The following is a 56,292-nucleotide window of genomic DNA, read 5'->3' as shown; positions in this document are numbered from 1 at the left end:
AGCGGCAGCCGTCAGCGCGTCGTTCTCCGCCTGGATCCGTACGAGCTCGGACTCGAGCTCCTGGACGCGCTGCTGGAGCCGTCGCATCTCGGCGAGGAGTCGCGGGTCGGAGCCGCCGACGTAACCGAGAAGCGCCTTTGCCATGATGGATGGTCCTCCACAATGAGTGACCGACCGATGCGGTGTGGGTCGTGAGGGATTCGCACCCGCGGTGCTTGGCACTCTTGAGTTGTGCTGCCGTTCTGCCATGCCAAACAGCTGAGGTGCGCGGGGCTTTCAGCGTCTCACCAAAAAGTTTGACGGTCAACACGATCACACCCCGCGCCGGTGGATGGTCCGGGGCGTGCGGCCGTCGACGGACGGCACCGCGGCTCCTGCAGACCCGGGAGGGCGTGGAGATCATCCTGCCCCGCGGGCCCTGCCACGACAAGCCCTTCTCGGCAACCACCAGGTGGTTTTACCTTCCGGCGGGCGCTTTCGGCACACCGGTCCGGTTCCGTACCACGTCCCGCCGACGCGGCGGTCAGCGCACCGCGAAGCCGTCGTAACCGCCGCGGGGCGTGTCCCAAATCTCAGTGACTCCGTCCACGCGCCCGGGTGTGTCGTCGCTCCGCAACCACGCCAGCAGGCCCTCACAGCCCCGACGGGGACCCTCGGCGACCACCTGGACCCGTCCGTCGTCCAGATTGAGGGCGAAACCGCTCAGGCCGCCGATCTGCAGCGCCTTGGCCCGCGTGAACCAGCGGAAACCCACGCCCTGGACCCGCCCGCGCACCCAGGCGACGAGCCGTGCATCGTCGTTCATGGCCGCACGCTAACCGGACAATGTCCCACTGGGCACCTCCTCCCCCGGCGCCATGCTGTACCGTCCCGACCCATAAATCTCATGTGAAACTCACTCGATCGAGTGAGCCGCGCTGACCGCAAGAACCAGGAAGGCCAGGAGATTGGGACGCCACCGACGCTCCGCCGCCGGGCACGCCGCAGCCGGCCGCCCCGTCAAGGTCACCCAGAAGCACGAGATCCCTCCGGAGGGTTACGGACCGGAGAACCTCTACGGCTTCGCCGCCGTCCTGGAGGCCGAGCGACGCGCGACCCGCACGCGCCGCAAGAAGAAGGCCCCGACGCCGGTGCGCACGGGCCTGATGGGCGTCTCCGCCGCCGTCGCGCTCGGCACCGTGGCCGTGGCCACCGGAGTGCTGCCCGGCGGCAACCAGTTCACGGTGAGCGGCAGCCCCGGCACGGCGGAGGCCGGCGGGAGCGTCCCGTCGGGGTTCGCGACCCAGCAGGGCGGCACGAGCGGCTCCGCGGACGACCGTGATGACACGTCGACGAGCCGCGACGCCCAGCGCTCGACCGCCCCGGCCGCACCCCCCTCCCCGTCGGCGCCCCCGACGACGCCGAGCGCGGAGCCGTCCGCGACCGCCACGGAGCCGGCGACCACCGCGCCCCCGGCCGACACGGCCGGCAAGCCCACCAAGAAGCCGAAGCCCGTCACCCCGCCGGCGAAGCTGTCCGTCGAGGCCGCCGCCGAGGCCGAGGTGATCAAGCTCGTCAACGACGAACGGGCCAAGGTGGGCTGCAGCCCGGTGACCCAGAACGGCGATCTGAGGAAGCTGGCGGAGGCGTTCAGCCTCGACATGGCCCTGCGGAACTTCTTCGACCACACGGACCCCAGCGGCCAGGACCCCTGGGACCGCGCGGCAGGGTTCGGCATCACCAGCCTGGGCGGCGAGAACATAGCGCGCGGCCAGGCGACCGCCCAGGACGTGATGGACGCCTGGATGAACAGCCCCGGCCACCGGGCGAACATACTGAACTGCGACTTCCGGACACTGGGCGTCGGGGTGCACTTCGGCACCGGCGGCCCCTGGTGGACCCAGGACTTCGGCTACTGAGACAACCGCAGGGCCGCACCAAGGCCGTCGTCCGCGGGTTCGTCGTCTTCGAAGACACGCCACGGGCGTGCGATACGTTGCCCGCCATGACTGGACTCGGACGCGTCGCCTGGCCACCTGCTCCGATAAGAACTGAGCGGCTCGTGCTCCGTGAATCCGAGGCCCGGGACCGTGCGGCGTTCATCGAGTTGTTCGCATCGCCGGAGGTGGGCACCTACATAGGCGGCCATCGACCACGTGATGAGCTCGAACGCACGGCGCCTGAGGTGCCCGGGCGGCGCCCCGGCCTGTTCGTGATCGAGCTCGACGGAGCGATGATCGGCATGATCGAGCTCAATCGGCGCGACGCGGAGCGTCGGAGTCGTGTTCGTCCGGACGCCGGGGAGGCCGAGCTCGGCTACCTGTTCCTGCCGGAGGCATGGGGACGTGGGTACGCCGCCGAGGCGTGTGCGGCGGCGCTCGGCTGGTTCACCGACGCGCTTCCCGGCGAGCCAGTGGTGCTCTGCACCCAGACCGCCAACGACCGCTCGATGCGCCTCGCGGCGAAGCTGGGATTCACCGAGGTGCAGCGGTTCGAGGAGTGGGACGCCGAGCAGTGGATGGGCGTGTGGTCCTCGGTCACGCCGTCCGGTTGACTCCTGGGCCGGCGGCCGCAGGTCAGAGGCCCCGGCCCTTCGCCTCATCGGCTACTGACGCACCCGTGCCCGTGCGTGCCCCCGGTCGGTGCCGAGTGGTCCCGGGCCGGGGGCACCGTCGCGCCGGTGCCGCCGGGCGTCCGAGCGGGGCGTGCCTACGCCGCCGCGCGTCCGAGGGTGAACAGGCGGGCCGTCCGGGCGACCCGGTGGCCGAGGTGCCGGGCGGTCGCCGCGTCGGCCTTGTGGACGCCTTCCGGGCCCTCGTCGACGTTCGTCTGCGCGGCGGCGCCCGCGAAGACGCCGAGGCGGTTGAGGTCGTACTCGGAGCCGCCGCTGCTGTTCCAGCCCGGGTGCAGGCCGAGGCTGACCCAGGTCATGCCGTGCTGCGCGGCCAGGATCTGGAAGAACTGCAGGGTGTGCAGCTTGTCGCCGCTCTTGGACCCGGAGTTGGTGAAGCCGGCGGCCAGCTTGTCCTTCCAGGACTGCCCGAACCAGCGCTTCGACGACGCCTCGGCGAAGGCGTGGAAGGCGCCGGAGGCGGTGCCCATGTAGGTCGGGGAGCCGAAGACGATCGCGTCCGAGGCGTCGAGGGCCGCCCACTGCCCGTCGGTGATCTCGTCCACGGCGATCAGATGCACGCGGGCTCCCGCCTCGGCGGCGCCGTCCCGCACGGCCTCGGCGAGGACGGTGGTGTGGCCGTGGCCGGAGTGGTAGGCGATGGAAACGACAGGGGTGGTCACGTACGTACTCCTCGTGGAAGGGAGGGATGTCCCCCAGGGATGGGCAGGGAGCGGGGGAGAGAAGCCGCAGCTCCCTGGCAGTGCGAGAATGAAAGCACTAACCAAAAGTTAGCGCAAGTGCCGCGATAGCGCTGCGCTCGCGTACGCTTGCGCCATGACCACCGCGCAGGGGCAGGACCTCCCGTACGACGTGTTCTCCAAGGCGTGTCCGTCGCGCGGCACCCTGGAGCACGTCACGGGCCGCTGGGGGGCGCTCACGCTGGGGGCGCTGTACGAGGGCTCGTTCCGGTTCAACGAGCTGCGCCGCCGCGTCGACGGCGTGAGCGAGAAGATGCTGTCCCAGACCCTGCACGCGCTGGAGCGCGACGGTCTGGTGCGCCGCGAGGCGCAGCCGACGAATCCTCCGCGCGTGGACTACGAACTCACCCCGCTGGGCCGCGAGGTCGCCGAGCGGCTGCTGGCCCTCATCCGCTGTGTGGAGGGGCGCATGGACGACGTGCTCGATGCGCGCCGCGGCTACGACGAGGCACGCGCGGCCCGGACGCCGCTCACGGACTGACGCGCGGCGCCCGCTGGCACGCCGGGCAGAAGTAGCTGGAGCGGTTCATCCAGGCGCGGCGGCGGATGGGCGCGGCACAGCGCCGGCAGGGCAGTCCCTCGCGGCCGTAGGCGTTCAGCGACCGGTCGAAGTAGCCCGACTCGCCGTTGACGTTGACGTAGAGGCTGTCGAAGCTGGTGCCGCCGACGGCGAGCGCGTCGCTCATCACCTCCCGTATGTGGCCGAGGAGTCCGGCCGTGCGCGGACGGGTGAAGTGAGCGGTCGGGCGCTCGTAGTGGATCCGGGCGCGCCACAGCGCCTCGTCCGCGTAGATGTTGCCGACGCCGCTGATCAGCGACTGGTCGAGCAGGGCGCGTTTGATGGTCGTGCGCTTGCGGCGCAGCGCCTGGTGGAAGACCTCGTCGTCGAAGAGCGGGTCGAGGGGGTCGCGGGCGATGTGCGCGATGACGTCGGGCAGCCCGTCGGCGGTGGTGTCGTGCAGCGAGAGGCCGCCGAAGGTGCGCTGGTCGACGAAGCGGAGCTCGGTCGCCGGGCCGTCCTGGAACCGGACACGGACGCGCAGATGCTTCTCGTCGGGGGCGTCGTGCGGCTGGACGAGGAACTGGCCGCTCATGCCCAGGTGAGCCACGATCGCCGTGCCGGAGGTCTCGACCGGGATCCAGAGGTACTTCCCGCGTCGGCTCGGGGCGCCGAGGCGCTGCCCGGTCAGCCGGTGTGCGAAGTCCTCTCCGCCCGCGAGGTGCCGGCGCACGGCGCGCGCGTGCAGCACCTCGACGGCGGCCACGGTCCGGTGGGCGACCCAGCGCTCCAGGCCGCGCCGCACGATCTCGACCTCGGGCAGCTCGGGCACGGGGCTCCTCCTCAGGGGTGATCCGGGGACGACGCACCCCGCCGCGGCGCGTTCGCCGGGCGGGGTCCGTGAGGAAGGTCAGGCCGTGGCCGTGCCGCTCGCCGGGGCCGTGCCGCTCGCGGTGGCCACGGCCGCGCCGGTGCCCTCGACGGGCGAACCGTCCGTCGCGGCCGCCTTCGCGCGCTCGTCCGCGGCGGCGCGGATGGAGCGCCATGCCGCCTCGGCGGCCTGCTGCTCCGCCTCCTTCTTGCTGCGGCCGGTGCCGGTGCCGTACGAGACGCCTCCGACGCGGGCGGCAGCAGTAAAGGTCTTCTCGTGGTCCGGGCCGGCCTCCGTGACCAGGTACTCGGGCACTCCGAGCCCCTCGGTCGCGGTCAGCTCCTGGAGACTGGTCTTCCAGTCCAGGCCGGCTCCGAGATTCGAGGACTTCTCGATCAGCGGGTCGAACAGGCGGTGCACCAGCTCCGCCGCCGAGTCCAGACCCTGGTCGAGATAGACCGCGCCGATCACCGCTTCGAGGGTGTCGGCGAGGATGGACGCCTTGTCCCGGCCGCCTGTGCCTTCCTCGCCCCGGCCGAGCCGGATGAAGGAGCCGAGGTCGAGCCCCCGGCCCACCTCCGCCAGCGCACGAGAGTTGACCACCGCGGCCCGCAGCTTGGCCAGCTGGCCTTCGGGCAGGTCGGGGTGGATGCGGTACAGCGTGTCGGTGACGACGAGGCCCAGCACGGAGTCCCCGAGGAACTCCAGCCGCTCGTTCGTCGGCAGACCGCCGTTCTCGTACGCGTACGAACGGTGGGTCAGCGCACGCACCAGAAGGGCGGACTCGAGCTTGTAGCCGAGCCGCCCTTCCAGAAGCGTGTGGGACGAGGCCGAGTTGTCCGCCGGACCACCCCCGCTGCGGCGGGGACCGTTCTTGGCGTCAGACATCAGACCTGTCACCAGCCGTTCAGACCTCGAGGACCTGGCGCTTGTTGTAGGTGCCGCACGACGGGCACGCGATGTGCTGCAGCTTGGGCTCGTGGCAGCGCTCGCACGCAACCAGGGTGGGGACCGCAGCCTTCCACTGCGACCGGCGGTGGCGCGTGTTGCTGCGCGACATCTTCCGCTTCGGAACAGCCACGGCTACTTCTCCTGCTTCTCGTCGACGCCCGCTTCGGCGCCGCTCATCTCGTCCTTATCGCCGGCTTCGATTGAAGCGGCGAGTCCCTGCAGTGCCGCCCAACGGAGGTCGACGGCGTCGTGGTGGTGGTCCGGGTCGTCCGCGAGCCGCGCTCCGCACTCGGAGCACAGGCCCGGGCAGTCTTCCCGGCACACCGGCTGCATCGGCAGTGCGAGCACCACCGCATCACGCAGCACGGGTTCGAGGTCGAACAGGCCGTCCTCGATGAAGAGCCTGCCCTCGTCGTCCTCGGCGTCGTCGCCGGGCTCCGTGATGACACGGCCCCGGTCGTCGGCGTCAGGGTACGAGAACAGCTCCTGGAGGTCCGCGTCGAGCTCGTGCTCCAGCGGCTCCAGACACCTTACGCACTCCCCTTCGGCCGTGGCACGGGCGGTGCCCGTGACGAGCACCCCCTCCATGACCGACTCGAGCCGGAGGTCCAGCTCGACCGGGGCGCCTTCCGGCACTCCGACCACCCCGTGGATCCCGAAGTCCTTCGGGGCGTCGACCGTGCGGGTCAGGCGCTGCAGCGCACCAGGACGCCGACCCAGCTCATGTGTGTCGAACACGAGGGGGTTGCGGTGGTCGAGGCGGGCGTTCAGGGCCGTTCCTGCTTTCGGTCTTCGGAGCTCGGTGGGGAAGGTGCGGCCCGACACCGGGGAGTCCGGCGCACCCGTGGGGTACGGGCAGCGTCGACCGCGGATGCCGGCGAAATCGGCGTCGGGGCATGCGCGACCGAAGAGCCAGGATACTGGACCTTTCGCCGTGGGCCCAATCCGGTGCGCGGGACGCCGCGGACCCGGGACGCTCAGTGACCGCCGCGTCCCTGTTCGTAGGCCCGCAGCTGCTCGGCGCTGATCATGCTGGTGTCGAAGAGGCTGGTCTCGTCGAGTGCGTTGCCCTGGTCGTAGCCCTGGCGCCCCTGCCCGTAGGCGTCCTGGCCGTCGTACGCCTCCTGCTGGTCGTACCCCTGTGCCTGCGGGTAGGCGGCGTAGGGATCGGCCTGCTGGTAGCCGTACGCGTCCTGCTGGGCGTACGTCTGCTGGTAGCCGTACGGGTCTGCCTGCTGCTGGTAGCCGTACGCGTCCTGCTGCTGCGCGTAGGCGGGCCGACTCTGCTGGGCCGGGATCACGGGGGCCTGGGCCGGCGGTGCCGGGGTGCGGTCCGGGGTGTCCGAGAGCGCCGCGAGACCGGCGAGGTAGTCGGCGTCGCTGGCGTGGTGCACGGTCGAGGTGTCGTCGGAGAGGGCACCGAGGTCGTCGGTGGCGATCCGGCCGTGCAGCTTCTGGCGGCCCTTGCCGACGGCTTCCAGGGTCTTGGCGAGGACGGCCTCGAAGGCACCGAGCTTGGTGTCCACGTACGCGTCGGCGTCGCGGCGCAGGGTCTCGGGGTCGTGGCTGCGCTCGGGGGCGTCCTCGTCCTCGTAGCCGTGCTCGTCGAGGCCGGGGCCGGTGCCCAGGAGCTTCTCGCGGCCGCGGCCGACCGAGCCGAGGGTCTTGGTGAGGACGACCTCGAAGTTGGCGAGCTTGGAGTCGACGTAGTCGTCGGCCTCCGCGCGGATCTCCTCGGCCTCCTGGCGGGCCTCGGCGAGGATGCGGTCGGCCTCGTTCTGGGAGCGGCGGGCGACCTCCGTGTCGGAGATCAGGGAGCCGCGTTCGGCGTGCGCGTGCTCGATGATCCGCTCGGCCTCCTGGCGGGCCCGCTCGACCATCTGCTCGCGGTCGCCGATCAGCTCCCGGGCCTGGGCCAGGGAGTCGGGCAGCGCCGCGCGCACCTCTTCGAGCATCGAGAGCAGCTCGGCGCGGTTGACCACGCACGAGGCCGACATGGGCATGGACCGGGCGCTGGAGACCACCGCGACGATCTCGTCGAGCTTCTTCTGCACGTCCACCGTGTGCTCGCCACTCTCTACAGCTGTGTTGGAGACGGACGGGTCGACTGTACGACCCCTCCGGCCCCGCACGACACCGGATGACGGTCTGTCAGATCCGGGGAGGGCCCCGCGGGACCGGTCAGTCCTGCCTGAGCCGCCTGCCGAGGGCCTCCAGGACGACCGGCGGCACCAGATGGGAGACGTCCCCGCCCCAGGCCGCGACCTCCTTGACGAGCGAGGAGGACAGGAAGCTGTAGGTGGGGTTGGTGGGGACGAAGAGGGTCTCCACACCGGAGAGGCCGTTGTTCATCTGGGCCATCTGCAACTCGTAGTCGAAGTCGCTGACGGCGCGCAGCCCCTTGACGATGGCGGGGATGTCGCGCTGCTTGCAGAAGTCGACCAGAAGGCCGTGGAACGCCTCCACCTGGACGTTCCCGAACTCGGCGGTGACCTGGCGGATGAGATCGATCCGCTCGTCGATCTCGAGCAGACCCTTCTTGGACTTGTTGATCATCACCGCCACGTACACCTCGTCGTACAGCTTCGAAGCACGGGCGATGATGTCGAGGTGTCCGTTGGTGATCGGGTCGAACGACCCGGGGCATACGGCGCGGCGCACTTGTGATCCCTCGCTCTCCGGTCCGGTCATCGTGCGTCTTCGCACGTAGAGGCGGCGCGACCGTACCAAAAGGTTCCTTCGCCGTAGCGACGGGCCCGGATCGCGTCGAAGCCGTCCGGCCACCGGAATTCTCCGCCTCTGGTGCTGCGCTCCACGGTGACGAGGGCATCGGCCGCGAGCCAGCCTCCCGTACGGAGTGTGAGCAGAATCTCGCGAAGATCGTCGTCGGAGACGGCGTACGGCGGGTCCAGGAAGACGATGTCGTACGGCTGCGCCGGCGCCGGCGTGCGGATGATCTGTTCCGCCCTGCCCGCTCTCACCTCTGCGCCGGGCAGGCCCAGGGCCCTGACGTTCTCGCGGACGGTGCGCACGGCCCGGGCGTCGGCCTCGACGAGCAGGGTGTGGCCGGCGCCGCGGGAGAGCGCCTCCAGGCCGACGGCGCCCGAGCCGGCGTACAGGTCGAGCACGCGCTCGCCCTCCAGGGAGCCGCCGAGGAGGGACCGCCAGGTGGAGAAGAGGCCCTCGCGCGCCCGGTCGGAGGTGGGACGGGTGCCGTTCCCCGGCGGTACGGACAGGCGGCGTCCTCCGGCCCGGCCGGCGATCACGCGGGTCATCTGCGGTCCTTGTCGGTGTGCGTGGGCGGTGACGCCTCCAGTGTCGCAGCCGGGCACGGCCGCACGCCCGGACGGGACGGGGTCAGCCCTTGTCCAGGTATCGCTCCCGCTCCTCGTCCAGGAGTGCCTCCAGGGCCGTGCGCAGTCCGGGCAGGTGCCGGAGGTCCGGGTCGGCGGCGACCACCGCGGCGGCCTCCTGGCGGGCCTCGGCGATGATCTCCTCGTCGTCGATGACGGCGAGCATGCGCAGCGAGGAGCGGGCACCGGACTGGGCCTGCCCGAGGACGTCGCCCTCGCGGCGCTCCTCCAGGTCGAGGCGGGAGAGCTCGAAGCCGTCGAGGGTGGAGGCCACGGCGTCCAGCCGTCGGCGGGCCGCGCTCGCCTCGGGCATCTCGGTGACCAGGAGACAGAGCCCGGGCGCCGAGCCCCGGCCGACACGGCCGCGCAGCTGGTGCAGCTGGGAGACGCCGAAGCGGTCGGCGTCCATGATGACCATGGCCGTGGCGTTCGGGACGTTCACCCCGACCTCGATGACCGTCGTCGCGACCAGGACGTCGGTGTCGCCGGCGGCGAAGCGGCGCATCACCGCGTCCTTGTCGTCGGGTGGCATGCGCCCGTGCAGCACCTCGACCCGCAGCCCCCGCAAGGGCCCCGTGGCGAGCTGGTCGGCCACGTCGAGCACGGCGAGCGGGGGCCGCTTCGCCGCCTCCGCCTCCTCCTCGGGCGACCTCCTGGTCCGCTGCGGGGCGCCGGGTTCGTCGGCGTCGTCGCCGATGCGGGGGCACACCACGTACGCCTGGTGGCCGCCGGCGACCTCCTCGCGCACGCGCTCCCAGGCACGCGCCAGGAAGTGCGGCTTGTCCGCTGCCGGCACCACATGGCTGGCGATCGGCGAGCGCCCGGCCGGCAGCTGGTCGAGGACGGAGGTCTCCAGGTCGCCGAAGACGGTCATGGCGACGGTCCGAGGAATGGGCGTGGCGGTCATCACCAGCAGATGGGGCGGCTGGCTCCCCTTGCCGCGCAGCGCGTCCCGCTGCTCCACCCCGAACCGGTGCTGCTCGTCCACCACGACCAGGCCGAGGTCGTGGAAGCGCACCTTGTCCTCGATCAGCGCGTGCGTGCCGATCACGATGCCGGCGTCCGCGGTGACGAGGTCGAGCAGTGCCTGCCGTCGCGCGACCGCCCCCATGGACCCCGTGAGCAGCACGACCTTGGTGGCCTGCTCGGCCCCGCCGAGCATCCCTCCCTCCCGTCGCCCGCCACCGCCCTTCTGCGGAGGCGCTTCGCGCCACAGTCCCCAACTGGCGAACTCCCCCATCATCTCGACGATCGAGCGGTGGTGCTGCTGGGCGAGCACCTCGGTGGGCGCGAGCATCGCGGCCTGTCCGCCCGCGTCGACGACGGCGAGCATGGCGCGCAGGGCCACCAGCGTCTTGCCCGAGCCGACCTCGCCCTGGAGCAGCCGGTGCATGGGGTGTCGGGTGGCCAGGTCGTCGAAGATCTCCTTGGAGACCTTGCGCTGGCCCTCCGTGAGCGTGAAGGGGAGCTTCGCGTCGAACGCCGTCAGCAGGCCGTCCGGGGCGGGGACGCGGGCGACCGCCGGGAGCTGGGCGTCCGCGTGGCGGCGGCGGGCGAGGGCGACCTGGAGGACGAAGGCCTCGTCCCACTTCAGGCGGGCGCGGGCGTCGGCGATGTCCGCCTTCGTGTGCGGGCGGTGGATCTTGAGCAGGGCCTCGGAGAGGGAGGCCAGGCCCCGGCCGTCGCGGAGGGCGTCGGGCAGGGGGTCGACGGCCTCGCCGGCGCTGGGCAGCACCGTCTGCACCGCCTTGGCGATCTTCCAGGACTCCAGCTTGGCGGTGGCCGGGTAGAGGGGGATCAGGGCGCCCGCCCAGCTGTCCACCGTCTCGGCGACGTCGTCACCGCGCAGCAGTTCGTACGCCGGGTGGGCCAGCTGGAGCCGGCGGTTGAAGACGGTGACCTTGCCCGCGAACAGGGCGCGGGTGCCCGGCAGGAGCTCCTTGTGCGGCTTGTGCACGCCGTTGTTGAAGAAGACCAGCTGGAGCCGGCCGCTGCCGTCGGTGATCGTGACCTCCAGGCGCTGGCCCTTGCCGCGCGGCGCCTTGGCGGAGGCGAAGGTGTGCAGTCGGGCGTCGGCGACCTGGGCGACCACCGTGACGTGCTCGTCCATGGGGAGGTCGGCGAGGTGGGTGAGCTGTCCCCGCTCCTCGTACCGGCGCGGATAGTGGTGGAGCAGGTCTCCGACGGTGTGCAGGCCGAGGTGCTCGGCCATCACCTTCGCGGTGGCGGGGCCGAGCACCTTCTTCAGCGGTTCTTCCAGTGCGGGCACGAGATCCATTGCACACCACGCCACCGACAATGCCGTAACGTCTTGCGAATCCGCTGGTCAGCGGGGTGGCTCGCGGCCTAGGATGACCCACTTCCCGGCTCGCCCCGCGGTCACCGCCCCACCGGGACCGCCCGACCCCGCGCCGTCGACCTCCCCCACCCGCGGCGCCGTGACGATGGACTCCCAGACCTCACAGTCATCACAGGCACCTCAGTCACCTCCTCCACCTCATACGTTCCAGGTCGACCTGCGCGGTCTGGTGGACCTGCTGTCCCATCACCTCTACTCCAGTCCCAAGGTCTATCTGCGCGAACTGCTGCAGAACGCCGTGGACGCGATCACCGCCCGTCGGACCCGGGAGCCGGACGCGCCCGCCACGGTCCGGCTGCACACCGACGGCGGCACCCTCCGCGTCGAGGACTCCGGCATCGGGCTCACCGAGTCCGATGTGCACAGCCTCCTCGCCACCATCGGGCGCAGCTCGAAGCGGGCGGACGGGCTGCAGGAGGTCCGCTCCGACTTCCTGGGGCAGTTCGGCATCGGTCTGCTGGCGTGTTTCGTCGTCGCCGAGCGCATCCGGGTCGTCAGCCGCAGCGCCCGCACACCCGACGCGCCGCCCGTCGAGTGGACGGCCTCCGACGACGGGTCGTACGTCGTGCGGACCCTGCCGCACGACGCCCGGCCCGAACCCGGGACCACGGTGCACCTGGCGGCGCGTCCGGGCGCCGCCGACTGGCTCTCCGCGGAGCGGGTGCGGTCCCTCGCGCGGGACTTCGGGTCGCTGCTGCCGTACGACGTCCGGGTCGGCGACGAGGCGGTCGCGGACCTGCCGGCGCCCTGGGACCGCGCGTACCCCTCGCCCGCCACCCGCCGGGTGGCCCTGGCCCGTCACTGCCACGACCTGTTCGGGTTCACCCCGCTGGACACCATCGACCTGGACGTGCCGCTCGCCGGCATCCGGGGGGTGGCCTACGTGCTGCCCAGCGCGGTCAGCCCGGCCCAGCGGGCGAGCCACCGCGTGCACCTGAAGGGCATGCTGCTGACCGAACGGGCCGAACAGCTGCTGCCCGACTGGGCGTTCTTCGTGCGCTGCGTGCTCGACACGGACAGCCTGCGGCCCACGGCCTCCCGCGAGTCGCTGTACGAGGACGAGACCCTGACGGCCGTGCGCGAGGCCCTCGGCGAGCGCATCCGGTCGTGGCTGACCGGGCTCGCGGCCGGCGACCCCGAGCGCCTCGCCGCGTTCCTTTCCGTGCACCACCTGGGGGTGAAGTCGCTCGCGCGGCACGACCGGGAGATGCTGCGCACGATGCTGCCGTGGCTCCCCTTCGAGACGACGGACGGGCGGCTGTCCCTGGAGGAGTTCGCACAGCGGCACCCGGTCGTGCACTTCACCCGGACCGTCGAGGAGTACCGGCAGGTGGCCCCGATCGCGTCCGCGCAGGGCGTCGGCGTGGTCAACGGCGGCTACACCTACGACAGCGAGCTGGTGGAGTCGCTGCCGTCCGTGCGACCGGGGACGGTGGTCGCGGAACTGGACGCGGACACCGTGACCGCGCACCTGGACTCCGTCGACCCGGCCGAGGAACTGGCGCTGTCGGGCTTCCTGGCGGCCGCGCGCGCCCGGCTCGACCCCCTGGGCTGCGATGTGGTCCTGCGCGCCTTCCATCCCCTGTCCGTGCCGGCGCTGCACCTGGACGACCGGACGGCCCGCCACGAGCAGGCCCGCGCGGAGGCCGAGGAGCAGGCCGACGACCTGTGGGCCGGCATCCTGGGCTCGCTGCGGGGCAGCGCGCCCCGGGCGCGCCTGGTGCTCAACCACCTCAATCCGCTGATCAGGAGGATCGGTTCCCTGGGGGACCCGGAGCTGATCGGCACCGCCACGGAGTCCCTCTACGGGCAGGCGCTGCTGATGGCCCAGCGACCGCTGCGTCCCGCCGACTCCGCGCTGCTGAACCGCGCGTTCATCGGCCTCCTCGAATGGGCCACCCACACCAACTCACCGGAGGACGGCTCCCGATGAGCCAGGTCATGGACTTCGACTCGCTGCGCCGGGCGATGGCCGACAACTACGAGCAGCCGGAGGGCCCGGCGCGCAACGCGCGTGCGGAGCAGCTGCTGGTGGAGGCCGAGAAGCTGAACATCCCGCTGGCCGTGATCGAGGCGCTCGGCCACCAGCTGAAGGTCTACAACTACAGCTCCGAGAAGGCCAAGATGTTCGTCCCCTTCGCGCGGCTGCTGCGCATGTGGGACGAGCGCCCGGAGGACTTCGACGCGTACGAGGTCCACTCGCTGCACTGGGTCTTCAAGTGGATGTCGGCGGGCATGCTGGGCCAGCCGCACATCCCGCTCGCCTCCATCGAGAAGTGGCTCGGTGAGATGGAGCACCGCTACCGGCTCGCCGGGCACTCCGAACGCGCGGTGCGCAGCGCGGAGTTCAGCGTCGCCGCGCATATCGGGGACCTGGGGCGCGCCGAACGGGCCTACGCGGCGTGGCTGGCCGCCGACCGCGACGAGATGGCCGACTGCCACGCGTGCGAACTGCACGACCAGGGGTGGTGGCAGACCCGCAGGGGCGAGGACGCTCAGGCGCTGGAGCTGTGGGGGCCCGTTCTGGAGGGCGAGTACGTCTGCGCGCACGAACCGCACGCCGTGCTGGCCTCCTCCCTGCTGCCGCTGCTGCGCCTGGGCCGCCCGGACGAGGCGCGGGCGCACCACCTGCGCGGCGTCCGGCTCGTGCGGGCCATGGAGAGCATGCGGGGTTCGTACGCCGACCACGTGGAGTTCTGCGCGCTGACCGGCAACGAGGCGCGCGGTCTCGAACTCCTGGCCGAGCGCCCGGCGTACTTCACGGACGCCGGGGAGCCGCGCAGCAGGCTGGACTTCCTGGCCGTGGTGGCGTTGCTGATGGACCGGCTGGTCGAGCGGGGGCTCGGCGAGCGCACGGTGCCGGGGCCGGCGGGCCGGGAGTGGACCGCCCGGGAGCTGGCCGCACACGCACGCGGGGAGGCACTGTCGCTCGCCGCCCGCTTCGACGCGCGCAACGGCACGTCGTACGTCGGCGAGCGCACCCGGGAACGGATGGACCGCCGCCCGCTGGTGGACCGGCTGCCGCTGGGCGTGCGGGTGGTGCGGGCGGCGCCCGTGGCCGCGCCGGCGCCGGTCGCACCGGAGCGGGAGCGCGGCCTCGCCGAGCTGCTCGCCCAGGCCCGGCGCCTGTCGGACGCCGTGCATCCGGCCTCCATGGACGCGTGGGCCGCGGTGGCGCGGGCCGCGGCCGCGGAGGGCACCGAGCTGTCCGCCCGGGACCAGGCGGACCTCGTCGACCACGAGGCGCTGAGCCGTGGCCCCGAGGGCGCCGAGCTGTTCGACCGCGCGGCCGAGCTGTACGAGGCGGCGGGCGACCCCGGCGAGGCGCTCGCGGCACGCACCCGTGCCACGTTCGTCCGGGCCCTGACCGACCGGGCCGACGATGCGCCGGAGACGGTCGCCGGGCTGCGCGAGCGGGTGCTCGCCCTCTTCGAGGAGGGCGCGACGGGGCCGCGGCAGACGGCGTCCGTCCTCGTCGGGCGGGCCCGCGTCCTGATGCACCGGCTGCGGGAGGACGAGGGCGTCGCCGAGGCCGCCGAGGAGGCCGTGCGGGAGCTGCTGGCGTTCGCCGGGCCGCACACCTCGGACGTGCGCCTCGCGTCGCGGGCCGCCGAGGCGACGGCCATGCTCGGGGAGCTGGCGGGACGCGCCGGGGACGCGGAGGCGGGTGCGGAGCTGCTGGCACGGGCGGCCCAGGAGTACGTGGCGGCGGGTCTGCCGTGGTTCGCGGTGGAGCACGAGGCGCGGCTGGCCGGGATCGCGCGGCAGCTCGGCGACGCGGAGGGCGCACAGCGGGCGGCCCGCGCGGCGCTCGAGCACGGCCGGGAGCATCTGGAGCCGCTCGGCGGCGCGCAACTGCACCTCCAGCTGGCGGAGGTGCTGGGCGCGTCGGGCGAATTCGCCGAGGCGGCGGAGCACGCCCTGGAAGCGGCGCACTGGGCCGACGAGGCGGGCGAGGGCCCCACGCTGGGCGCCTGGGCGCGGTACCAGCTGGGCGGATTCCTGCTGCGGCAGGGCCGCTTCGCGGAGGCGGCCGAGGTGCTGGAGTCGGCGCTGCCCGACCTGACCGCCGAGACGCACGGTGACGGGGCGATCGTGCAGACGCAGTGGTGGCTCGGCGACTGCCACACGGAGCTGGGCGAGCACCGGGCGGCGGCCGAGCGGTGGCTGGAGGCCGCGGAGACCGCCCGGCACTGGCCGGAACAACGCGACCACGCGATGCTCGCCCACCTGGCCGCCGAGGCGCTGGGCCGCGCGGACCTGCCGGCGGAGGCGGCACGGGCGTACGCGCGCGCCGGCGACCTGTGGCGGGAGCTGGGCAACACCCACGGCCTGGTACGCGCCCTGCGCGCCCGCGCGTGGCTCGCGGCGCGCGGGGAGGCGGGCCTGGAGCCGGGCCTGGAGGCGGCGCGGGAGCTGATGACGCAGGCGGCCCAGGAGTGCGCGGCGGCGGCCACCGCGGCGGACGACGACGCCCGCGACGGTCTGGTCACGGAACTCGGGCACACCCACCGCCAGTTCGGCGACCTGATCGCCCGCTCGGTCGGTGAGGACGCGGACGAGGAGACGACGCGGACGGCGTTCGAAGAGGCGCTGACGCATCTGACGGAGGCGATCGCGGTCTTCGGGTCCGCCGGGGTGGGCGCGCGCGACGCGCGCACGGGCGCGGAACTGGCGGCGGGCTGGCTGGAGGCCGACCTGCGCCGCCTGGACGCGGCGTCGGCACGCGCGCGTGCGGTGCTGTCGGCCTACGAGGACGCGGAGACCTACGAGGACGCCGAGGCCGACGGGGAGGGCGGGGACGGCGAGACGGCGCGGGCGCGGCGCGCGGAGGCCGAGCGGATGCTGGAGCTGATGGCGGCCCACCGGGAGGAGTGAGGGCCGGTCCGGGCGCCGTCGGCGGCGGAGGGACGGTTCCGTTCGGCCCGGCCTCCGCCCCACCGGTCCCGGGCGGGCCTCACTCGACGCCGATCAGCAGCAGCGCCCCCTGGCGGCCGCCCCGGTACACCACCGTGTCGACCGCCAGGTACGCCTCGCGCACCCGGCCCTCCAGACGCGCCGCGACCGACTCCGGGGCGTCGTCGTCGAGGACCAGGGTGACCATCTCGCCGCCCGCCGCCAGCATGCGGTCCAGGACCGCCTCGGCCGTCTCCGTGACGTCGGAGCCGATCACCGCGACGTCCCCGTCGATCAGGCCGAGGACGTCGCCGGCCTGGCAGATGCCGGCCGTCGTCCAGGACTGGCGCTCCGCGACGGCGACCTCGGCGTACCGCGTCGCCCCCGCCGCCGACGTCATCGCGACGACGTCCTCGTCGAAGCGCCGCTCCGGCTCGTGCACGGCCAGCGCCGCGATCCCCTGCACCGCGGCGCGCGTCGGGATCAGTGCCGTCCGGACGCCCTCGGTGCGCGCCTGTTCGGCCGCGGCGGCCGCGGTGTGATGCAGGTCCGCGTCGTTGGGCAGCAGCACCACCTCGCTGGCGTGCGCCCGCCGCACCGCCTCCACCAGTTCCCCGCTCGCCGGCGGCTCCCCGGGCCGGGCGAGCACGGTCGTCGCCCCGGCCTCCCGGTACAGCCCGGCCAGCCCCTCCCCCGGCACCACGGCCACCACCGCGCGCCGGACCCGCTCCCGCGGCGGCCGCTCGGCGCCCGCGGTGTGCACGTCCCCGGCGGCGAAGTGCGTGATCCGGATCCGGTACGGCCGCCCGGCCTCGACCCCCATCTCGACGGCGGCGCCCGCGTCGTCGACGTGCACGTGGACGTTCCACAGCCCGTCACCGCCGACCACGACCAGCGAGTCCCCGAGCGCGTCGAGCCGCTCCCGCAGCCGCGCCACGGCCGCGTCGCCGGCCTCCAGGAGATAGACGACCTCGTACGCGGGCCCGCCCCCGTCCCCGGGGACCTCCGCACACTCCTGGGGCGCGACCGAGGCGGCCACACGCGCGTGGACGTGCCGCCCGGATCCGTCGGGGACGCGCGGCGCCTCCCCCGTGAGCGCCTCCACCAGGGCCGCGAGCACGGCCACCAGCCCCTGGCCGCCCGCGTCGACCACGCCGGCGCGCTTGAGGACCGCCAGCTGCCCGGGGGTCGCCGCCAGGGCCGCACGCGCGCCCTCGAACGCCGCGCGGGCGACCGCCCCGCAGTCGCCCTCGGCCCCGGCGACCGCGTCGGCGGCGGCGGAGGCGACGCTCAGCACGGTGCCCTCCACGGGATGCGCCACGGCCTGCCGCGCGGAGTCGGCGGCCTGCCGCAGGGCGAGCCGCAGGCCCTGTGCGCCCCCGGGGGCGCTCTCGCCGTCGGCGAGCACCTGCGCCATGCCGCGCAGCAGCTGCGCGAGGATCGTCCCGGAATTGCCGCGCGCCCCGATGAGCGCGCCGTGCGCCATCGCCCGCACCGCGTCGGCGAGCGTCGGGCGCCGCATCCCGCCCGCGGCGCCCGTCTCGTATCCGGTGAAGACCGCCTCGACGGCCGCGGTGGCGGACTCCACGGTCAGATACAGGTTCGTGCCGGTGTCCCCGTCGGCCACGGGATAGACGTTGATGGCGTCGATCTCCTCCCGGGCCCGCCCCAGTGCCTGAAGCGCGAGACCGCACCAGGTGCGCACCGCGAGAGCATCCAATGGCTGCGGCACCTGCGCCACCTGCGCCTCCTCGAGCTGCTGGACGTGGACGCAGCGTAGACCCAGAACGGTCCCGTCCCGGAAGAGGGCCGACGGGGCCGGCGGGGGGATCGGCCGCCTCCCCGGCCGGAGCGGGGGCCCGGGCGATCGTGGTAGTTTCGTTCCACGGGCGCAGCCGTTGTATGCTGCTCCGGTTGCCCGATCCAGATCGGGCCTTCCCCCTGGCAGCGCCACTCAGATCCCACGATCCTGATCCCGGCGTGCCGGGATCAACCGTAAGTGCATCTGAAGTCTTTGGAGTGACCCGTGGCTGCCAACTGCGACGTCTGCGGCAAGGGGCCGGGCTTCGGCAACAACATCTCGCACTCGCACCGCCGTACGTCCCGCCGCTGGAACCCGAACATCCAGCGTGTGCGTACCGTGGTCGGCGGGACGCCGAAGCGCGTGAACGCCTGCACCTCGTGCATCAAGGCCGGCAAGGTCGCGCGCTGACGCAAGACGGCGCGCGGCCATCGCTGGTTCGCCGCACTGAGCCGGTCCACGACAGTGGGCCGGCTTTTTGCTGTGCCCGCGCGGCGACCGGCGCCGCCCGGGCGGCATGTGCCGGCCGCGCCCCCAACGGTGGTGGGCACCCCCTGGTCCCGCCGGGAGGCGCCCCCGTCCGCGGCCGTACCGCGGCCCCTGCGGCGGACGCTACGACTCGATGTCCGCGAAGTGGTCCCAGCCGCCCTTGCTGGTCCACGGCGCCCCGTCGACCGTCACCTGGGGCAGCGCCGACGGGTTGAGCACCTCGCCGATCACCTTCCAGCGGGCCGGCAGCTTCACGTCCGGTGGGAAGGTCGCCACGATCGCGTGGTCCTCGCCGCCCGTCAGCACCCACTGGATGGGGTCGACGCCCACGGCCTGCCCGATGTCGTTCATCTGGGAGGGGATGTCGATGGCGCCGGAGCGGATGTCGATCCGCACCTTGCTCGCCTCCGCGATGTGCCCGAGGTCGGCGATGAGCCCGTCACTGACGTCGCACATCGCGGTCGCGCCGAGGCCGGCGGCCGCCGGGCCCGCGTGGTAGGGCGGCTCGGGGCGACGGTGCGCCTCGACGAACGCGCGCGGCGAGCGGAACCCGCGGGAGAGCACCGCGTGCCCGGCCGCGGACCAGCCGAGCCAGCCGGTCACGGCGACGACGTCGCCGGGCTGCGCGCCGGCGCGGGTGACGGGCTCGTGGTTGCGCAGATCGCCGAGCGCGGTGATCGAGATCATGATGGTGTCGCCGCGCACCACATCGCCGCCGACCACGGCCGCGCCCGCGACCTGGCACTCGTCGCGCAGGCCGTCCATCAGCTCGGTGGGCCAGGTGGCGGGCAGTTCGGCGGGGACGACGAGACCGAGCAGCAGCGCGGTCGGCACGGCGCCCATCGCCGCGATGTCCGCGAGGTTCTGCGCGGCCGCCTTGCGCCCGACGTCGTACGCCGTGGACCAGTCGCGGCGGAAGTGCCGGCCCTCCAGGAGGATGTCGGTGCTCGCCACCACCCTGCGGTCGGGTGCGGCCACCACCGCGGCGTCGTCGCCGGGCCCGACCCGGACCGCCGGGGTGGTGGTGAGCCGGGAGGTGAGCTCCCTGATGAGCCCGAACTCGCCGAGCTCGCCCACGGTGCCCTTCATCGTCGTAGGTCCCCTATCTCTTGCCTGCCGGGCCCGGTCGCGAGCCGTCATCGTCGTGGATACGGTCGAGTGGACCGTCAACTTGTGTCGCCGGTGTTACCCGGCGCTCACGCCACAGCCCTCGCGGGTCTCCCCGCGGCGAGCAGCGACGCGATACCGTGGCGTCCCTTCTCCCCACATGATCCTCGTGGCCGCCCTGGAGGTTCCGTGGTACAGGCGTACATCCTGATCCAGACGGAGGTCGGCAAGGCGTCGACCGTCGCCGAGACGATCAGCAAGATCCCTGGGGTCATCCAGGCCGAGGATGTGACGGGTCCGTACGACGTCATCGTGCGCGCCCAGTCCGACACCGTCGACGAACTCGGCCGGATGGTGGTGGCGAAAGTCCAGCAAGTGGACGGCATCACCCGTACCCTGACCTGCCCGGTGGTGCACCTGTAGCCCCCGTCTACCCTTGGCCGGTGACCTCTTTCCGCCGCCGGCTCCATGGACTGCCCGCCCTCGCTCTGATGATCGCGGCGGCGAGCTGCTCCTCAAGCGACGACAGCCCCTCGGCCGCGGTTCCCACCCCGGACACGAAGGTCACGAAGCTGTGCCGGAACCTGGACAAGGTGCTGCCGCGCACGGTGGACGGCCTCGACCGGAACGATCCCGAGCCCCGGTCCGCGCTCACGGCGGGCTGGGGAAGCCCGGCGATCATACTGCGCTGCGGAGTGGCAAGACCCCCGGAGATGAGCGACCCGGAGGCGGACGGCGTGGAGGTGAACGGGGTCGGCTGGCTGCTGCAGAAACGGGACGACGGTTCGTTCCGTTTCACCACGACGCTGCGCAGAGCCTATGTCGAGGTGAGCCTGCCCCGGGAACGCACCGGCGACGGGCTGGCCCCGCTGACCGACCTCGCCGCCCCCGTCAAGAAGGCGATCCCCGAAGGGATCGCCGACTGAGGGGGCGGGGAATCAGCGCAGGCCCGTCGAGCGGTTCAGCGCCGTCTGGATGAGGCGGTCCACCAGTTCCTGGTATCCGACCCCGCTCGCCCGCCACATCTGCGGGTACATCGAGATCGGGGTGAACCCGGGCATCGTGTTGATCTCGTTGATCACGAACTCGCCGTCCTCGGCGAGGAAGAAGTCCGCGCGCACCAGTCCCTCGCAGGACGCGGCCTCGAAGGCGCCCACCGCGAGCCGCTGGACCTCGGCGGTCTGCTCCTCGGTCAGCGGGGCGGGCACGATGCCGGGGGTCGAGTCGATGTACTTGGCCTCGAAGTCGTAGTACGCGTGCGTGTCCGGCGGCGGGATCTCGGCGGGCACCGAGGCGCGCGGCCCGTCCTCGAACTCCAGGACGCCGCACTCGATCTCGCGGCCGCGCACCGCGGCCTCCACGAGGATCTTCGGGTCGTGCCGCTGGGCCTGGGCGATCGCCTCGTCCAGACCCTCGAGTCCGTCGACCTTGGTGATGCCGATCGACGACCCGGCGCGCGCGGGCTTCACGAACAGCGGCCAGCCGTGCTCACCCGCGAAGTCGACGATCTTCCTGCGGGCGGCGGACTCGTCGCGCTGCCACTCGCGCGGCCGGATCACCACGTACGGGCCGACCTTGAGCCCGAACGAGGTGAACACGCGCTTCATGTACTCCTTGTCCTGGCCCACGGCCGAGGCGAGCACACCCGAACCCACGTACGGGACGCCGGACAGCTCCAGGAGTCCCTGCAGGGTGCCGTCCTCGCCGTACGGGCCGTGCAGCATCGGGAAGACGACATCGACCTCGCCCAGCGCCTTGGGCACCGAACCGGGCTCGCTGTAGACCACTTCGCGGCTCGACGGGTCGACGGGCAGCACCACGCCGCCCTCCCGCGACTCGGCCAGGTCCTCGACGCTGGGCGTGCGGCGTTCGGTGATCGCCATGCGGTCCGGTTCGTCCGCGGTGAGCGCCCACCGTCCGTCCTGGGTGATACCGATCGGCAGGACGTCGTACTTCGTCCGGTCGATGGCGCGCAGCACCGCGCCGGCGGTGACCACGGAGATCCCGTGTTCGGAGCTGCGGCCGCCGAAGACAACGGCGACGCGGGGCCTGCGAGGCGGCTGCTCAGGGCTCTTGGGGAGGTTCTCGCTGCTCATATCGCGTTGAGCGTACCCGGTGGCAGAGCCCTGATACAGCGTCCCTCACGCGTGAGCCGACGGGGTGCGCCGGCGCCGGAAGCCCGGGGTCCCCCGCTCATGGGGGTCCCGCCGCCCGGGCGGAGCCGAGCGGGCGGAGCCGAGCGGGCGGAGCCGAGCGGGGGAGCGGTCGAGAGCGGGGGCGCGGAGGCCGGGGCCCGGAGTGGCTCAGCGCCGTTCGGGTTTCGCGCTGCGCGCCATGAGCTCCTTGAGCGCGACCACCGGCGGCTTTCCCTCGTGGACGATGCCGACGACCGTCTCCGTGATGGGCATGTCGACGCCGTGCCGGCGGGCCAGATCCAGCACCGACTCACAGGACTTGACGCCCTCGGCGGTCTGCTTGGTGACGGCGATGGTCTCCTCCAGGGTCATGCCCCTGCCGAGGTTGGTGCCGAAGGTGTGGTTGCGCGACAGCGGGGAGGAGCAGGTGGCCACCAGGTCGCCGAGGCCCGCGAGCCCGGAGAAGGTCAGCGGGTCGGCGCCCATGGCGAGCCCGAGCCGGGTGGTCTCGGCGAGTCCGCGGGTGATGAGCGAGCCCTTGGCGTTGTCGCCGAGGCCCATGCCGTCCGCGATGCCGACCGCCAGGCCGATGACGTTCTTGACCGCGCCGCCGAGTTCGCAGCCCACCACGTCGGTGTTGGTGTACGGCCGGAAGTACGGCGTGTGGCAGACGGCCTGGAGGCGTCGGGCGACGGCCTCGTCGGTGCAGGCGACCACGGCGGCCGCGGGCATGCGGGCGGCGATCTCCCGGGCCAGGTTGGGGCCGGTGACCACGGCGATGCGTTCGGGGCCGACCTTGGCGACGTCCTCGACGACCTCGCTCATCCGCATGGCGGAGCCGAGTTCGATGCCCTTCATCAGGGAGACGAGGACGGTCTCCGGCGCCAGCAGCGGCGCCCATTCCGCGAGGTTCCCGCGCAGGGTCTGCGAGGGGATCGCGAGTATGGTGAAGTCGGCGTCGCGGGCGGCCTCGGCGGGGTCGGTGGTGGCCCGCAGGTTCCCGGGGAGTTCCACGCCCGGCAGGTAGTCCGGGTTGGTGCGGGTGGAGTTGACCGCCTCGACGAGTTCCGCGCGGCGCGCCCACAGGACGACCTCGCATCCGGCGTCGGCGAGGACCATCCCGAAGGCCGTCCCCCAGGATCCCGTACCGAACACGGCCGCCTTGACCGGCTTGCTCACTTGCTCTCCCCCTCGTGGCGCCGCGTCCTGTGCTGCCCGGCGGACCTGCGGCGCTGTTCCATGCGTACCTCACGCGGATCGTACGGCCTCTCGGGCGCCTTCTCGCCGCGGATCTCCTCCAGCTGGCGGGTGACGGCGGCCATGATGACCTCCGTCACCTCCTTCAGCAGCTCGGGAGTCATCTCCTTGTCGTAGAAGCGCGCGAGGTCCACGGGCGGGCCGGCGAGCACGTGGTGCGTCTTGCGCGGAAGGGGGTGGGGTTTCTTGGCGTACGGCGGCAGCAGTTCGTTGGCGCCCCACTGGGCGACGGGGATCACCGGGCACTTGGTCTGCAGGGCGACACGGGCGGCACCGGTCTTGCCGGTCATCGGCCAGCCGGCGGGATCACGGGTGAGGGTGCCCTCGGGGTAGAAGGCGACGCACTCGCCGCGCTCCACGGCGTCGATCGCGGCCCGGAAGGCGCTGAGCGCGTCCGTGCTCTCCCGGTAGACGGGGATCTGCCCGGTGCGGCGCATCATGGCGCCGACCAATCCCTTCTTGAAAAGCCCGCTCTTGGCCAGGAATCGGGGAACGCGCCCGGTGTTGTACTGATAGTGCGCGTAGGCGAACGGGTCCACATGGGAATTGTGGTTCACCGCCGTGATAAATCCGCCGTCGGCCGGAATGTTCTCCATTCCGCGCCAGTCCCGCCTGAGCAGAACCACCAGCGGCGGTTTGCAGAGGACCGCTGCGAAGCGGTACCAGAAGCCGATTCTGCGGCGGGGCACGCGGACACCTTCCTCTAGGGACCCGGCACGGGAGCCTGGCACTGGGTTGCGGGCCGCACAAGTCTCGCCCCGGGCCCGCCCGTCTGTCGAGAACACCGTACGCCCGCCCGTCTGCCGCCACTGCCCTTGGACGGGCTCGGCCGCTGCTCACCGTGCGGCCCGCCCGGCGGACGGCCATGGGCCGCCGAGGCCGCCTAGGCCGCCGAGGCCGCCGGGTGACAATGGACGCGACAAGACAGGGACGGAGCGCTCGTGCAGTGGACTGTGGTCGTACCTCTGAAAGCCCTGGCGCGGGCGAAGAGCAGGCTCTCCGACACCGCGGCCGACGGACTGCGCCCCGGGCTCGCCCTCGCCTTCGCGCAGGACACGGTGGCCGCGGTGCTGGCCTGCGCGGCGGTGCGCGAGGCGGCGGTCGTCACGGACGACCCGCTCGCCGGGCGGGAGCTGGCGGCCCTGGGTGCGCGGATCGTCGCGGACGAGCCCGGGGACGGCTTGAACGCCGCGCTCGTCCACGCGGAGTCGGTGGTGCGGCGACAAAGGCCCGGGCGCGCCCTGGCGGCGCTCAACGCGGACCTTCCGGCGCTGCGCCCCGCGGAATTGGCCCGGGTCCTGGACGAGGCCGCCGCATTTCCGCGCGCCTTTCTGCCCGACACCGCGGGAATCGGCACGACGTTGCTGGCCGCCGCTCCCGGCCACGCGCTGCGGCCGGCGTTCGGCGCGGACTCGCGGGTGCGACACCGCGCCTCGGGTGCGCGGGAGCTCGTGCTCGACGCGGTGGACTCGGTGCGCCAGGACGTGGACACCGGCGACGACCTGCGCGCGGCACTGGCACTGGGCGTGGGACCCCGCACGGCGCTGGTGGCGGCACGGCTGCTCATCCCGGACGGGCCCACCGGCTGAGGGGTGGCGCCGCGGTCGGCCCGCCGGGCACCGGACGTCGCGGACGGCCTGTCCAGGAGGGGCCGCGGCTTCCCGCCGCGGTCCGGCGGTCGAGAGGCCGCCGTGGCGGTCGTCGGGCTTCCGCCGGGTCGATAGGCTTCCGTCATGCAGGCGACCGCGTACACCTACGACCCCGAGACGCGCACCGGTCAGGTGCTGCTCGACGACGGCACGCCCCTCCCCTTCGACGCGCCGGCGTTCGACGCGGGCGGGCTCAGGCTGCTTCGTCCGGGGCAGCGGGTGCGGATCGAGGCCGAGGGCGAGGGCGACGCCCGGCGCATCACGCTGGTGACCCTGCACACCTTCTGAGCCCGCAGGCAGACGGGACCCGGACACACCGCGGGCCGGGCTCCCCAGGGGAGTCCGACCCGGCGCGTGAGTGCCCGTGCGTCCCGGCTACCTGCGGGCGGCGCTCTTCTTGGCGGTGGTCTTCCGGGCGGCGGACTTCTTGGCCGGGGCCTTCTTCGCCGGGGCCTTCTTGGCGGCCGCCTTCTTGGCCGTCGTCTTCTTCGCGGTGGTCTTCTTCGCCGCCGCCGTGGTCTTCTTCGCCGTCGTCTTCTTGGCGGTGACCTTCTTCGCGGGCGCCGCCTTCTTGGCGGTGACCTTCTTCGCGGGCGCCGCCTTCTTCGCGGGCGCCGCCCTCTTGGCGGTGACCTTCTTGGCCGCGGCCTTCTTGACGGTGGCCGCGGCACCCCCGGTGAGGCTGCCCTTGGGTGCCTTCTTGACGGCGACCTCACCACCGCGCGGGAGCTTCTTGGACCCGCTCACCAGGTCCTTGAAGCCCTGCCCCGCGCGGAAGCGCGGCACAGAGGTCTTCTTGACCCGAACCCGCTCGCCCGTCTGAGGGTTGCGGGCGTAACGGGCCGGACGCTCGACCTTCTCGAACGAACCGAAGCCGGTGACCGAGACCCGGTCGCCTCCGACGACCGCGCGGACGATGGCGTCCAGGACCGCGTCGACAGCATCGGCGGCCTGCTGGCGGCCGCCCATCTTGTCGGCAATCGCTTCTACGAGCTGCGCCTTGTTCACGTCTTCCCCTTCGGAGACATCGCCAGAACGAAAGTGTTCAAGCTTTTTCGCACGTTAGGCAGATATATACCGCAAATCAAACACGAAACGGGCTTATCACCCTCGTGCCGCAACGGACTCGGCCGTTTCAGACTTCCTCTTCGGGGATTCGCTCCTCGTCGAGGTCGCCCATGAACCGCTCGAGGCGTCCGGCCGCTTCGGCGGGATCGTGCTTGGCCGCGGCCGTAAGGACCAGCAGCTTCCGGGTCAGCGCCATCCGTACGCCCTCCGGGACTTGCAGTGCACGCACCCTTGCGTGCGCTTTCTTGAGTTGGGCCGCGACCGCCGTATAGAGCTCGAGTTGGCCGTCGTTGTCCATGCACAGATTGTGCCATCTGGGGCGAGTTGTCGCCCCCGTCGGGGGGCAACTACCGCCTCCCGGAGGCTCTCCGAACACCTCGGGGCAGTGCGCCGCACAGACCCGGGTACCCCCGCAACAACCCTTCTAACCTGGGACGTTGCTGCGATTCGAGGCGGCGCACCGAGCCGGTTTCCGGCAGAAACGGCTGTACCCCCAACCGTCCACGATTGGGGGTACAGAGGGGTGTCGCGGTGGCTGAAACCAGCCCTTGCGGAGCCGGGTGTCAGACCTGGAGCGTCCTCGGCTTGTACGCCGGGCGGCCCGTCTCGTAAGCGGCGATGTCGTCCTCGTCCTGCAGGGTGATGGAGATGTCGTCGAGGCCGTTCAGCAGCCGCCAGCGGGAGTTCTCGTCCAGCTCGAAGGAGGCGGTGACGCCCTCGGCCCGCACCTCGCGGTTCTCCAGGTCGACCGTGATCTCCGCCTGCGGGTTCCGCTCGGTGAGCTCCCACAGGGCGTCCACGATCTTCTGCTCCAGGACGACCGTGAGCAGACCGTTCTTCAGCGAGTTGCCGCGGAAGATGTCGGCGAACCGGGAGGAGACGACCGCCCTGAAGCCGTAGTTCTGCAGCGCCCAGACGGCGTGCTCACGGGAGGAGCCGGTACCGAAGTCGGGCCCGGCGACCAGCACGGTGGCGCCCTGCCGCTCGGGACGGTTGAGCACGAACTCGGGGTCCTTGCGCCATGCCTCGAACAGTCCGTCCTCGAACCCGTCCCGGGTCACCTTCTTGAGCCAGTGGGCGGGGATGATCTGGTCGGTGTCGACGTTGCTGCGGCGCAGCGGGACGGCCCGGCCGGTGTGCGTGGTGAATGCTTCCATGGTTCTCAGACTCCAGCGGGCGCGGGGGCGTCGGACAGATCGGCCGGGGAGGCCAGGTGGCCGAGGACCGCGGTGGCGGCGGCGACCTGCGGCGAGACCAGGTGCGTACGCCCGCCCTTGCCCTGCCTGCCCTCGAAGTTGCGGTTGGAGGTGGACGCGGAGCGCTCCCCCGGGGCCAGCTGGTCCGGGTTCATGCCCAGGCACATCGAGCAGCCCGCGTGCCGCCACTCGGCGCCGGCCTCCTTGAAGACCACGTCCAGACCCTCGGAGACCGCCTGCAGGCCCACGCGCGCGGAGCCCGGGACGACCAGCATCCGTACACCGTCGGCGACTTTGCGGTCCTTGAGGACCGCGGCCGCGGCGCGCAGGTCCTCGATGCGGCCGTTGGTGCAGGAGCCTACGAAGACGGTGTCCACCGCGATGGAGCGCAGCGGCCGGCCCGCCTCCAACCCCATGTACTCCAGGGCCTTTTCGGCAGCGAAACGCTCCGATGCGTCCTCGTACGAAGCGGGGTCGGGGACGTCGCTCGAAAGCGGCGCGCCCTGCCCCGGGTTGGTGCCCCAGGTGACGAAGGGGGACAGCTCGGCGGCGTCGATGCGGACCTCGGCGTCGAATTCCGCGTCGTCGTCGGTCCGCAGCGTCCTCCAGTACTCCACGGCGGCGTCCCAGTCGGCGCCCTCGGGGGCGTGCGGGCGGCCCTTGAGATAGGCGAACGTGGTCTCGTCCGGGGCGATCATGCCCGCCCGGGCCCCGGCCTCGATCGACATGTTGCAGATGGTCATCCGGGCCTCCATCGAGAGCTTCTCGATGGCCGGGCCGCGGTACTCCAGGATGTAGCCCTGGCCGCCGCCGGTGCCGATCCTCGCGATGATCGCCAGGATCAGGTCCTTGGCGGTGACGCCCTCGGGCAGCTCCCCGTCGACCGTGATCGCCATGGTCTTCGGACGGGCCAGCGGCAGCGTCTGGGTCGCCAGCACGTGCTCGACCTGGGAGGTGCCGATACCGAAGGCCAGCGCGCCGAAGGCGCCGTGCGTGGAGGTGTGGGAGTCGCCGCAGACGACGGTCGTGCCCGGCTGGGTCAGGCCCAGCTGCGGGCCGACGACGTGCACGACGCCCTGCTCCACGTCGCCCAGCGGGTGCAGCCGGACGCCGAACTCGGCGCAGTTCTTGCGCAGCGTCTCCAGCTGGGCGCGCGAGACCGGGTCCGCGATGGGCTTGTCGATGTCGAGGGTCGGGGTGTTGTGATCCTCGGTCGCGATGGTGAGGTCGAGCCGGCGCACCCGGCGGCCGCTCTTGCGCAGCCCGTCGAACGCCTGCGGGCTGGTCACCTCGTGCAGCAGGTGGAGATCGATGTAGAGAAGGTCGGGCTCGCCCTCGGCGCGCCGGACGACGTGGTCGTCCCAGACCTTCTCCGCCAGTGTCCTACCCATCGCTTTCCCTTCGGCCGGCGCGAGCGCGTCGGCCCAACTAGAGATCGTGTGGAAGCGGCGCCCGCACCCCTGATTCCGGGAGCCCGCCGCCGGACCCGTCGGTCCGCGGGCCGCTGTGACCTCAAGGGTGGCGCGTTCCACGCGAAATTGAACTTGCGTTTCACAGAGTGAGACGCGAATATCGTTGCATGGACAACAGTAGCGGCGTCGGCGTTCTGGACAAGGCGGCCCTGGTCCTGAGCGCCCTGGAGTCCGGTCCGGCCACCCTCGCGGGTCTGGTCGGGGCCACCGGACTGGCACGACCCACGGCACACCGCCTCGCCGTGGCACTGGAGCACCACCGCATGGTGGCGCGCGACATGCAGGGCCGTTTCATCCTCGGCCCCAGGCTGGCCGAGCTGGCCGCGGCGGCGGGTGAGGACCGGCTGCTGGCGACGGCGGGGCCGGTGCTGACCCACCTCCGCGACGTCACGGGCGAGAGCGCGCAGCTCTATCGCCGCCAGGGGGACATGCGCATCTGCGTCGCCGCCGCGGAGCGCCTCTCGGGCCTCAGGGACACGGTTCCGGTGGGCTCGACGCTCACGATGAAGGCGGGCTCCTCCGCGCAGATCCTGCTGGCCTGGGAGGAGCCCGAGCGGCTGCACCGCGGTCTTCAGGGCGCCCGTTTCACGGCCACCGCCCTGTCGGGCGTCCGGCGCCGCGGCTGGGCCCAGTCCATCGGGGAGCGGGAGCCGGGCGTGGCGTCCGTCTCCGCGCCCGTGCGCGGCCCCTCCAACCGCGTGGTGGCCGCGGTGTCCGTCTCCGGCCCCATCGAGCGGCTGAGCCGGCACCCGGGCCGTATGCACGCCCAGGCGGTCATCGACGCGGCCGGCCGCCTGTCCGAGGCGCTGCGCCGCTCCGGCTGATCTTCCCGACGTCGTCGGGGAGGGCCCGCCTCAACGCCGCGGCGGGCCCTTCCCGATCCCCCGTCTCCCCCTCTCCCCCGTCCCCCGTCCCCCGGTCTCCCGGTCTCCCCCGTCAGACGGCCTTCCCGGCCCTCCCGGCCTCCCCGACCTCTCCGGCTTTCCCGGCCTCCCCGCTCGCACCCGACGAACGGTGCGCGAACCTCTCCGCGGCCCGCCGCCCCCGGCTCTCGACCGGCAGCACCCCCGTGGCCGCCGCGAGCCCGGAGGGCGGCATGTCGAAGTAGATCGACTCGTACGAGCCCTCGGGCACGACGTACGCCTCGTGCCACAGGCCGACATGTCCATGCACCTTGCCCGTGCGCTCCTTGCGGTTCGTGATCTCCCACACCCTGTGGTGGAACATGTCGGGCGAGGCGGCGTAGGCGTAGAGCTTCTCCTTCGACTCCCAGTACTGGACCACGTAGTAGGTCCGCGGCGAGGCCGTCAACAGAACACGCCCCAGCAGCCCCCGGTCCTTGTCCCGGGCGAGCTCCGCCAGCATGCGGAACATCGACAGCATCACCGGGAGCCACTGGTGGACGGCCCAGAAGTGATTGATGCGCATCCCGATCAGCAGCACGACGGCATCGCCCTCGACGGCCGCGGTGGTGCGTCCCCGGATCGGTTTCACGAACACGAACGACTCCTGACCTCGCTCGGATAGCAGCACTATCTTCTGCGGCAATGCTTGGATAGTTGCACTTACCAAGGAAGGGCGCAAGAGATGCGGCTGGCCCAGTTGAGCGAGCGCAGTGGCGTGTCCATCGCGACGATCAAGTACTACCTGCGCGAAGGGCTGTTGACGCCCGGCCACCAGATCAACGCCACGACGGCCGACTACGACGAGAGCCATCTGCGCCGGCTGCGGCTGGTGCGGGCGATGATCCAGATCGGCCGGATCCCGGTGGCGACGGTGCGGGAGGTGCTCGGACACGTCGACGACGACTCCCTGGGCCGCACGATCCGGCTGGGCGCGGCACTGTGGGCGCTGCCCCAGGTGCCCGAGCCCGACGAGGAGGACGACCACGTCCGGGCCGCGCACCACGAGGTGGACGATCTGCTGGACACCCTCGGCTGGCCGCACGCCAAGGCGCTGACCACCATCTCCCCGGCCTACCGTTCACTGGTGGTGGCGGTGGCCGCGTTCCGGCGGCTCGGCTACGACTGGGGGCCCGAACTGCTGGCGTCGTACGCGCGGTTGATGCACCAGGTGGCCATGCTCGACCTGGACTTCGTGGAGACGCATCCGTCGGAGGCCGAGAAGGCCGAGACGGCGGTTCTGGGGGTGGTCCTCGCGGAGCCGATCCTCCAGGCGCTGCACCGGCTGGCGCAGGAGGAGGAAGCGGCACGGCGGTACGGGTTCGAGTAGACCCTGCGGCCGGAACGCCGATGGGCCCCCGGCCGGAACCGGGGGCCCATCGATCGTCGTACGTACCCCCGACCGGATTCGAACCGGCGCTACCGCCTTGAGAGGGCGGCGTGCTAGGCCGCTACACAACGGGGGCGAGGATCCTGCGTTTCCGCAGGCCCGAGCTGGTCTACCTGGACTCGAACCAAGACTAACTGAACCAGAATCAGTCGTGCTGCCAATTACACCATAGACCAAAGGTGGTTTAGACCTTTCCGTACCCCCGACCGGATTCGAACCGGCGCTACCGCCTTGAGAGGGCGGCGTGCTAGGCCGCTACACAACGGGGGCCTTGGCGATCCCCACCCGGCGGAGAGCCGGGTTTTGTCCGCACGCGAACGACGGGAGCGACCCGAGTCGTCCTCGCGGGAAGGATCTGTACCCCCGACCGGATTCGAACCGGCGCTACTGCCTTGAGAGGGCAGCGTGCTAGGCCGCTACACAACGGGGGCTTGCGGATGAGATCCGCGGGTGCAGAAAAGCTCTGCGAGCTGGCCTACCTGGACTCGAACCAAGACTAACTGAACCAGAATCAGTCGTGCTGCCAATTACACCATAGGCCACTGGAACGCAAGCCCCGGAGGGGTTCTTGTTCTAGCTCGCGCTTCCGGTGACCGGCCCTTCGGCCCGACCCCGGCGGCGCAGGAAGAACATTACCCGAAGGTGGACGGCGCTCCAAAACGGGTATCCCCGCCGAGGACCGCGGGGAGTTCGGCGAGGGAGGCGATTCGGCGCAGGCCCGTGGGCCCTTCGGGCCGTGACGCCATGGGCGTGTCCGTGACGGTGCTCACGCCCGAACGGTCGATCCACACGGACAGCAGGCCGGCCTCGGCGGCGCCACGGCCGTCGATCTCCGGGTGGTCGCCGACGTAGGCCACTCGGTGCGGGGCGAGTTCCAGGGCGTCGCAGGCCGCGCGGAAGGCCCGGGCGTCCGGCTTGGAGAACCCCAGTTCGGCGGCGCACAGGACCGTCTCGAACCGGTCCCGCACGCCGAGGGCGCGCAGCTTGGGGTCCTGGACGTGGAGGCTGGAGTTGGAGAGCACGGCGTGCCGGTGGCTGGCGGCGAGGGCGTCCAGGACGGGCAGGACGTCGGGGAAGAGGGCCCAGGCGGACTCGTAGTGCGCCAGGTAGCGCCCGAACCAGGAGTCGGCCTCGTCGTCGGTCAGCTCCTCCTCCAGGAAGACCCGCACGCGGTCCCGGCGCTGTCCCTCGAACGAGGTCTCCCCGGCCGCGTACCGCGCCCACTGCCGGTCGGTGATCTCCCGCCACAGCGTGAGGGCCTGCTCCACGGTCTCGTACGCGTCCAGCAGGCCCTCGGCGGCCAGATGGCCGCGCATGCCCGCCCGGTCGGCGGTGGTGTAGTCGAAGAGGGTGTCGTCGACGTCCCACACGACAGCTGTGATCGGCATGCCTCCGACGGTACCGCCGCGAACGAGACGAGGGGCGGCACCCGATCGGGTGCCGCCCCTGCGCGCGAACGGGTCAGGCCGCCAGCTTCGCCAGCGCCGCGTCGAGGCGGGCCAGCGTCCGCTCCCTGCCCAGCACCTCCAGGGATTCGAACAGCGGCAGGCCGACGGTGCGGCCGGTGACGGCGACGCGGACCGGGGCCTGGGCCTTGCCGAGCTTGAGGCCGTGGGTCTCGCCGGCGGCCAGGACGGCCTCCTTCAGCGACTCGGCGGAGCTCCAGTCGGCCGCGTCGAGGTTCTCGCGGGCCGTGCGGAGCAGGGCGTCGCTGCCCTCCTTCATGGCCTTGGTCCAGGACGCCTCGTCCGACACCGGCTCCGGAAGGAACAGGAAGTCGACGTTGTCGGTGATCTCGGACAGGACCTTGACGCGGGTCTGCGCGTGCGGGGCGATCGCCTGCCACCTCGCCTCGTCGAAGTCCTCGGGCGCCCACGGCGCGAAGGGGGCCGTCAGCCACGGCGCGCAGCGCTCCGTGAAGTCCTTCACGTCGAGCAGCCGGATGTGGTCGGCGTTGATCGACTCGGCCTTCTTCAGGTCGAAGCGGGCCGGGTTGGGGTTCACGTCCGCGATGTCGAAGGCGGCGACCATCTCGTCGATCGTGAAGATGTCGCGGTCCGCGGCGAGCGACCAGCCCAGCAGGGAGAGGTAGTTGAGCAGGCCCTCCGGCAGGAAGCCACGCTCGCGGTAGAGGTTCAGCGACGACTGCGGGTCACGCTTGGACAGCTTCTTGTTGCCCTCGCCCATCACGTAGGGCAGGTGCCCGAACGCGGGCACGGACTTGGCGATGCCCAGCTCGATCAGCGCCTTGTAGAGGGCGATCTGGCGCGGGGTGGAGGAGAGCAGGTCCTCGCCGCGCAGGACGTGGGTGATCTCCATCAGGGCGTCGTCCACCGGGTTCACGAGCGTGTACAGGGGCGTCCCGTTCGCCCGTACGATCCCGTAGTCCGGCACGTTCTCCGGCGTGAAGGTCAGCTCGCCGCGGACAAGGTCGGTGAAGGTGATCGTCTCGTCGGGCATGCGGAAGCGGACGACGGGGGCGCGGCCCTCGGCCTCGTACGCCGCGACCTGCTCGGCGCCGAGCTCACGGCAGTGGCCGTCGTAGCCGGAGGGCAGGCCGGCGGCCCGGGCGGCCTCGCGGCGGGCGTCCAGCTCCTGCGTCGTGCAGTAGCAGCGGTAGGCGTACCCGCCGTCCAGGAGCCGGCGCGCCACGTCCTGGTAGACGTCCATCCGCTGCGACTGGCGGTACGGCGCGTGGGGGCCGCCGACCTCGGGGCCCTCGTCCCAGTCGAAGCCCAGCCAGCGCAGCGAGTCCAGGAGCTGGACGTACGACTCCTCCGAGTCGCGGGCCGCGTCCGTGTCCTCGATGCGGAAGACGAACGTGCCGCCGGTGTGGCGGGCGAACGCCCAGTTGAACAGGGCGGTGCGGACCAGGCCCACATGGGGGTTGCCGGTCGGGGACGGACAGAAACGTACGCGGACGTTCGCGTTAGCCACGCTTGATCACCTTGTTGGTGAGAGTGCCGATGCCTTCGATGGTGACGGCGACCTCGTCGCCGACACGGAGGGGGCCGACCCCCGCGGGGGTGCCCGTGAGGATCACGTCGCCGGGGAGCAGCGTCATGGCCTCGGAGATGTTCACGATCAGGTCCTCGACCGGGTGGATCATCTCGCTGGTCCGGCCGAGCTGGCGCTGCTCGCCGTTGACCGTGAGCTGGATGGTGAGGTCGGCCGGGTCGAGGTCGGTCTCCACCCAGGGGCCGAGCGGGCAGGAGGTGTCGAAGCCCTTGGCCCGCGCCCACTGCTTCTCGCGCCGCTGCACGTCGCGCGCCGTGATGTCGTTGGCGCAGGTGTAGCCGAGGATCACGTCCTTGACACGCTCGCGCGGGACCTCGCGGCACATGCGGCCGATCACCACGGCCAGCTCGGCCTCGTGGTGCAGTTCCTGGGAGAAGGAGGGGTACGCGATGCCGTCGCCGGTGCCGATCACCGAGGTGGACGGCTTGAAGAAGGCGAACGGGGCCTCGGGCACCTCGTTGCCCAGCTCCTTCGCGTGCTCCGCGTAGTTGCGCCCGAAGGCGACGACCTTGTTGGGGAGCACCGGCGGCAGCAGCCTGACCTTGCTCAGCGGCACCTTCGTGCCGGAGAGCTCGAAGTCCGCGAACGGGATGCCCTTGATGATGTCGAGGACGAGCTCGTCCGGCTTGTCGCCCTCGACCGCGCCGAAGGCGACGTTCCCGTCGATGGAGAACCTGGCGATGCGCACGGGATCCTTGCGCCCCTCACTGAGCTGGCTGGAGTCTGACGCTCCAGGCTAACGCGGCAGGGGGTGGGCGCCCCGCGCATTACGGGGGCCGGCGCCCGTCGTGTGCCGACCGGCGCCGCCGAGGCCGCGGGGCGCAGAACCGCGGGTGTGCTCCCGCACTACTCCGCGGCGGAGACCGGGGCCTCCATCAGGACGGTGCGCTTGGGGTTGGCGGTCCGGGCGGGAAGGTCGACGGAGGGTTCCGGCACCGCCGGTGCCTGCAGTTCGTCGGCGTCGGCGAGGTGCGCCAGCGTCGTGCGCCGCGGGTTGGCTATCGTGCGGAACATCATCGTGGTCTTCACTGTTCTCGTTGACCTTGTCGTCGCGGGCGCCCGGCGGCCCGCAAGGGGCGCCGCCGAAGCGCAGGTTGTCGGATTCGCCATCTCTGTAAAGCGCCAGGCTAAACATGCAATCCCCCGCGGAAGCGCCGAGGAGAGGCTGATCACCATGTGAGTTTGCTCACTGCCCCGCGAGCAAAAGGGTCGAATTCGACCGCCACGCCGCCCCGCGGAAACGGACATTGCTCTATTGAAGCCCGCATTCCGCTCCCGATCGCGGCGACGTGAGCATCGGGCACACGCCAACGGCTCGCGGAGATATGTCTGCTATGTGCGAGATAAACCTCTACACCTTGTGACCACATCCTCACACAGGGTCATGGTGGTCACTCGCTCGCCCATTGGCCTTGTTGGAGATCCGGCACTGTGCTGGAATTCCACGGACCGCCGCGGGTTCCAACCGGCGCGCAGGGGCGCAACGCAGCGCCGAGGAGCGGCGGGAAGGGGGAACCTGCGCCGGTCACTCACGACCACCTGAGGGGTGCGCTCATGGCGCCCCTCACGACGCCGACACCGCCCCGCCGTTCACGCGGAGGGGCGCCTGGTCCAGAGGTTGCGACGCTAGTGCAGGGACGTTTCAAGAGGGATGGCAGTGCTTCGGCGGAGCCGGAGCCGCACGGCGGGACCGACCGCGGTTCCTCGCCCCAGCACGCCCAGAACCCGGGATCGGCACCGGCCGGCGGCCCTGAGCTGCCCGGGCGTTCCGGTGCGTCCTCGGACTCCACACCACCGCCCGCGCCGCCCAAGGCCGCTCCCCCGGTCACGGCGGGCACGCGAATAGCGCTGCGCAACTGGCGTATCTCGACCCGCCTCGTCTCGCTGCTCGCGCTCCCCGTGGTCGCCGCCACCTCGCTCGGCGCCCTGCGCATCAGCGACTCCATGGACGAGATCCAGCAGCTCGACAACATGAAGCTGCTGACCGACATGACCAGGCAGGCCACGCAGCTGGCCGAGGCGCTGCAGGAGGAGCGGGACCAGTCGGCCGGTCCCCTCTCCAACGGCGCTTCGGGAGCCGACCTGGGGGTCAAGGGGGTCCGCGACAAGACGGACCGGGCCCGCTCCGGATTCCTGGAGGGCACCCAGACGCTCAGCGAGGCCGCCGACAAGGGCCAGCTCTCCGGCGTGCGCGACAACGTCGTGGGCATCGCGAGCGAGCTGAGCAACCTGAGCGCCATCCGGGCCAACGCCTACAAGGACGCGAAGAACTCCACCCAGACGGTCGAGGCGTACCACCGCCTGATCTCGCAGTTGCTGAGCCTGTCGCAGGACATGGCGCAGGCCACCAGCAACCCGGAGATGATCCAGCGCACCCGCGCCCTGACGGCCTTCTCCACCGCCAAGGAGTACGCGTCCGAGCAGCGTGCGGTCATCGCCGCGGCCCTGCCCGACAACGACGCCAAGTTCGGCGACCTCTCCGAGAACGACCGCCAGTACGCCCTGTCGGCCCTGGACAGCCAGGGGTCCGAGCTGGACAGCTTCAAGAGCATCTACGGCGACGCCGCCGAGGACCTGACGAAGCCGATCGACCAGGGCAGCCCGACGATCCTCGAGGCGGACAAGTACGCCGACCGCGTGCTGAAGAGCTCGACCGGTCTGCGCTCGCAGCCCAAGCGCTCGTACCGGGACTGGGTCGACGCCGACACGTCCAAGATCGAGCAGATGAAGAAGATCGAGGGCACGCTCCTCGAGGAGATGGAACAGAAGGCCCGCGAGCTGCGCAGCGCGTCCGAGCGCGAGGCCCTCATCTCCGGTGCGCTGATCCTCCTCGTCCTCGGTGTCTCCCTGGTCGGCGCCTTCGTCGTGGCCCGCTCCATGATCCGCTCGCTGCGCCGGCTGCAGGAGACCGCGACCAAGGTCGCCCAGGACCGCCTGCCCGAGCTGGTCAAGCAGCTGTCCGAGGCCGACCCGCAGGACGTCGACATGTCCGTGGAGTCGGTCGGTGTGCACTCCCGGGACGAGATCGGCCAGGTGGCCGCGGCCTTCGACGACGTGCACCGCGAGGCGGTCCGCCTCGCCGCCGAGCAGGCCCTGCTGCGAGGCAACGTCAACGCGATGTTCACCAACCTCTCGCGCCGCTCCCAGGGCCTGATCCAGCGCCAGCTGTCGTTGATCTCCGAACTGGAGTCCCGCGAGGCCGACCCGGACCAGCTGTCCTCGCTGTTCAAGCTCGACCACCTCGCGACGCGTATGCGCCGTAACGGTGAGAACCTCCTCGTCCTCGCCGGTGAGGAGCCCGGTCGCCGCTGGACCCGCCCGGTCCCGCTGGTCGACGTGCTCCGCGCCGCCGCGTCCGAGGTGGAGCAGTACGAGCGCATCGAGCTGGCCGCGGTCCCGGCCACCGAGGTCGCCGGCCGGGTCGTCAACGACCTCGTGCACCTGCTCGCCGAGCTGCTCGAGAACGCCACCTCGTTCTCCTCCCCGCAGACCAAGGTCAAGGTCACCGGTCACGCGCTGCCCGACGGCCGCGTGCTGATCGAGATCCACGACACCGGTATCGGTCTGTCCCCGGAGGACCTCGCCGCGATCAACGAGCGGCTGGCCTCGCCGCCCACGGTGGACGTCTCCGTCTCCCGCCGCATGGGCCTGTTCGTGGTCGGCCGGCTGTCGCAGCGCCACGGCATCCGCATCCAGCTGCGCCCGTCCGACTCCGGTGGTACGACCGCGCTGGTCATGCTCCCGGTCGATGTCGCCCAGGGCGGCAAGAAGCCCGGTCCGGGCAAGCCGGGCCAGGGCGGCCCGCAGTCCGGCGGCCCGGCCGCCGCGCAGGCCGCCGCCGGTGTGGCCGCGGCCCGCCGTCAGGCACAGCAGGGCGGTCCGTCCGTCGGTGCCGGCGCGTCCGCGGGCGGTTCCGCGCTCGGCGCGCCCCCACAGCGTGGGCAGGTGGGTGGCGGCCAGGGTCCGCGCGCCGCGCTGCCCGGCAGCGCGGCGGGCGGCCGTCCCGGCGGCCCGCAGGGTCCCGCTCCGCAGCAGGGCCGGCCGGCCCCGGCGGGCACGGGTGCCGGCGCCTTCGCCGCCTTCGGTCAGGGGGCGCCCGGCGCCTTCGGTCAGGGCGCCCCCGGCGCCCCGCAGGGACAGCAGCCCGCCCAGGCCTTCCAGGGATCGGGGCCGGGCTCCCGTCAGGGCGGCTTCGGCGACGGCGGCTCGGGCATGCGCCCGGCCGGCTTCGGGGACGACGCCCCCTCATCGGCACCGCAGCAGCAGGGGCAGCAGCAACAGCAGCCGCAGCAACAGCAGCCCAAGGGGCGCATCGGCCGCCGTCGGCCGCAGCTGCCCGGGCGCGGCGGCCCACGTGCCGAGCTGCCCGGTGGCAACCCGCAGCAGCAGCGCACACCGAGCTGGAGCGACGAGAACGCGCAGCCGCCGATGCCGCGCGCCTCGCTGGACACTCCGCGCGGCCACGAGGAGCCGGACGCCCTGTCCTCGACCTCGCCGATGCCCCGCATCGACGACCGTCAGGGACCCGCCTCGACCGCGGAGGTCCCGCGCGTCGACGACCGCCAGGGTCCGGCCTCCACCGCCGGATTCCGGCGACCGGACTTCAACGCCCCGCGTCCCGGCGCGGGGGCGCCGAACAACGGCGGGCAGTTCGTCCGCTCGGACGTCTTCGGCGGTACGGGCGGCGGGACGGGTCAGTTCCCGCCCGGCCGGGGTCAGGACACGGGTGGCTTCCCGGCGCCGGGCCGGGCCCAGGACCCGTCCTCGACGGGCCAGTTCGCCTCGCAGGGGTACGACAACTCGTCCACGGGCCAGTTCCCGTCCCAGGGGTACGACAACTCCTCCACGGGCCAGTTCGCCTCGCAGGGGTACGACAACTCCTCCACGGGCCAGTTCCCGTCCCAGGGGTACGACAACTCCTCCACGGGCCAGTTCCCGTCCCAGGGGTACGACAACTCCTCCACCGGCCAGTTCCCGTCCCAGGGGTACGACAACTCCTCCACCGGCCAGTTCCCGTCCCAGGGGTACGACAACTCCTCCACCGGCCAGTTCGAGCGCCCGCAGAGGGGCGGCGACGGCTACGGCGGCTACCGGCCGCCGGCCGAGCCGGAGCCCCAGCGTCGTCAGGAGCCCGAGGCCCTGCCACCGGCGACGAGCCCCGGCGACGGACGCACTCCGCTCTACGACACGCTCGAGACCAACTGGTTCCGCGGTGACCAACGGCAGGGCAACGGCTCGGTGCCGCCGGCCCCGCAGCAGCCCGCCGAGCCCCCCCAACGTCCGGCCCCTCCGGCCTGGCGCAGCTCACCGAACGACGAACTCGTCCGCCAGGCCGAGCGCGTGCGGCAGCCCGCTGCCGGAGGCGTGACCACCTCCGGCCTGCCGCGCCGGGTCCCGCGCGCGAACCTCGTGCCGGGCACGGCCCAGCAGCAACAGCACCACACCGGTCCGCAGGTATCGCGTGCGCCTGACGACGTGCGCGGCCGGCTGACCAATCTCCGACGGGGCATCGCACAGGGTCGCCAGGCCGGTGGCCCTCAGACCGGCAGCTTCCCCAGCCCCTCTCACCAGCAGGAGCGTTAGTTGAGCCAGATGAGCCAGGCGGCACAGAATCTCAACTGGTTGATCACCAACTTCGTGGACAACACCCCTGGGGTGTCCCACACCGTCGTCGTGTCCGCCGACGGTCTCCTTCTGGCCATGTCGGAAGGCTTTCCGCGCGACCGCGCCGACCAGCTCGCGGCGGTGGCCTCCGGGCTCACCTCACTGACGGCAGGCGCCTCCCGGATCTTCGAGGGAGGCGACGTGGCACAGACGGTCGTCGAGATGGAACGCGGTTTCCTCTTCCTGATGTCCATCTCCGACGGCTCGTCGCTCGCCGTGCTCGCCCATCCCGACTGCGACATCGGCCTCGTCGGCTACGAGATGGCCCTTCTGGTCGACCGTGCGGGAGCGGTACTCACACCCGATCTGCGCGCCGAACTCCAGGGCAGTCTCCTCCACTGATCGGCCCCGGTACCACCCGTCTCACCAAATCACCGTCCGGCCGCCACAATCCCCCCACCGGCCTCGTCCGACGGCACGACTGACCGACTTGCTGTCCCGCCCGGAGGATCAATGACCCCGCCCACCGCCTCTCATGATCCGTACGCAGAGCCGTACGGGGACGAGGGCGACCAGCCGCTGGTACGTCCGTACGCGATGACGGGCGGCCGGACCCGGCCGCGCTACCAGCTCGCGATAGAGGCGCTGATCAGCACGACCGCCGATCCGGCCCAGCTGATGGGGCTCCTGCCGGAGCACCAGCGGATCTGCCACCTGTGCCGCGAGGTGAAGTCGGTGGCGGAGGTGTCGGCGCTTCTGGGCATGCCGCTCGGCGTGGCACGGATCCTCGTCGCGGACCTCGCCGAGGCCGGGCTCGTCGCGATCCACCAGCCCGGTGGCGACGAGAACAACGGCGGCGCGCCGGACGTGACACTGCTCGAAAGGGTGCTCAGTGGACTTCGCAAGCTCTGACGGAGGTCGGGCGACCACCTCCGCGAAGATCGTGGTGGCGGGCGGCTTCGGCGTGGGCAAGACCACGTTCGTCGGCGCCGTCTCGGAGATCAACCCGCTGCGCACGGAGGCCGTCATGACGTCCGCGTCCGCGGGCATCGACGACCTCACCCACACCGGGGACAAGACGACCACGACGGTCGCCATGGACTTCGGCCGCATCACCCTGGACCAGGACCTGATCCTGTACCTGTTCGGCACGCCCGGCCAGGACCGCTTCTGGTTCATGTGGGACGACCTGGTCCGCGGCGCGATCGGCGCCGTGGTGCTCGTCGACACCCGGCGCCTGGCCGACTGCTTCCCCGCGGTCGACTACTTCGAGAACAGCGGCCTGCCCTTCGTCATCGCCCTCAACGGCTTCGACGGGCACCAGCCCTACACTCCCGACGAGGTGCGCGAGGCACTCCAGATCGGGCCCGACACCCCGATCATCACCACCGACGCCCGTCACCGCGCGGACGCGAAGAGTGCGCTGATCACGCTGGTGGAGCACGCCCTCATGGCACGTCTGCGGTAGGACAAGTCGGCGGGGCCATACGGAAGTTGTCGTAGATCTCGGGGGGCCGGCTGTGGCCTTTGACACGGTCGGCCCCGGTGTTCATAACGTTTCGACAGAGAAATCCGATGGTACCGCCACGCGTCGCGGTCGGTTGGTGCCGCTGTGCTCACAAAAGCCCCGCCTTTTGGCGGGGCTCGCTCTTTATGACCGATTTATCCAGGGCTTACATGCGTAGGAACCATCCCTTCCGAGTGTTTGGAATCGCGCATGCTGACGTGCTGGAATGCCTGAACTGCCCAATCGTCAGAGACGTACAGGTCGGGGACAGGGCCCTGGAGACACCGCGGCACGACGTAGGTGCCGTCGCCGAGAGGTTGTTGGTCGAGTGAGGCGAAGCAAGAACGGTCCCGAGCCATCGGCGCGGGGCAACTTCACCCCGCCGCCGCGCGGAGCGGCGCCCGCACACGCGCCCGGCCCGGAGGCAGCGGCTCTCCCGCCGAGCAGCAGCCGTTTCTCCCCGCGCAACTGGCGCGTGCCGACCCGGCTGAACGCCATCCTGCTCATACCCGTGCTGGTGGGCCTGGTCATGGGCGGATTCCAGGTGAAGAGCTCGATCGACACCTGGAAGCAGGCTCGGGACGCGGAGAACACCGCCCGTCTCGTGCAGGCGTCCTTGACCTACGCCGACCGGCTCTACCAGGAACGCGACGCCTCCGCGGCTCCCCTGCTGTCCGGCCAGGGCGACAAGAACTCGACCGTCGTCCAGGTCCGCGCCGCGACCGACGACGCCGCCGACGCCTTCGACCAGGCCGCGCAGAACATGCCGCACACGGCGGGCCTCGACCGCCGCCTGGGCATCTTCCGCAAGGCCGAGACGAAGCTGGCGGGGCTGCGCCAGGTCGCGTACACCCCCCGGCTGACCGGTGTGCAGACCGAGGAGGGCTACGTCGAGATCGCCCACCCGCTGATGGAGTTCGCCAACGAGCTCGGCCTCGGCACCGGCAACATCACCAGCTACGGCCGCACCGTCTACGCCATCTCCCTCACCAAGGCGGCGCTCTCCCTGGAGCGCGCGATCGGCATGCACATGCTGGTCAAGCCCGGCCCCGACGACACGAGCCTCGCCAGGCAGCGCGTCGCCCTCTCCTCGTACGCCTACCTCGAGGGCATCGCCGTCGAGGAGTACCTCGGCGGTGGCACCGCGCAGGACGCCGCCAAGCTGGACGCGGCCAAGAAGAAGGTCAAGACCGACGGCGTCGCCGCGGCCGAGAAGGCCGCCGCGCGGGCGAAGGCCCAGGGCGAGACCTACGTACCGCCGCCGGCCGACCCCACGAAGATGGTCGGGGCCGTGGCCACGCTGCAGTCCACCGACGAGACCGTCCGCGCCGGGCTCGCCCAGCAGGGCGTCACCACGCAGAACTGGTGGGCGGTGAACACCCTCAAGTACGACGCCTACCGCACGATCGAGTCGGACCTGGCCGACAAGGCCGTGGCGGACGCCTCGAACATCGCCGACAACGCCAAGCAGTCCGCGTTCGTCACCGGTGCCATCGTCCTCGTCGCCCTGCTCGCCGCGTTCATCCTGGCCGGCCTCATGGCCCGCCAGATGAGCCGCTCGATGCGCCGGCTGCGCAACGCGGCCTTCGGCATCGCCGAGCAGCGCCTGCCGATGCTGGTCGACCAGCTCTCGCGCACCGACCCCGGCCGCGTCGACACCCGTGTGGCACCCATCCCGATCTCCTCCACCGACGAGATCGGCGAGGTCGCCCGCGCCTTCGACCAGGTCCACCGCGAGGCCGTCCGGCTCGCCGCCGAGCAGGCCCTGCTGCGGGGCAACATCAACGCGATCTTCACCAACCTCTCGCGCCGCAACCAGTCGCTGATCGAGGGCCAGCTGACCCTGATCACCGACCTGGAGAACAACGAGGCGGACCCCGACCAGCTGGAGAACCTCTTCAGGCTGGACCACCTCGCGACCCGCATGCGGCGCAACGGCGAGAACCTCCTGGTCCTCGCCGGCGAGGAGCCCGGCCGCCGCTGGGACCAGCCGGTCCCGCTGATCGACGTGCTGCGCGCCGCCTCCTCCGAGGTGGAGCAGTACGAGCGCATCGAGCTGTCGGGCGTCCCGGAGGCCGAGATCCACGGCCGCGCCGTGACCGACCTCGTGCACCTGCTGGCCGAGCTGCTGGAGAACGCCACCACGTTCTCCTCCCCGCAGACCAAGGTCCGGGTGACCGCCACCCGGCTGCCCGACGGCCGGATCATGACCGAGATCCACGACAAGGGCATCGGCCTGACGGCCGAGGACTTCGCGGACATCAACCACAAGCTGGCCAATCCGCCGACGGTCGACGTCGCGATCTCGCAGCGCATGGGCCTGTTCGTGGTCGGCCGGCTGGCCGACCGGCACGGCATCCGGGTCCAGCTCCGCCCCTCCGGCGAGCAGGCCGGCACCACCTCGCTGGTCATGCTGCCCGACGCCATCACCCACGGCGGTGGCGGCGAGCAGCCGCTGGACCGCGACGAGTTCACCGTCTCGCAGATGATCCCGGAGCAGCAGCCGTTCCAGGGGGAGAGCTTCGACGAGACGTCGACTCTGACGGCCGCGGACTTCGGCTTCGACGACAGCCGCTATGCCGAGATCCCGGACGACATCCGGGAGCTGGACCCCGTCGGCCGCTCGCTGCTGCGCGAGGGCCGCCGTGCCGCCCTGGAGGCCCAGGCCCAGACCCAGGGCCAGGGCCAGGGTCCCGGCCGGCCGGAGGAGGAGTCCCAGGAGCCCGCCGCCGCGTCGTACCAGGACGAGTTCCCGGCGCAGCAGCCCGCCTACGACAACGGTCAGGGTGCCTACGACGGCGGACAGCCCGTCTACGACAACGGGCAGGGCGCGTACGACAACGGGCAGGGCGCGTACGAGGAGCAGCAGGCGTCGTACGACCAGCAGACGGCGTACGAGGAACCGCAGCAGCCTGCGTACGAGGAGACGTACTTCCCGGCGGGCGGCGGCCTGCCGCAGGGCGACGGCTTCCCGTCCGGCGGCTACCAGGGGCCCGCCTATGCGGAGCCCGGGCAGGAGAACCACGCCACGGCCCAGGCCACCGCCTCGGGGACGTTCTCGGCCTTCGAGGAGCAGTCCTACCAGGGCGACTGGCCTCAGCAGGACGGCTACCAGACCCCCTACCACTCCGAGTACGCTCCCGAAGCGGAATCCGTGCAGGCCGCTGACGTGGACAAGGAGGACCGCGTAGGCTTCGACCGTCCGGGACCGGCCCCGTCCGCCGTCCACGACCTGACGGACGCCGGACTGCCCCGCCGCGGTACTGCCGCGACGGGCGCCACCGGTCGGCCGCAGGCCGTGGCCCAGGACACGTCGACGGCCACGGACATGAGCGGCGACTGGCGCTCCGCCAACGACCAGCGGTGGCAGCAGGCAGCGCAGCTCAGGAAGCCCAAGGCAGGCGGGGTGACCTCCTCCGGTCTGCCTCGGCGGGTACCCAAGGCGAACCTGATCGAGGGCGCCGCGGAAACGACCCCGCAGGGAGGCCCACAGGTCTCCCGTGCTCCGGAGGACGTCCGGGGCCGGCTGAGCAACCTGCGTCGAGGCGTCCAGCGCGGACGCAGCGCAGGCAGTGAAACGAACGGCCAGGGCTTCGGTCCTGACAGCACCTACAACCAGGAGCGTTAGTGTGAGCCCGATGAGCCAGGCGGCACAGAACCTGAACTGGTTGATCACCAACTTCGTGGACAACACCCCGGGGGTGTCCCACACGGTGGTGGTCTCCGCCGACGGACTCCTTCTGGCGATGTCCGAAGGCTTTCCGCGCGACCGCGCCGACCAGCTGGCGGCCGTCGCCTCCGGTCTGACCTCGCTGACCGCGGGTGCTTCCCGCATCTTCGAGGGCGGCAGCGTGAATCAGACGGTTGTGGAGATGGAGCGGGGATTCCTCTTCATCATGTCCATTTCCGACGGTTCATCGCTCGCGGTTCTCGCACACCCCGAGGCGGACATCGGCCTCATTGGGTACGAGATGGCCCTCCTGGTGGACCGTGCCGGTACGGTCCTGACCCCCGACCTTCGGGCGGAGCTTCAGGGGAGCCTTCTCAACTAGAGGACGGACGGTGCATGCCGACGTCCCGGAGTCGTAAGGTTTCGGGACGCGGCGTCCACGGCGACGGGTGCCCGGCGCAGTCGGAGGAGGAGAGAACGTGGCAACACCCCCAGGCGGTTCGTCCGCCGGCAACTGGCCCTACGGCCCTGGCCAGGGCCCGGGTCAGGGTGACCAGAACCGGTACAACTTCCCCTCCGCACCGAACCACCAGCGTCAGCCCTACCCGCCGCAGGGCCCCCAGGGTCCCGGTCCGTCCCCCTACGACCAGCCGCCGGCGCCGCGCATCCAGCCCGTGCAGCCGCAGCGCCGCACTCCCGAGCCGGCGCCCGCGGGGTCGTCGACCAACCCTCTGGTGCGTCCGTACGCCATGACGGGCGGCCGCACCAGGCCGCGCTACCAGCTCGCCATCGAGGCGCTGGTGCACACCACCGCGCAGCCGCACCAGATGCAGGGCCAGTTGCCCGAGCATCAGCGGATCTGCCACCTGTGCCGGGAAATCAAGTCGGTGGCCGAGATCTCGGCGCTCCTGACGATCCCTCTCGGCGTGGCCAGGATCCTCGTCGCCGACTTGGCGGAGGCGGGCCTGGTCGCCATCCATCAGCCCGGCGGCGACGAGAACGCCGGCGGCCAGCCAGACGTGACACTGCTCGAAAGGGTGCTCAGTGGACTTCGCAAGCTCTAGCGGCGGTCCTTCCCGCTCCACCACCTCGGCGAAGATTGTGGTGGCGGGCGGCTTCGGCGTGGGCAAGACCACGTTCGTCGGCGCCGTCTCGGAGATCAACCCGCTGCGCACAGAGGCCGTCATGACGTCCGCTTCGGCCGGCATCGACGACCTCACCCACACCGGGGACAAGACGACCACGACGGTCGCCATGGACTTCGGCCGCATCACCCTGGACCAGGACCTGATCCTGTACCTGTTCGGCACCCCCGGCCAGGACCGCTTCTGGTTCATGTGGGACGACCTGGTCCGCGGCGCGATCGGCGCCATCGTGCTCGTCGACACCCGGCGCCTGGCCGACTGCTTCCCCGCGGTCGACTACTTCGAGAACAGCGGCCTGCCCTTCGTCATCGCCCTCAACGGCTTCGACGGCAACCAGCCGTACGGCCCGGACGAGGTGCGCGAGGCGCTCCAGATCGGCCCCGACACCCCGATCATCACCACCGACGCCCGCCACCGCGCGGACGCGAAGAGTGCGCTGATCACGCTCGTGGAGCACGCGCTGATGGCCCGGCTCCGTTAGGCGCCGGCCGCCGGCCGCACGGCACCCCGCGCCCCGTCAGGGGGCGCGGGGTTCTTCTTTGCCCGGGGCCGCCCACTCCGCTGCGCGCGCACCACGAAGGGCCCCTCTTCGGCAGAGGGGCCCTTCGGCGAACGGTGGTGCGGCGCGGCTCGGCCGCGTCGGCGGTGCGCGGCCTAGTGCCAGCTGTGGGGTGCCCGGAAACCGGGCTCACGCTCCAGACGGCGCCAGCCGGCCTTCGGGCGGCCCCGGTGGGGGGTGGTGGCGGGCGACTGGGCCGCCGCGCGGGCCAGGAGGATGGCCGTGATGGCGGCCACTTCCTCGGGCTCGGCGTGGCCCTTCTCGACGCGGATGTCAGGGGTGCTCATGGGATCAGTCTCCGTGAGAGAGGGGTCCGCGGGGTTGCCGCGGCGGGTCCGCTCGGTTACTGCGGGGGGTTGCCGTGCTTGCGGGAGGGCAGGTCCGCGTGCTTCGACTGCAGCATCGCGAGCGACCTGATCAGGACCTCGCGGGTCTCCGCGGGATCGATGACGTCGTCGACCAGGCCCCGCTCGGCCGCGTAGTAGGGGTGCATCAGCTCGGACTTGTATTCCTTGACCATCTTCTGCCGCATGACCTCGGGGTCCTCGGCCTGGGCGATCTGACGGCGGAAGATGACGTTGGCGGCGCCGTCCGCGCCCATCACGGCGATCTCGTTGGTCGGCCAGGCGTAGGTCAGGTCGGCCCCGATGGACTGGCTGTCCATCACGATGTACGCGCCGCCGTACGCCTTGCGCAGGATCAGGGAGATCCTCGGCACGGTCGCGTTGCAGTAGGCGTACAGCAGCTTGGCGCCGTGCCGGATGATCCCGCCGTGCTCCTGGTCGACACCGGGAAGGAACCCCGGCACGTCCAGGAACGTCACCAGCGGGATGTTAAAAGCGTCACACATCTGAACGAAGCGCGCAGCTTTTTCCGATGCCTCGATGTCCAGGACACCGGCCAGGGTCTGCGGCTGGTTGGCGATGATGCCCACCACCTGCCCGTCCAGCCGGCCCAGGGCGCAGATGATGTTGCGGGCCCAGCGCTCGTGGACCTCCAGGTAATCGCCGTCGTCGACGATCTCCTCGATGACCTTGGCCATGTCGTAGGGCCGGTTGCCATCGGCCGGAACCAGGTCCAGCAGGGCCTCGCCGCGCCGGTCCGCCGGGTCCGCGCACTCCACCCGCGGCGGGTTCTCGCGGTTGTTCTGCGGCAGCAGCGACAGCAGGTAGCGCACCTCGGCGATGCACGTCTCCTCGTCGTCGTACGCGAAGTGGCACACACCGCTGGTCTCCGCGTGCACGTCCGCGCCGCCCAGACCGTTCTGGGTGATCTCCTCACCGGTGACCGCCTTGACGACGTCCGGGCCGGTGATGAACATCTGCGACGTCTGACGGACCATGAAGACGAAGTCCGTCAGTGCCGGGCTGTAGGCCGCGCCGCCCGCGCACGGGCCGAGCATGACGCTGATCTGCGGGATGACGCCCGAGGCTTTGGTGTTGCGCTGGAAGATGCCCCCGTACCCGGCCAGCGCGGACACGCCCTCCTGGATGCGGGCCCCCGCGCCGTCGTTCAGCGACACCAGCGGGGCCCCGGCCGCGATGGCCATGTCCATGATCTTGTGGATCTTCGTGGCGTGGGCCTCGCCCAGTGCGCCGCCGAAGATGCGGAAGTCATGCGCGTAGACGAAGACGGTACGGCCCTCCACCGTGCCCCACCCGGTGATGACACCGTCGGTGTACGGCTTCTTGGCCTCCAGACCGAATCCGGTCGCCCGGTGCCGGCGCAGCTGCTCGACCTCCTGGAACGACCCGGCATCCAGCAGCAGCTCGATGCGCTCCCGGGCGGTCAGCTTCCCCTTGGCGTGCTGCGCCTCGGTCGCCTTCTCGCCCGGACCCGCCAACGCCCGCGCACGGATCTCGTGCAGTTCTGCGACCCGCCCCCGCGCGTCCGTGGGCTCGCTCCCGGAATCTACAGCCTCGTCCAAAACGGTCATGTAGCGACCTTACGAAGTCCACCGAGAAAAGCGGGCCGTCGACTCCGTACAGTCTCCAGGCCGTTTTCCTGGTGCCCTTGAACAGAATCCTGTGCCGCAGCAGCCCATCTGACTGTTCGAGGGGCCTGGGCGTTGTGGGCGCCCGACAAAGTGGCCAGGCGAGAGCCACCCCACATTGATGCGTCGCACATGCCATCCCCGGAGTGACACGGAACCTCGAACGGCCGCTTGGCGACACCACGTCGACGGCCGGGTCGGCGTGCACGACGGCTCCCGCCGGACGGTCCCGGTCGAGGTCCGGGCACTCACCCGTTCGGGGTGGCTCGCTCACGCAGATCACCCCCACCGTACCGGCCTGCCGCAAGTCGACCGCCGTCAGGCCCGGCGCGGGCACGGGGACCGCCCGGCACCGGGCGGCCACCCCGGCTACACACGGCGACGACACCGACACCTTGCGGATGATGTTGAAACTTGAATGGAATAGGGCTACGGTCACTCTTGTTCGACCTCGTTGAACGTTAAACAGTTGAGCGGCCTCCGGCTCTCGCCGCGGCCGCGCACCCGTCCCCAAGGAGCACCTCATGGGCATCTTCGGCCGCAAGACCGACACCGACGCCACCGCGGCCACCGGCGCGAGCCCCGACCTCGCCGCACTGAGCGGCGACTACACGGTGGACCCCGCGCACACCACGATCGGCTTCGTGGCCCGTCACGCGATGGTCACCAACGTCAAGGGCAGCTTCCAGACCTTCGAGGGCACGCTGCACCTGGACGGCTCCGACCCCTCGAAGTCGACCGCCTCGATCGACGTCACGATGGACAGCATCGACACCGGGAACTCCGACCGTGACGGGCACCTCAAGAGCGCGGACTTCTTCAAGACGGACGAGTTCCCGGCCATGACCTTCCGCTCGACCAAGGCGGAGGCCCTCGGCGGCGACGACTACCGCATCACCGGCGACCTGAGCATCCTCGGCGTCACCAAGCCGCTCGCCATCGACCTGGAGTTCAACGGCGCCGCAAAGGACCCCTTCGGCAACGAGCGCGTCGGCTTCGAGGGCAAGGCGGAGATCCTGCGCTCCGAATGGGGCCTGACCTGGAACGCGGCGCTGGAGACGGGCGGCGTGCTGGTCTCCGACAAGATCAAGCTGGTGTTCGACATCTCGGCGATCAAGAAGGCGTGACCCCGGACCGGGGAGCCGGCGCCAGGAGTCACCGGCTCCCCCGCACGGCGAACTCGCCACCCGGTCCACCGCGCCGGACCGGTCTTCACCATCCGTGGCAGGGGCAGTGGGGTGCCCCGGCCGCCGGGCCCCACGCCCCGGCGCCGTTCGCGCGGCAAGGTCAGAACCCGCCGCCGAAGTCCCCGCCGCCGCCGAAGTCCCCTCCCCCGCCGTCACCGAAGCCGCCGCCGAAGTCGCCGGGGTCGAAGTCGGCGCCCGACACGTCGCCGCCCTCGTGGCCACCGAAGTCCCCGTAGCCCCCGCCGTAGGCGGCCGCGTACGACGGCGTGGCCATCATGCCGCCGAGCAGCGTGCCGACCAGCAGGCCGGGCAGGATGCCGCCGCCGAAGTAACCACCCGCCCAGGGGCCGTAGGCGGGGCCCGCCTCCCAGTACGGGCGGCGGCCGTGGTCCGTGTCCACCTCGCGGACCGCCGGGTCGCGGCCGTCGGCCAGCCGGGCCCGGTCCGCCGCACACACCGGGACCTCGCGCGGGGCGCCGCCCGCGGGCATCCAGGTCGCGTCGGCGACGGACGGGCCGTGGCGCGGGTCGAAGAAGCAGGGCGGCCTGCGCTCGGGCAGGGGCCGGTGCTCGCGGCGGGCGGCGAGCAGGGCCAGCGAGAAGCGTCCGTCCTCCAGTGCCTGGGTCACCGCCTTCACGTCCTCGGGGCGTCGCGCCGCCGCCATGGACGACTTCGCCTGTTCGTACGCGTCCAGCGCCCGCTCGTAGTCCGCGCGCATCGCGTCGTCCGCACCGGGCTCCGCGGGGTGGAAGTCGAGGCGGTCCAGTTCCTCGCCGAAGGCGGTGATGTCCTCGTCGACCACGACCCGCAGCTTCTCCAGCGCGGCCCGCTGCTCCTCCTCGCGCCGGCGCCGGCCCTGTCGGACGAGCGCGAAGGTGCCCACGCCCGCGGCCAGCAGCACCGCGCCGGCCGTGATCAGCCCGGTGTACGAGACGCCGCCGGAGGTGCCCCAGGTCGACGGGGCGTGGCCGCCGACATCGGCCAGGGCGCGGTCGGTGAAGTCGTTCAGCTGGGCCGTGGTGCTCTCGCCCCGGACGCTGGAGACCAGGTTCTGGACGGCGGTGCGGGACATGACCGAGGAGTCGGCCCGGGCGTCGAAGCGGTCGCCGAGGCGGATCGCGTACAGGCCGGTGACGCCGGTGGCCGTGCGCAGTTCGGAGAAGAGGTTCCGGGTCGGGTAGCCGGCGGGCAGGACGGTGACGAAGACCGGCTTGCCGGCGTCCTCGATCTTCTTCGCGAGGGCGTCGGCCTCCCGCGCGGGCAGTTGCCCCGAGGCGGCCGGATCGACGTACACGGGGTCCTTGCGCAGCGCCTCGGCGATGACCGAGACGTCCGTGACCGCGTGGGCGCGGGGCGCGCCCGTCGACAGCACCGCCAGGGCCGCCGCGACCAGGGCGATCAGCGGGACGACGATGACTCGGACCAGTGCGGCCTTCATACTTCGAAGCTACCCGAAGTCGGGTGAACACAGTCATCACGCCCGATATAGACATATCGGTGGGCGGTGCGTACCGCGCGGCACGCACCGCCCGCCGGGAGCGGGTCCGGCGACGTCCGGCCCCGGAGCGTCACGCCGCCCGGTACGCCTGTGCCAGCTTCGCCACCGCCGCCGCGTACTTCCCCGTCAGCAGCAGATGGTCCGCGTCCGCGAACGGCCCCGCGACCACCGGCGTCATCGCGGCGCCCGCCTTCCGCTGGACGATCAGCCGGGCCCGGGTCACGATCGCCCGCCCCGCCCGCGCGGATCCCGACCGCTCGGCCGCGGCGGCCGCGCGCCCGAGTGCCGTGAGCGCCGCCGTGCCGCCCTCCGGGACCCTGGTGAGTGTGGTCAGGCCCCAGCCGAACGGGAACTGCGGGTCGTAGGAGGCGTCGCCGACGTTGATCGGCAGCTGCTCCTGCGACCTGGGCCAGGTGACGGGGAGCTGACCGGTGAAGGGGCGTCTGCCGTAGAGAACGTCCGCGACCCCGTCGCCCTCGGTGCCCGGCAGCCAGGAGGCCACGAGCGCGTCGATGCCGCCGAGCCGGTCGCCGATGAGCTGCGGGCGCCCGGAGACGATCAGGACCGCGCACCGCATGGCGCCGCACACCCGGTCCACGGCGGCCTTGTCCGCGTCGGACAGCTCCAGGTCGTTGCCGTTGCCGACGTCGCCGACGCCCTCGGCGTACGGGGTCTCCCCGACGACGACCACCCCGACGTCGTAGCCGTCCAGCGGCGCCGAGGCGTCCTTGGAGTAGGTGATCGTCGCGTCCGGGGCGGCCCCGCGCATGCCCTGGAGGATGGTCGTGCCCCGGGTGTGGGTGCCGGAGGCGCCCTGCCAGGTGATGGTCCAGCCACCGGTCTGGTTGCCGAGGTCGTCGGCGTCGGACCCGGCGACGTACACCTTCTGGTCCTTCTTCAGCGGCAGGACGCCGTGCGCGTTCTTGAGCAGCACCTGGGACTCGGCGGCCGCCCGGCGGGCCACGGCCCGGTGCGCCGCGGACCCGATGCGCGCGGCCCCGCTCGTGTCGGCGTACGGGTGCTCGAAGAGCCCCAGCCGGAACTTCTGCGTGAGGATGCGCGCCACGGCGTCGTCCATCCGCCGCTCGCCGATGCGGCCCGCCCGCACCTCGCCGGTCAGGGTCGTCAGGAAATCCCGGTACGCGTACGGGACCATGATCATGTCGAGGCCCGCGTTCACGGACGTGCGGATGTCGCTCGCGTAGTCGCCCGGGAGCTGGTCGATGGCCGCCCAGTCGCTGATGGCGAAGCCGTCGAAGCCCATCCGGCCCTTGAGCACGCCGTTGATCATGTCGGCGCGTGCGTGCATCTTCACCGGGCCCCGGCCGTCACCGAGGACGTCGAGGGACGAGTAGGACGGCATGACCGAGCCGATGCCGCGGTCGACGGCCGTCCGGTACGGCGCCAGGTGGACGGCCTCCAACTGCTGCCGGGTCACCTTGGTGACGCCCTGGTCGATGGTGTACGAGCCGGTGGTGGAGGAGCCGTACCCGGTGCCGCCGTCACCGACGAAGTGCTTGGCCGTGGCGAGGACCTTGTCGTCGCGGCTCAGGTCCCCGCCGTTCGCGCGCCCCTGGAGGCCCTGGATGATCGTCTCCATCGACGTGACGAGGGCCGGGTCCTCGCCGAAGGACTCGTAGCTGCGGCCCCAGCGCTCGTCGCGCGAGACGCACAGGCACGGCGCGAAGTCCCAGGGGACACCGGTGGCGCGGACCTCACTGGCCGTCACCTCGCCGGTCCGCTCGGCGAGCCCGGGATCCCTCGTGGCCCCGATGCCGATGTTGTGCGGCATGATCGTCGCGCCGGCCAGGTTGTTGTGGCCGTGGACCGCGTCGACCCCGTAGACCAGCGGGATCTGGAACCGGGTCGCCCGCGTCCTCAGCTGGAACGAGTCGATCATCTTCGCCCACGCCTCGGGGGTGTTGGGCGTGGGGGTCGAACCGCCGCCGGACAGCAGCGAGCCGAGGCCGTAGGTCGCGATGTCCCCCTGCGAGGCCAGGGCGGCGCGCTCGGCCTGGGTCATCTGGCCGGCCTTCTCCTCCAGGGACATGCGTGAGAGGAGGTCGGCGACGCGCTTGCGCACCGGCAGCCTGTTGTCGAGGTACGGCAGTCCATGGGCGTCGACGACGACCTGCGGCATCTCGGCGGGGGCCTTGGCGCCGGTGACGGTCAGCTCGAGCGGGATCGTCTCGGCGGGCTCGGCGGCCCTGTCCCGGAGGGTGGGGACCTCGATGGTGCGGGTGGTTCCGGAGGCCGTACCGGCCGGGAAGGTGAGGGTCCCGTCGACGGGGGTGTAGTCCCTGCCCGGCTCGGCGGTGCCGCCGGTCGTGGCGTAGGCGACGGTGACCGGCTCGTCGAGGGGGACGGAGCCGGTGGTGGACACGGAGACCTTCACGCGTGCCGTGCCGCCCTCCTCGACCGGGTGGACGGCGGAGTCCGTGGTCACCGACGCTCGCAGGGACTGGTCGGCCTTCCCGTACAGCTCGACGCCGTCCATGGCGAAGCGGCCCTTGACGCCCACCGGGAGGGTGACGGCGTAGCCCCACATCTCCGTGAGGCCGAGGACGTGGTCGATGCCGCCGACGGGCTGGTAGTCGGTGCGATAGGTGAAGTCGGTGAAGGGGATCTCGATCTGTTTCCAACCGGTGAAGTCGTCGGTGAAGGAGGTCGTCCACAGCTCCGACGCCTCGCCCTTCGCGCCCCCGTCCTTGATCTCGAAGGCGATCTTCCTGCCGTCGTCCTGGCCGTCCCACCAGAAGCGGATGCCCTTGTGCGCGGACCAGTCGTGGGCGGGCCGGTCGGCGGCGAAGTCGTGGGTGAAGCCGCCGTAGCCGCTGATGTCGTAGCCGCCGGTGAGGACCTTGGCGCCCTCGGGGGCGTCCGCGCGGTCGGCGAGCTGCAGCGCGGGCGGGTCGTCGGCGTCGCCGCCCCAGGTGAAGATGCCCTCGGCCGGCTGGCCGGCGAACGGCACCTCGCCCTCGAAGCGGTCGAGGGGGACGGGGGGCGGGTCGGCGGCACCGGACGCGGTGGCGGCGGCGGTGAGCGGGAGCAGGGCGGTGAGCAGGGTGGCGGAGGCGAGCAGGGCGGTTCTTCGCATGGGCCTTCCCTTTGGCTGTCGTGGTCCACATGCTTGGCTGACGACCTTGACTTACGACTTAGATCACGGCGTGAGTTAACTGGCGCCCCGCGAAGCCGTCAAGACTTCACGTCAGAACAGGTACACAGTCAAAATCCGGCCGCGCCTGGGCCGTTGTCTCTTCGAAAATTGAACGCGCACCCCCTTGACGGTCCTTCGCCGACGTCATTCACTGACGCCTCGCACGCCTCCCCCCACCTCCCCAGAAGGGCGGCGCACGATGAGACGACCCCTCCCCGCGGTCCGTTTGCTCCTCGCCGGACTGCTGACCACCGCCGGGCTCACCGCCGTGGGCGCCCTGCCCGCGCACGCCGCCGACGAGCAGATCACCGTCTGGCTGACCACGACCGACGACGCCGGCGGGCGTCATGTCGTGCGCGGCCTCCAGGCGCAGGCCCCGTTCGCCTTCCAGCCGGGAACCGGGGGCGGCGGCGAGAACATCACGGTCGACGAGAACACCCGGTACCAGACCTTCACCGGCGGCGGGGCGTCCTTCACGGACACCGCGGCCTGGCTGCTGAACGGCAGCGGGGCGCTCTCGCAGGCGACCCGGGACGCCACCATGCGGAGGCTGTTCTCGCCGGCGGACGGGATCGGGCTGTCGTTCCTGCGCAATCCGATGGGCGCCTCGGACCTCGCGCGGTACGGCTACACGTACGACGACGTGCCGACCGGGCAGACCGACCCGGACCTGACGCGGTTCTCGATCGCGCACGACCTGGCGGACGTGGTGCCGCTGACACGGCAGGCGCTCCAGCTCAACCCCTCGCTCACCGTGATGGCCACCCCCTGGACGGCACCGGCCTGGATGAAGGACAGCGGGCAGCTGAACGGCGGCTGGCTGAAGGCGGAGGACTACGGCGCCTACGCGTCGTACTTCGTGAAGTACGTCCAGGCGTACCGCGACCAGGGCGTCCCGGTTGCCTACGTCACGGCCCAGAACGAGCCGACGTGCTGCTCGGGCTACCCGTCCATGAGCTGGAACGCCTCCGGGCTCGCGTACTTCACCAAGAACGAGCTGCTGCCGAAGCTGCAGGCGGCGGGCCTGGCGACGAAGGTGCTGGCGCACGACTGGAACTGGGACGCCTACGACTCCTACGCGGCGCAGACCGTGGACGACGCGGCGATCCGCTCGCACCCGAACTTCGGCGGGATCGCCTGGCACGGCTACGGCGGTGACGTGGCGCAGCAGACGGCCGTGCACGACCGGTACCCGCAACTGGACGCGTTCGGCACCGAGCACTCGGGGGGCACCTGGATCGCGGACCAGCAGAGCGAGGACATGCTCAACATCGTCGACTACACGCGGAACTGGGCGAAGTCGGTGACGAAGTGGTCGCTGGCGGTCGACCAGAGCATGGGCCCGCACAACGGTGGGTGCGGCACCTGCACCGGCCTGGTCACGGTCCACAACGGGGACGCTGCGAGCGGGACGGTCGACTACACGATCGAGTACTACACGATGGGCCACCTGACGAAGTTCGTCCGGCCCGGCGCACAGCGCATCGCGTCGACGGCGAGCTCGGCGGTGCCGAACGTGGCGTGGCGCAATCCCGACGGGTCGAAGGCCCTGATCGCCTACAACGACGCGGCGTCGGCGAGGACGGTGACGATCGACTGGGGCGGGCAGCACGCGACGTACTCCCTGCCCGGGAAGACGTCGGCGACGTTCACCTGGTCGGGCACGCAGTCGGGCGGCGGCGACCGGTCGGGGGCGTTCGTGGGCCTCGCGGGCAAGTGCCTGGACGTGGCGGGGGCGTCGAGCGCCGACGGGACCGCGGTACAGCTGTACGACTGCAACGGCACGGACGCCCAGCGGTGGACGCTGAAGGCGGACGGGTCGGTCCAGGCGCTGGGGAAGTGCCTGGACGTGTCGGGGGGTTCGACGGCGGACGGTGCGAAGGTGCAGCTGTACGACTGCAATGGGACGGGGGCCCAGCAGTGGTCGTACAACTCGTCGACCGGTGACGTGGTCGACCTGGCGGCGGACAAGTGCCTCGATGTGACGGACAACTCGTCGGCGAACGGGGCGCGGGCGCAGATCTGGTCGTGCACGGGGGCCGCCAACCAGAAGTGGCGCTTGCAGTAGCCGGCCCATGGAGACCGGGCCCATGAAGGCCGGGCCCATGAAGGCCGGGCCCATGAAGGCCGGGCCCATGAAGGCCGGGCCCATGAAGGCCGGGCCCATGAAGGCCGGGCCCATGAAGGCCGGGCCCATGAAGGCCGGGC

51 protein-coding genes and 5 tRNA genes (1 of these 56 running past the window's edge) are annotated in these 56,292 nt (G+C 71.7%); 22 read left to right on the top strand and 34 right to left on the bottom strand.

The genetic code is table 11. The features are described from left to right. Together ACFYMU_RS14710 and ACFYMU_RS14705 are read right to left on the bottom strand one after the other, a co-directional pair. Positions 1–144, bottom strand: the 5' portion of a protein-coding gene (locus ACFYMU_RS14710) for a hypothetical protein (RefSeq protein ID WP_043444185.1). The gene continues 60 nt to the left of window position 1, outside the view; the window shows 144 of its 204 coding nt (coding positions 1–144); its start codon is at positions 142–144; its stop codon lies beyond the left edge, outside the window. 379 nt (positions 145–523) lie between these two features. Beyond that, a complete protein-coding gene (locus ACFYMU_RS14705; RefSeq protein ID WP_388372669.1) occupies positions 524–805 on the bottom strand; it encodes an acylphosphatase in 282 nt (93 codons plus the stop codon). 142 nt (positions 806–947) lie between these two features. Between ACFYMU_RS14705 and ACFYMU_RS14700 the strand changes: the two genes are divergently transcribed. Both ACFYMU_RS14700 and ACFYMU_RS14695 read left to right on the top strand, forming a co-directional pair. After that, a complete protein-coding gene (locus ACFYMU_RS14700) occupies positions 948–1,898 on the top strand; it encodes a CAP domain-containing protein (protein ID WP_388372667.1) in 951 nt (316 codons plus the stop codon). An 86-nt stretch (positions 1,899–1,984) separates the two neighbouring features. Next, on the top strand, positions 1,985–2,533 hold the full coding sequence (locus ACFYMU_RS14695; protein ID WP_388372665.1) for a GNAT family N-acetyltransferase: 549 nt from the start codon (positions 1,985–1,987) through the stop codon (positions 2,531–2,533). 155 nt (positions 2,534–2,688) lie between these two features. Here the strand turns inward: ACFYMU_RS14695 and ACFYMU_RS14690 are convergent, their stop codons facing one another. Continuing rightward, positions 2,689–3,273, bottom strand: a complete 585-nt coding sequence (locus ACFYMU_RS14690) for a flavodoxin family protein (RefSeq protein WP_388372663.1) — start codon at positions 3,271–3,273, stop codon at positions 2,689–2,691. Positions 3,274–3,427: 154 nt separating this feature from the next. Between ACFYMU_RS14690 and ACFYMU_RS14685 the strand changes: the two genes are divergently transcribed. Then, positions 3,428–3,832: a winged helix-turn-helix transcriptional regulator gene (locus ACFYMU_RS14685; RefSeq protein WP_388372661.1), complete on the top strand. Its 405-nt coding sequence runs from the start codon at positions 3,428–3,430 to the stop codon at positions 3,830–3,832. On the opposite strand, the gene mutM is transcribed toward ACFYMU_RS14685, so the two are convergent. From mutM to recG, 8 genes are all read right to left on the bottom strand, one after another. Next, on the bottom strand, positions 3,822–4,682 hold the full coding sequence (mutM, locus tag ACFYMU_RS14680; protein ID WP_388372659.1) for a bifunctional DNA-formamidopyrimidine glycosylase/DNA-(apurinic or apyrimidinic site) lyase: 861 nt from the start codon (positions 4,680–4,682) through the stop codon (positions 3,822–3,824). The genes ACFYMU_RS14685 and mutM overlap by 11 nt on opposite strands. Before the next feature lie 78 nt (positions 4,683–4,760). After that, the gene (gene rnc, locus ACFYMU_RS14675; RefSeq protein ID WP_388372657.1) at positions 4,761–5,609 is read right to left on the bottom strand and encodes a ribonuclease III; all 849 of its coding nucleotides are present in this window, start codon (positions 5,607–5,609) and stop codon (positions 4,761–4,763) included. A gap of 19 nt (positions 5,610–5,628) precedes the next feature. Then, positions 5,629–5,802 carry a 50S ribosomal protein L32 gene (rpmF, locus tag ACFYMU_RS14670; protein WP_007493396.1) on the bottom strand — a complete coding sequence of 58 codons (174 nt, stop codon included), beginning with the start codon at positions 5,800–5,802 and terminating at the stop codon, positions 5,629–5,631. Positions 5,803–5,804: 2 nt separating this feature from the next. After that, complete coding sequence (locus ACFYMU_RS14665) at positions 5,805–6,497, bottom strand: YceD family protein (RefSeq protein WP_388372655.1); 693 nt, start codon at positions 6,495–6,497, stop codon at positions 5,805–5,807. 152 nt (positions 6,498–6,649) lie between these two features. Beyond that, positions 6,650–7,732: a cell division initiation protein gene (locus ACFYMU_RS14660; protein WP_388372654.1), complete on the bottom strand. Its 1,083-nt coding sequence runs from the start codon at positions 7,730–7,732 to the stop codon at positions 6,650–6,652. Between the two features lie 121 nt (positions 7,733–7,853). Further along, entirely contained in the window at positions 7,854–8,333 is a 480-nt protein-coding gene (gene coaD, locus ACFYMU_RS14655; RefSeq protein ID WP_388372652.1) for a pantetheine-phosphate adenylyltransferase, read from the bottom strand. Between the two features lie 26 nt (positions 8,334–8,359). Further along, positions 8,360–8,947, bottom strand: a complete 588-nt coding sequence (gene rsmD / locus ACFYMU_RS14650) for a 16S rRNA (guanine(966)-N(2))-methyltransferase RsmD (RefSeq protein ID WP_388372650.1) — start codon at positions 8,945–8,947, stop codon at positions 8,360–8,362. A gap of 82 nt (positions 8,948–9,029) precedes the next feature. Then, positions 9,030–11,303, bottom strand: a complete 2,274-nt coding sequence (recG, locus tag ACFYMU_RS14645; protein ID WP_388372648.1) for an ATP-dependent DNA helicase RecG — start codon at positions 11,301–11,303, stop codon at positions 9,030–9,032. Positions 11,304–11,469: 166 nt separating this feature from the next. On the opposite strand from recG, the gene ACFYMU_RS14640 reads away from it, so the two are divergent. Together ACFYMU_RS14640 and ACFYMU_RS14635 are read left to right on the top strand one after the other, a co-directional pair. Further along, positions 11,470–13,317 carry an HSP90 family protein gene (locus ACFYMU_RS14640; protein ID WP_388372914.1) on the top strand — a complete coding sequence of 616 codons (1,848 nt, stop codon included), beginning with the start codon at positions 11,470–11,472 and terminating at the stop codon, positions 13,315–13,317. Next, positions 13,314–16,262 carry a tetratricopeptide repeat protein gene (locus tag ACFYMU_RS14635; protein WP_388372646.1) on the top strand — a complete coding sequence of 983 codons (2,949 nt, stop codon included), beginning with the start codon at positions 13,314–13,316 and terminating at the stop codon, positions 16,260–16,262. The genes ACFYMU_RS14640 and ACFYMU_RS14635 overlap by 4 nt, the downstream gene beginning before the upstream one ends. 79 nt (positions 16,263–16,341) lie before the next feature. Here ACFYMU_RS14635 and ACFYMU_RS14630 read toward each other — a convergent pair whose 3' ends face one another. Beyond that, a complete protein-coding gene (locus ACFYMU_RS14630) occupies positions 16,342–18,021 on the bottom strand; it encodes a DAK2 domain-containing protein (protein ID WP_388372645.1) in 1,680 nt (559 codons plus the stop codon). 285 nt (positions 18,022–18,306) lie between these two features. Between ACFYMU_RS14630 and rpmB the strand changes: the two genes are divergently transcribed. Continuing rightward, complete coding sequence (rpmB, locus tag ACFYMU_RS14625; RefSeq protein WP_220646355.1) at positions 18,307–18,492, top strand: 50S ribosomal protein L28; 186 nt, start codon at positions 18,307–18,309, stop codon at positions 18,490–18,492. Positions 18,493–18,693: 201 nt separating this feature from the next. On the opposite strand, the gene ACFYMU_RS14620 is transcribed toward rpmB, so the two are convergent. After that, positions 18,694–19,659, bottom strand: coding sequence for a thiamine-phosphate kinase (locus ACFYMU_RS14620; RefSeq protein WP_381080379.1), 966 nt, complete (start codon positions 19,657–19,659; stop codon positions 18,694–18,696). 207 nt (positions 19,660–19,866) lie between these two features. On the opposite strand from ACFYMU_RS14620, the gene ACFYMU_RS14615 reads away from it, so the two are divergent. Next, on the top strand, positions 19,867–20,100 hold the full coding sequence (locus ACFYMU_RS14615; protein ID WP_019328745.1) for an Lrp/AsnC family transcriptional regulator: 234 nt from the start codon (positions 19,867–19,869) through the stop codon (positions 20,098–20,100). 20 nt (positions 20,101–20,120) lie between these two features. Further along, the gene (locus tag ACFYMU_RS14610; protein WP_388372642.1) at positions 20,121–20,603 is read left to right on the top strand and encodes a DUF3515 domain-containing protein; all 483 of its coding nucleotides are present in this window, start codon (positions 20,121–20,123) and stop codon (positions 20,601–20,603) included. A 12-nt stretch (positions 20,604–20,615) separates the two neighbouring features. Here the strand turns inward: ACFYMU_RS14610 and ACFYMU_RS14605 are convergent, their stop codons facing one another. From ACFYMU_RS14605 to ACFYMU_RS14595, 3 genes are all read right to left on the bottom strand, one after another. Next, positions 20,616–21,773 carry a D-alanine--D-alanine ligase family protein gene (locus ACFYMU_RS14605; RefSeq protein WP_388372640.1) on the bottom strand — a complete coding sequence of 386 codons (1,158 nt, stop codon included), beginning with the start codon at positions 21,771–21,773 and terminating at the stop codon, positions 20,616–20,618. Positions 21,774–21,980: 207 nt separating this feature from the next. Continuing rightward, complete coding sequence (locus ACFYMU_RS14600) at positions 21,981–22,991, bottom strand: NAD(P)H-dependent glycerol-3-phosphate dehydrogenase (protein WP_388372638.1); 1,011 nt, start codon at positions 22,989–22,991, stop codon at positions 21,981–21,983. Then, positions 22,988–23,758, bottom strand: coding sequence for a lysophospholipid acyltransferase family protein (locus tag ACFYMU_RS14595; RefSeq protein ID WP_388372636.1), 771 nt, complete (start codon positions 23,756–23,758; stop codon positions 22,988–22,990). The genes ACFYMU_RS14600 and ACFYMU_RS14595 overlap by 4 nt, the downstream gene beginning before the upstream one ends. Positions 23,759–24,010: 252 nt before the next feature. On the opposite strand from ACFYMU_RS14595, the gene cofC reads away from it, so the two are divergent. Together cofC and ACFYMU_RS14585 are read left to right on the top strand one after the other, a co-directional pair. Continuing rightward, positions 24,011–24,658 carry a 2-phospho-L-lactate guanylyltransferase gene (gene cofC / locus ACFYMU_RS14590; RefSeq protein ID WP_388372634.1) on the top strand — a complete coding sequence of 216 codons (648 nt, stop codon included), beginning with the start codon at positions 24,011–24,013 and terminating at the stop codon, positions 24,656–24,658. A gap of 144 nt (positions 24,659–24,802) precedes the next feature. Further along, positions 24,803–25,006, top strand: coding sequence for a hypothetical protein (locus tag ACFYMU_RS14585; RefSeq protein WP_388372633.1), 204 nt, complete (start codon positions 24,803–24,805; stop codon positions 25,004–25,006). Positions 25,007–25,093: 87 nt separating this feature from the next. Here the strand turns inward: ACFYMU_RS14585 and ACFYMU_RS14580 are convergent, their stop codons facing one another. The 4 genes from ACFYMU_RS14580 to leuC all read right to left on the bottom strand — a co-directional run bounded on the left by ACFYMU_RS14580 (position 25,094) and on the right by leuC (position 28,373). Beyond that, the gene (locus ACFYMU_RS14580; protein WP_388372631.1) at positions 25,094–25,726 is read right to left on the bottom strand and encodes an HU family DNA-binding protein; all 633 of its coding nucleotides are present in this window, start codon (positions 25,724–25,726) and stop codon (positions 25,094–25,096) included. A gap of 127 nt (positions 25,727–25,853) precedes the next feature. Then, positions 25,854–26,084: a hypothetical protein gene (locus ACFYMU_RS14575; RefSeq protein WP_388372629.1), complete on the bottom strand. Its 231-nt coding sequence runs from the start codon at positions 26,082–26,084 to the stop codon at positions 25,854–25,856. A gap of 265 nt (positions 26,085–26,349) precedes the next feature. Further along, positions 26,350–26,943 carry a 3-isopropylmalate dehydratase small subunit gene (leuD, locus tag ACFYMU_RS14570; RefSeq protein ID WP_388372627.1) on the bottom strand — a complete coding sequence of 198 codons (594 nt, stop codon included), beginning with the start codon at positions 26,941–26,943 and terminating at the stop codon, positions 26,350–26,352. A 5-nt stretch (positions 26,944–26,948) separates the two neighbouring features. Beyond that, a complete protein-coding gene (gene leuC / locus ACFYMU_RS14565) occupies positions 26,949–28,373 on the bottom strand; it encodes a 3-isopropylmalate dehydratase large subunit (protein WP_388372625.1) in 1,425 nt (474 codons plus the stop codon). 188 nt (positions 28,374–28,561) lie between these two features. Here leuC and ndgR point away from each other — a divergent pair, with 188 nt between their 5' ends. Then, positions 28,562–29,278 (top strand): IclR family transcriptional regulator NdgR, encoded by a 717-nt coding sequence (gene ndgR, locus ACFYMU_RS14560; protein WP_388372624.1) that lies wholly within the window; start codon positions 28,562–28,564, stop codon positions 29,276–29,278. Between the two features lie 112 nt (positions 29,279–29,390). Here ndgR and ACFYMU_RS14555 read toward each other — a convergent pair whose 3' ends face one another. After that, on the bottom strand, positions 29,391–29,954 hold the full coding sequence (locus ACFYMU_RS14555) for a DUF4188 domain-containing protein (protein ID WP_388372622.1): 564 nt from the start codon (positions 29,952–29,954) through the stop codon (positions 29,391–29,393). Positions 29,955–30,041: 87 nt separating this feature from the next. Between ACFYMU_RS14555 and ACFYMU_RS14550 the strand changes: the two genes are divergently transcribed. Next, positions 30,042–30,686, top strand: coding sequence for a MerR family transcriptional regulator (locus ACFYMU_RS14550; protein ID WP_388372620.1), 645 nt, complete (start codon positions 30,042–30,044; stop codon positions 30,684–30,686). A gap of 63 nt (positions 30,687–30,749) precedes the next feature. Here ACFYMU_RS14550 and ACFYMU_RS14545 read toward each other — a convergent pair. The 9 genes from ACFYMU_RS14545 to ACFYMU_RS14505 all read right to left on the bottom strand — a co-directional run bounded on the left by ACFYMU_RS14545 (position 30,750) and on the right by ACFYMU_RS14505 (position 34,793). Then, positions 30,750–30,822: transfer RNA gene (locus tag ACFYMU_RS14545), tRNA-Glu, on the bottom strand. Positions 30,823–30,850: 28 nt separating this feature from the next. Beyond that, positions 30,851–30,922, bottom strand: a tRNA-Gln gene (locus ACFYMU_RS14540). 21 nt (positions 30,923–30,943) lie between these two features. Further along, a tRNA-Glu gene (locus ACFYMU_RS14535) sits at positions 30,944–31,016 on the bottom strand. A gap of 88 nt (positions 31,017–31,104) precedes the next feature. Continuing rightward, a tRNA-Glu gene (locus ACFYMU_RS14530) sits at positions 31,105–31,177 on the bottom strand. 39 nt (positions 31,178–31,216) lie between these two features. Further along, positions 31,217–31,288, bottom strand: a tRNA-Gln gene (locus tag ACFYMU_RS14525). Positions 31,289–31,378: 90 nt separating this feature from the next. Further along, positions 31,379–32,134 (bottom strand): HAD family hydrolase, encoded by a 756-nt coding sequence (locus ACFYMU_RS14520; RefSeq protein ID WP_388372619.1) that lies wholly within the window; start codon positions 32,132–32,134, stop codon positions 31,379–31,381. A gap of 73 nt (positions 32,135–32,207) precedes the next feature. After that, the gene (gene gltX, locus ACFYMU_RS14515; RefSeq protein WP_388372617.1) at positions 32,208–33,683 is read right to left on the bottom strand and encodes a glutamate--tRNA ligase; all 1,476 of its coding nucleotides are present in this window, start codon (positions 33,681–33,683) and stop codon (positions 32,208–32,210) included. Beyond that, entirely contained in the window at positions 33,676–34,452 is a 777-nt protein-coding gene (locus tag ACFYMU_RS14510; protein ID WP_388372615.1) for a fumarylacetoacetate hydrolase family protein, read from the bottom strand. Before ACFYMU_RS14510 ends, gltX begins: the two co-directional genes overlap by 8 nt. Positions 34,453–34,610: 158 nt before the next feature. Next, positions 34,611–34,793: a hypothetical protein gene (locus ACFYMU_RS14505; protein WP_388372614.1), complete on the bottom strand. Its 183-nt coding sequence runs from the start codon at positions 34,791–34,793 to the stop codon at positions 34,611–34,613. Between the two features lie 600 nt (positions 34,794–35,393). Between ACFYMU_RS14505 and ACFYMU_RS14500 the strand changes: the two genes are divergently transcribed. The 8 genes from ACFYMU_RS14500 (at position 35,394) to ACFYMU_RS14465 (ending at position 46,171) form a co-directional block, all read left to right on the top strand. Then, positions 35,394–39,347, top strand: coding sequence for a nitrate- and nitrite sensing domain-containing protein (locus ACFYMU_RS14500; RefSeq protein WP_388372613.1), 3,954 nt, complete (start codon positions 35,394–35,396; stop codon positions 39,345–39,347). A 9-nt stretch (positions 39,348–39,356) separates the two neighbouring features. Continuing rightward, positions 39,357–39,770 carry a roadblock/LC7 domain-containing protein gene (locus ACFYMU_RS14495; RefSeq protein ID WP_123999246.1) on the top strand — a complete coding sequence of 138 codons (414 nt, stop codon included), beginning with the start codon at positions 39,357–39,359 and terminating at the stop codon, positions 39,768–39,770. Between the two features lie 111 nt (positions 39,771–39,881). Next, on the top strand, positions 39,882–40,280 hold the full coding sequence (locus ACFYMU_RS14490) for a DUF742 domain-containing protein (protein ID WP_381087049.1): 399 nt from the start codon (positions 39,882–39,884) through the stop codon (positions 40,278–40,280). Then, the gene (locus tag ACFYMU_RS14485; protein WP_054219273.1) at positions 40,261–40,836 is read left to right on the top strand and encodes an ATP/GTP-binding protein; all 576 of its coding nucleotides are present in this window, start codon (positions 40,261–40,263) and stop codon (positions 40,834–40,836) included. Before ACFYMU_RS14490 ends, ACFYMU_RS14485 begins: the two co-directional genes overlap by 20 nt. A gap of 367 nt (positions 40,837–41,203) precedes the next feature. Next, a complete protein-coding gene (locus ACFYMU_RS14480) occupies positions 41,204–44,503 on the top strand; it encodes a nitrate- and nitrite sensing domain-containing protein (protein WP_388372611.1) in 3,300 nt (1,099 codons plus the stop codon). A gap of 10 nt (positions 44,504–44,513) precedes the next feature. Continuing rightward, the gene (locus ACFYMU_RS14475) at positions 44,514–44,927 is read left to right on the top strand and encodes a roadblock/LC7 domain-containing protein (protein WP_004983065.1); all 414 of its coding nucleotides are present in this window, start codon (positions 44,514–44,516) and stop codon (positions 44,925–44,927) included. Positions 44,928–45,024: 97 nt separating this feature from the next. Next, positions 45,025–45,609, top strand: a complete 585-nt coding sequence (locus ACFYMU_RS14470; protein ID WP_388372609.1) for a DUF742 domain-containing protein — start codon at positions 45,025–45,027, stop codon at positions 45,607–45,609. Next, a complete protein-coding gene (locus ACFYMU_RS14465; RefSeq protein ID WP_388372607.1) occupies positions 45,590–46,171 on the top strand; it encodes an ATP/GTP-binding protein in 582 nt (193 codons plus the stop codon). The genes ACFYMU_RS14470 and ACFYMU_RS14465 overlap by 20 nt, the downstream gene beginning before the upstream one ends. A gap of 173 nt (positions 46,172–46,344) precedes the next feature. On the opposite strand, the gene ACFYMU_RS14460 is transcribed toward ACFYMU_RS14465, so the two are convergent. Together ACFYMU_RS14460 and ACFYMU_RS14455 are read right to left on the bottom strand one after the other, a co-directional pair. Continuing rightward, positions 46,345–46,536, bottom strand: a complete 192-nt coding sequence (locus tag ACFYMU_RS14460) for an acyl-CoA carboxylase subunit epsilon (protein ID WP_388372605.1) — start codon at positions 46,534–46,536, stop codon at positions 46,345–46,347. A 56-nt stretch (positions 46,537–46,592) separates the two neighbouring features. Next, entirely contained in the window at positions 46,593–48,185 is a 1,593-nt protein-coding gene (locus tag ACFYMU_RS14455; protein WP_388372603.1) for an acyl-CoA carboxylase subunit beta, read from the bottom strand. A gap of 581 nt (positions 48,186–48,766) precedes the next feature. On the opposite strand from ACFYMU_RS14455, the gene ACFYMU_RS14450 reads away from it, so the two are divergent. After that, entirely contained in the window at positions 48,767–49,369 is a 603-nt protein-coding gene (locus ACFYMU_RS14450; RefSeq protein ID WP_388372601.1) for a YceI family protein, read from the top strand. 160 nt (positions 49,370–49,529) lie between these two features. Here the strand turns inward: ACFYMU_RS14450 and ACFYMU_RS14445 are convergent, their stop codons facing one another. Together ACFYMU_RS14445 and ACFYMU_RS14440 are read right to left on the bottom strand one after the other, a co-directional pair. Further along, entirely contained in the window at positions 49,530–50,867 is a 1,338-nt protein-coding gene (locus ACFYMU_RS14445; RefSeq protein ID WP_388372599.1) for a hypothetical protein, read from the bottom strand. Between the two features lie 130 nt (positions 50,868–50,997). Further along, complete coding sequence (locus tag ACFYMU_RS14440; protein WP_388372597.1) at positions 50,998–54,024, bottom strand: glycoside hydrolase family 3 N-terminal domain-containing protein; 3,027 nt, start codon at positions 54,022–54,024, stop codon at positions 50,998–51,000. Between the two features lie 259 nt (positions 54,025–54,283). Here ACFYMU_RS14440 and ACFYMU_RS14435 point away from each other — a divergent pair, with 259 nt between their 5' ends. Continuing rightward, a complete protein-coding gene (locus tag ACFYMU_RS14435) occupies positions 54,284–56,152 on the top strand; it encodes a ricin-type beta-trefoil lectin domain protein (RefSeq protein ID WP_388372595.1) in 1,869 nt (622 codons plus the stop codon). Positions 56,153–56,292 lie beyond the last annotated feature (140 nt).

Source organism: Streptomyces sp. NPDC007264 (genome assembly GCF_042869095.1).
Classification (GTDB): Bacteria; Actinomycetota; Actinomycetes; order Streptomycetales; family Streptomycetaceae; genus Streptomyces.
The sequence above is the reverse complement of the archived record's forward strand: the minus strand, read 5'-3'. Positions and strand labels throughout refer to the sequence as shown.

Excerpts from the sequence above, each read along its gene's own strand:
- ACFYMU_RS14705 (WP_388372669.1), bottom strand. The coding sequence starts at position 805 with ATGAACGACGATGCACGGCTCGTCGCCTGGGTGCGCGGGCGGGTCCAG.
- ACFYMU_RS14695 (WP_388372665.1), top strand. The coding sequence starts at position 1,985 with ATGACTGGACTCGGACGCGTCGCCTGGCCACCTGCTCCGATAAGAACT.
- ACFYMU_RS14685 (WP_388372661.1), top strand. The coding sequence starts at position 3,428 with ATGACCACCGCGCAGGGGCAGGACCTCCCGTACGACGTGTTCTCCAAG.
- rnc (WP_388372657.1), bottom strand. The coding sequence starts at position 5,609 with ATGTCTGACGCCAAGAACGGTCCCCGCCGCAGCGGGGGTGGTCCGGCG.
- rsmD (WP_388372650.1), bottom strand. The coding sequence starts at position 8,947 with ATGACCCGCGTGATCGCCGGCCGGGCCGGAGGACGCCGCCTGTCCGTA.
- recG (WP_388372648.1), bottom strand. The coding sequence starts at position 11,303 with ATGGATCTCGTGCCCGCACTGGAAGAACCGCTGAAGAAGGTGCTCGGC.
- ACFYMU_RS14640 (WP_388372914.1), top strand. The coding sequence starts at position 11,470 with ATGGACTCCCAGACCTCACAGTCATCACAGGCACCTCAGTCACCTCCT.
- ACFYMU_RS14635 (WP_388372646.1), top strand. The coding sequence starts at position 13,314 with ATGAGCCAGGTCATGGACTTCGACTCGCTGCGCCGGGCGATGGCCGAC.
- ACFYMU_RS14620 (WP_381080379.1), bottom strand. The coding sequence starts at position 19,659 with ATGAAGGGCACCGTGGGCGAGCTCGGCGAGTTCGGGCTCATCAGGGAG.
- ACFYMU_RS14605 (WP_388372640.1), bottom strand. The coding sequence starts at position 21,773 with ATGAGCAGCGAGAACCTCCCCAAGAGCCCTGAGCAGCCGCCTCGCAGG.
- ACFYMU_RS14585 (WP_388372633.1), top strand. The coding sequence starts at position 24,803 with ATGCAGGCGACCGCGTACACCTACGACCCCGAGACGCGCACCGGTCAG.
- ACFYMU_RS14575 (WP_388372629.1), bottom strand. The coding sequence starts at position 26,084 with ATGGACAACGACGGCCAACTCGAGCTCTATACGGCGGTCGCGGCCCAA.
- leuD (WP_388372627.1), bottom strand. The coding sequence starts at position 26,943 with ATGGAAGCATTCACCACGCACACCGGCCGGGCCGTCCCGCTGCGCCGC.
- leuC (WP_388372625.1), bottom strand. The coding sequence starts at position 28,373 with ATGGGTAGGACACTGGCGGAGAAGGTCTGGGACGACCACGTCGTCCGG.
- ndgR (WP_388372624.1), top strand. The coding sequence starts at position 28,562 with ATGGACAACAGTAGCGGCGTCGGCGTTCTGGACAAGGCGGCCCTGGTC.
- ACFYMU_RS14550 (WP_388372620.1), top strand. The coding sequence starts at position 30,042 with ATGCGGCTGGCCCAGTTGAGCGAGCGCAGTGGCGTGTCCATCGCGACG.
- ACFYMU_RS14520 (WP_388372619.1), bottom strand. The coding sequence starts at position 32,134 with ATGCCGATCACAGCTGTCGTGTGGGACGTCGACGACACCCTCTTCGAC.
- ACFYMU_RS14495 (WP_123999246.1), top strand. The coding sequence starts at position 39,357 with ATGAGCCAGGCGGCACAGAATCTCAACTGGTTGATCACCAACTTCGTG.
- ACFYMU_RS14490 (WP_381087049.1), top strand. The coding sequence starts at position 39,882 with ATGACCCCGCCCACCGCCTCTCATGATCCGTACGCAGAGCCGTACGGG.
- ACFYMU_RS14475 (WP_004983065.1), top strand. The coding sequence starts at position 44,514 with ATGAGCCAGGCGGCACAGAACCTGAACTGGTTGATCACCAACTTCGTG.
- ACFYMU_RS14460 (WP_388372605.1), bottom strand. The coding sequence starts at position 46,536 with ATGAGCACCCCTGACATCCGCGTCGAGAAGGGCCACGCCGAGCCCGAG.
- ACFYMU_RS14455 (WP_388372603.1), bottom strand. The coding sequence starts at position 48,185 with ATGACCGTTTTGGACGAGGCTGTAGATTCCGGGAGCGAGCCCACGGAC.
- ACFYMU_RS14450 (WP_388372601.1), top strand. The coding sequence starts at position 48,767 with ATGGGCATCTTCGGCCGCAAGACCGACACCGACGCCACCGCGGCCACC.
- ACFYMU_RS14445 (WP_388372599.1), bottom strand. The coding sequence starts at position 50,867 with ATGAAGGCCGCACTGGTCCGAGTCATCGTCGTCCCGCTGATCGCCCTG.
- ACFYMU_RS14440 (WP_388372597.1), bottom strand. The coding sequence starts at position 54,024 with ATGCGAAGAACCGCCCTGCTCGCCTCCGCCACCCTGCTCACCGCCCTG.
- ACFYMU_RS14435 (WP_388372595.1), top strand. The coding sequence starts at position 54,284 with ATGAGACGACCCCTCCCCGCGGTCCGTTTGCTCCTCGCCGGACTGCTG.